General features: G+C 27.8%; 49 protein-coding genes, 1 tRNA gene and 3 pseudogenes (1 of these 53 running past the window's edge). 37 read left to right on the top strand and 16 right to left on the bottom strand.

Annotation, left to right across the window (positions count from 1 at the left end; genetic code table 11):
* The 4 genes from CPX_RS03445 to rpsO all read left to right on the top strand — a co-directional run.
* Nucleotides 1-51, top strand: partial view of an ATP-binding cassette domain-containing protein gene (locus CPX_RS03445; RefSeq protein WP_268760243.1) — the final stretch only. It extends 297 nt beyond the left edge of the window; only the last 51 of its 348 coding nucleotides appear in the window; the start codon falls outside the window, past its left edge; it ends in the stop codon at nucleotides 49-51.
* Nucleotides 39-641, top strand: coding sequence for an ATP-binding cassette domain-containing protein (locus CPX_RS03440; RefSeq protein WP_268760242.1), 603 nt, complete (start codon nucleotides 39-41; stop codon nucleotides 639-641). The genes CPX_RS03445 and CPX_RS03440 overlap by 13 nt, the downstream gene beginning before the upstream one ends.
* A 208-nt stretch (nucleotides 642-849) precedes the next feature.
* Nucleotides 850-1173 (top strand): cyclic-di-AMP receptor, encoded by a 324-nt coding sequence (locus CPX_RS00255; protein ID WP_053521298.1) that lies wholly within the window; start codon nucleotides 850-852, stop codon nucleotides 1171-1173.
* 32 nt (nucleotides 1174-1205) lie between these two features.
* Nucleotides 1206-1403: a 30S ribosomal protein S15 gene (gene rpsO, locus CPX_RS00250; RefSeq protein WP_053521274.1), complete on the top strand. Its 198-nt coding sequence runs from the start codon at nucleotides 1206-1208 to the stop codon at nucleotides 1401-1403.
* A 122-nt stretch (nucleotides 1404-1525) separates the two neighbouring features.
* Here rpsO and CPX_RS00245 read toward each other — a convergent pair whose 3' ends face one another.
* The 4 genes from CPX_RS00245 to ychF all read right to left on the bottom strand — a co-directional run bounded on the left by CPX_RS00245 (nucleotide 1526) and on the right by ychF (nucleotide 7509).
* Nucleotides 1526-1759 (bottom strand): hypothetical protein, encoded by a 234-nt coding sequence (locus CPX_RS00245; protein ID WP_053521273.1) that lies wholly within the window; start codon nucleotides 1757-1759, stop codon nucleotides 1526-1528.
* Between the two features lie 192 nt (nucleotides 1760-1951).
* Entirely contained in the window at nucleotides 1952-2230 is a 279-nt protein-coding gene (locus CPX_RS00240; protein WP_053521272.1) for a hypothetical protein, read from the bottom strand.
* A 1367-nt stretch (nucleotides 2231-3597) separates the two neighbouring features.
* Nucleotides 3598-6327: an isoleucine--tRNA ligase gene (gene ileS, locus CPX_RS00225; protein ID WP_053521269.1), complete on the bottom strand. Its 2730-nt coding sequence runs from the start codon at nucleotides 6325-6327 to the stop codon at nucleotides 3598-3600.
* A gap of 84 nt (nucleotides 6328-6411) precedes the next feature.
* Complete coding sequence (gene ychF, locus CPX_RS00220; protein ID WP_053521268.1) at nucleotides 6412-7509, bottom strand: redox-regulated ATPase YchF; 1098 nt, start codon at nucleotides 7507-7509, stop codon at nucleotides 6412-6414.
* Nucleotides 7510-9354: 1845 nt separating this feature from the next.
* On the opposite strand from ychF, the gene CPX_RS00215 reads away from it, so the two are divergent.
* The 3 genes from CPX_RS00215 (at nucleotide 9355) to CPX_RS00200 (ending at nucleotide 12760) form a co-directional block, all read left to right on the top strand.
* Nucleotides 9355-10365, top strand: coding sequence for a hypothetical protein (locus CPX_RS00215; protein ID WP_053521267.1), 1011 nt, complete (start codon nucleotides 9355-9357; stop codon nucleotides 10363-10365).
* A 32-nt stretch (nucleotides 10366-10397) separates the two neighbouring features.
* Nucleotides 10398-10637: a hypothetical protein gene (locus CPX_RS00210; protein WP_053521266.1), complete on the top strand. Its 240-nt coding sequence runs from the start codon at nucleotides 10398-10400 to the stop codon at nucleotides 10635-10637.
* Between the two features lie 1400 nt (nucleotides 10638-12037).
* Complete coding sequence (locus CPX_RS00200) at nucleotides 12038-12760, top strand: pseudouridine synthase (RefSeq protein WP_053521264.1); 723 nt, start codon at nucleotides 12038-12040, stop codon at nucleotides 12758-12760.
* Between the two features lie 20 nt (nucleotides 12761-12780).
* Here the strand turns inward: CPX_RS00200 and CPX_RS03065 are convergent, their stop codons facing one another.
* Both CPX_RS03065 and CPX_RS00195 read right to left on the bottom strand, forming a co-directional pair.
* Nucleotides 12781-12933, bottom strand: coding sequence for a hypothetical protein (locus CPX_RS03065; RefSeq protein WP_200902618.1), 153 nt, complete (start codon nucleotides 12931-12933; stop codon nucleotides 12781-12783).
* 261 nt (nucleotides 12934-13194) lie between these two features.
* Nucleotides 13195-13416 carry a hypothetical protein gene (locus CPX_RS00195; RefSeq protein WP_053521263.1) on the bottom strand — a complete coding sequence of 74 codons (222 nt, stop codon included), beginning with the start codon at nucleotides 13414-13416 and terminating at the stop codon, nucleotides 13195-13197.
* A gap of 171 nt (nucleotides 13417-13587) precedes the next feature.
* Between CPX_RS00195 and CPX_RS03060 the strand changes: the two genes are divergently transcribed.
* From CPX_RS03060 to CPX_RS00100, 20 genes and pseudogenes are all read left to right on the top strand, one after another.
* Nucleotides 13588-13761: a hypothetical protein gene (locus CPX_RS03060; protein WP_200902617.1), complete on the top strand. Its 174-nt coding sequence runs from the start codon at nucleotides 13588-13590 to the stop codon at nucleotides 13759-13761.
* Nucleotides 13762-13869: 108 nt separating this feature from the next.
* Entirely contained in the window at nucleotides 13870-14364 is a 495-nt protein-coding gene (locus CPX_RS00190; protein WP_053521262.1) for a hypothetical protein, read from the top strand.
* Nucleotides 14365-14525: 161 nt separating this feature from the next.
* The gene (locus CPX_RS00185; protein WP_152907376.1) at nucleotides 14526-15515 is read left to right on the top strand and encodes a hypothetical protein; all 990 of its coding nucleotides are present in this window, start codon (nucleotides 14526-14528) and stop codon (nucleotides 15513-15515) included.
* Between the two features lie 32 nt (nucleotides 15516-15547).
* On the top strand, nucleotides 15548-16006 hold the full coding sequence (locus CPX_RS00180; protein WP_053521260.1) for a hypothetical protein: 459 nt from the start codon (nucleotides 15548-15550) through the stop codon (nucleotides 16004-16006).
* A 418-nt stretch (nucleotides 16007-16424) separates the two neighbouring features.
* Nucleotides 16425-17366 (top strand): ATP-binding protein, encoded by a 942-nt coding sequence (locus CPX_RS00175; RefSeq protein ID WP_053521259.1) that lies wholly within the window; start codon nucleotides 16425-16427, stop codon nucleotides 17364-17366.
* Between the two features lie 24 nt (nucleotides 17367-17390).
* On the top strand, nucleotides 17391-18221 hold the full coding sequence (locus tag CPX_RS00170) for a hypothetical protein (RefSeq protein WP_053521258.1): 831 nt from the start codon (nucleotides 17391-17393) through the stop codon (nucleotides 18219-18221).
* A 1141-nt stretch (nucleotides 18222-19362) separates the two neighbouring features.
* Nucleotides 19363-20151, top strand: coding sequence for an HAD family hydrolase (locus tag CPX_RS00165; RefSeq protein ID WP_053521257.1), 789 nt, complete (start codon nucleotides 19363-19365; stop codon nucleotides 20149-20151).
* A gap of 174 nt (nucleotides 20152-20325) precedes the next feature.
* Nucleotides 20326-20961, top strand: coding sequence for a DUF4194 domain-containing protein (locus CPX_RS00160; protein ID WP_053521256.1), 636 nt, complete (start codon nucleotides 20326-20328; stop codon nucleotides 20959-20961).
* A complete protein-coding gene (locus CPX_RS00155) occupies nucleotides 20945-24217 on the top strand; it encodes an ATP-binding protein (RefSeq protein WP_053521255.1) in 3273 nt (1090 codons plus the stop codon). The genes CPX_RS00160 and CPX_RS00155 overlap by 17 nt, the downstream gene beginning before the upstream one ends.
* A gap of 49 nt (nucleotides 24218-24266) precedes the next feature.
* Nucleotides 24267-25079, top strand: coding sequence for a YitT family protein (locus CPX_RS00150; protein WP_053521254.1), 813 nt, complete (start codon nucleotides 24267-24269; stop codon nucleotides 25077-25079).
* A 258-nt stretch (nucleotides 25080-25337) separates the two neighbouring features.
* Nucleotides 25338-26627 carry a phosphopyruvate hydratase gene (eno, locus tag CPX_RS00145; protein ID WP_053521253.1) on the top strand — a complete coding sequence of 430 codons (1290 nt, stop codon included), beginning with the start codon at nucleotides 25338-25340 and terminating at the stop codon, nucleotides 26625-26627.
* 68 nt (nucleotides 26628-26695) lie between these two features.
* Nucleotides 26696-28221, top strand: a pseudogene (gene gpmI, locus CPX_RS00140) (2,3-bisphosphoglycerate-independent phosphoglycerate mutase).
* Between the two features lie 68 nt (nucleotides 28222-28289).
* Nucleotides 28290-29636, top strand: a complete 1347-nt coding sequence (gene pyk / locus CPX_RS00135) for a pyruvate kinase (RefSeq protein WP_053521252.1) — start codon at nucleotides 28290-28292, stop codon at nucleotides 29634-29636.
* A gap of 392 nt (nucleotides 29637-30028) precedes the next feature.
* Nucleotides 30029-31126: a pyruvate dehydrogenase (acetyl-transferring) E1 component subunit alpha gene (gene pdhA, locus CPX_RS00130; RefSeq protein WP_053521251.1), complete on the top strand. Its 1098-nt coding sequence runs from the start codon at nucleotides 30029-30031 to the stop codon at nucleotides 31124-31126.
* A gap of 2 nt (nucleotides 31127-31128) precedes the next feature.
* On the top strand, nucleotides 31129-32109 hold the full coding sequence (locus CPX_RS00125) for an alpha-ketoacid dehydrogenase subunit beta (RefSeq protein ID WP_053521250.1): 981 nt from the start codon (nucleotides 31129-31131) through the stop codon (nucleotides 32107-32109).
* 36 nt (nucleotides 32110-32145) lie between these two features.
* The gene (locus CPX_RS03155; RefSeq protein WP_053521249.1) at nucleotides 32146-32382 is read left to right on the top strand and encodes a biotin/lipoyl-containing protein; all 237 of its coding nucleotides are present in this window, start codon (nucleotides 32146-32148) and stop codon (nucleotides 32380-32382) included.
* 27 nt (nucleotides 32383-32409) lie between these two features.
* A complete protein-coding gene (locus tag CPX_RS00115) occupies nucleotides 32410-33198 on the top strand; it encodes a dihydrolipoamide acetyltransferase family protein (RefSeq protein ID WP_053521248.1) in 789 nt (262 codons plus the stop codon).
* 48 nt (nucleotides 33199-33246) lie between these two features.
* The gene (gene lpdA / locus CPX_RS00110; protein ID WP_053521247.1) at nucleotides 33247-34626 is read left to right on the top strand and encodes a dihydrolipoyl dehydrogenase; all 1380 of its coding nucleotides are present in this window, start codon (nucleotides 33247-33249) and stop codon (nucleotides 34624-34626) included.
* 117 nt (nucleotides 34627-34743) lie between these two features.
* Nucleotides 34744-35506: pseudogene (locus tag CPX_RS00105) on the top strand (TatD family hydrolase).
* A 50-nt stretch (nucleotides 35507-35556) separates the two neighbouring features.
* Nucleotides 35557-36171, top strand: a complete 615-nt coding sequence (locus tag CPX_RS00100; protein ID WP_053521246.1) for a lambda-exonuclease family protein — start codon at nucleotides 35557-35559, stop codon at nucleotides 36169-36171.
* Nucleotides 36172-36916: 745 nt separating this feature from the next.
* Here the strand turns inward: CPX_RS00100 and CPX_RS00095 are convergent.
* From CPX_RS00095 to CPX_RS00050, 9 genes are all read right to left on the bottom strand, one after another.
* Entirely contained in the window at nucleotides 36917-37147 is a 231-nt protein-coding gene (locus CPX_RS00095; protein ID WP_053521245.1) for a hypothetical protein, read from the bottom strand.
* A gap of 430 nt (nucleotides 37148-37577) precedes the next feature.
* On the bottom strand, nucleotides 37578-37766 hold the full coding sequence (rpmB, locus tag CPX_RS00090; RefSeq protein WP_017191542.1) for a 50S ribosomal protein L28: 189 nt from the start codon (nucleotides 37764-37766) through the stop codon (nucleotides 37578-37580).
* A gap of 187 nt (nucleotides 37767-37953) precedes the next feature.
* Entirely contained in the window at nucleotides 37954-38901 is a 948-nt protein-coding gene (locus tag CPX_RS00085) for a phosphatidate cytidylyltransferase (protein WP_053521244.1), read from the bottom strand.
* A gap of 17 nt (nucleotides 38902-38918) precedes the next feature.
* Nucleotides 38919-39473: a ribosome recycling factor gene (gene frr / locus CPX_RS00080; protein WP_053521243.1), complete on the bottom strand. Its 555-nt coding sequence runs from the start codon at nucleotides 39471-39473 to the stop codon at nucleotides 38919-38921.
* 1 nt (nucleotide 39474) lies between these two features.
* Nucleotides 39475-40191 carry a UMP kinase gene (gene pyrH / locus CPX_RS00075; RefSeq protein WP_053521242.1) on the bottom strand — a complete coding sequence of 239 codons (717 nt, stop codon included), beginning with the start codon at nucleotides 40189-40191 and terminating at the stop codon, nucleotides 39475-39477.
* 60 nt (nucleotides 40192-40251) lie between these two features.
* Nucleotides 40252-41109, bottom strand: coding sequence for a translation elongation factor Ts (gene tsf, locus CPX_RS00070; RefSeq protein ID WP_053521241.1), 858 nt, complete (start codon nucleotides 41107-41109; stop codon nucleotides 40252-40254).
* A gap of 150 nt (nucleotides 41110-41259) precedes the next feature.
* Nucleotides 41260-42099 carry a 30S ribosomal protein S2 gene (rpsB, locus tag CPX_RS00065; RefSeq protein ID WP_053521240.1) on the bottom strand — a complete coding sequence of 280 codons (840 nt, stop codon included), beginning with the start codon at nucleotides 42097-42099 and terminating at the stop codon, nucleotides 41260-41262.
* A gap of 174 nt (nucleotides 42100-42273) precedes the next feature.
* Nucleotides 42274-43650, bottom strand: coding sequence for a dUTP diphosphatase (dut, locus tag CPX_RS03545; protein WP_420885266.1), 1377 nt, complete (start codon nucleotides 43648-43650; stop codon nucleotides 42274-42276).
* A gap of 84 nt (nucleotides 43651-43734) precedes the next feature.
* Entirely contained in the window at nucleotides 43735-44229 is a 495-nt protein-coding gene (locus CPX_RS00050; protein ID WP_235443158.1) for a S26 family signal peptidase, read from the bottom strand.
* Nucleotides 44230-45073: 844 nt separating this feature from the next.
* On the opposite strand from CPX_RS00050, the gene CPX_RS00045 reads away from it, so the two are divergent.
* The 10 genes from CPX_RS00045 (at nucleotide 45074) to CPX_RS03145 (ending at nucleotide 56364) form a co-directional block, all read left to right on the top strand.
* Entirely contained in the window at nucleotides 45074-47281 is a 2208-nt protein-coding gene (locus CPX_RS00045) for an AAA family ATPase (RefSeq protein ID WP_053521237.1), read from the top strand.
* A gap of 246 nt (nucleotides 47282-47527) precedes the next feature.
* Entirely contained in the window at nucleotides 47528-48004 is a 477-nt protein-coding gene (locus tag CPX_RS00040; protein WP_053521236.1) for an ATP-dependent metallopeptidase FtsH/Yme1/Tma family protein, read from the top strand.
* A 500-nt stretch (nucleotides 48005-48504) separates the two neighbouring features.
* Nucleotides 48505-50202, top strand: a complete 1698-nt coding sequence (locus CPX_RS00035; RefSeq protein ID WP_053521235.1) for a DAK2 domain-containing protein — start codon at nucleotides 48505-48507, stop codon at nucleotides 50200-50202.
* 33 nt (nucleotides 50203-50235) lie between these two features.
* Nucleotides 50236-50322: transfer RNA gene (locus tag CPX_RS00030), tRNA-Leu, on the top strand.
* Nucleotides 50323-50565: 243 nt separating this feature from the next.
* A complete protein-coding gene (gene nusA, locus CPX_RS00025; protein ID WP_053521297.1) occupies nucleotides 50566-51633 on the top strand; it encodes a transcription termination factor NusA in 1068 nt (355 codons plus the stop codon).
* A gap of 10 nt (nucleotides 51634-51643) precedes the next feature.
* Nucleotides 51644-51916: a YlxR family protein gene (locus CPX_RS00020; RefSeq protein WP_053521234.1), complete on the top strand. Its 273-nt coding sequence runs from the start codon at nucleotides 51644-51646 to the stop codon at nucleotides 51914-51916.
* Between the two features lie 40 nt (nucleotides 51917-51956).
* Nucleotides 51957-53762: a translation initiation factor IF-2 gene (gene infB / locus CPX_RS00015; RefSeq protein WP_053521233.1), complete on the top strand. Its 1806-nt coding sequence runs from the start codon at nucleotides 51957-51959 to the stop codon at nucleotides 53760-53762.
* Between the two features lie 5 nt (nucleotides 53763-53767).
* A complete protein-coding gene (gene rbfA, locus CPX_RS00010; RefSeq protein WP_053521232.1) occupies nucleotides 53768-54112 on the top strand; it encodes a 30S ribosome-binding factor RbfA in 345 nt (114 codons plus the stop codon).
* Between the two features lie 75 nt (nucleotides 54113-54187).
* Nucleotides 54188-55588 carry a primosomal protein N' family DNA-binding protein gene (locus tag CPX_RS03150; RefSeq protein ID WP_235443157.1) on the top strand — a complete coding sequence of 467 codons (1401 nt, stop codon included), beginning with the start codon at nucleotides 54188-54190 and terminating at the stop codon, nucleotides 55586-55588.
* The gene (locus tag CPX_RS03145; protein ID WP_235443156.1) at nucleotides 55546-56364 is read left to right on the top strand and encodes a primosomal protein N'; all 819 of its coding nucleotides are present in this window, start codon (nucleotides 55546-55548) and stop codon (nucleotides 56362-56364) included. The genes CPX_RS03150 and CPX_RS03145 overlap by 43 nt, the downstream gene beginning before the upstream one ends.
* Nucleotides 56365-56434: 70 nt before the next feature.
* On the opposite strand, the pseudogene CPX_RS03540 reads toward CPX_RS03145, so the two are convergent.
* Nucleotides 56435-56572: pseudogene (locus CPX_RS03540) on the bottom strand (DUF2963 domain-containing protein); the annotation flags it as partial.
* Between the last annotated feature and the right edge of the window lie 1099 nt (nucleotides 56573-57671).

The raw sequence follows: 57671 nt of genomic DNA, 5'->3' as shown, positions 1-57671 counted from the left end.
GCAGGTTTAAATCCTGTTTTAAAAATTAAAAACAAATTATGGAAGTTTTAATTGTTCATCGCCAAATGTCTACCGAAAAAGCTTTTCAACATGCTTTAAAACTATTAAAACTAGTGGAAATTAATGATCCGGAAAGAGTTATGTTTTCGTATCCTTATCAATTATCAGGCGGGATGTGCCAAAGGGTCGCGATCGCTATTGCTTTAGCTTGTGAACCGGAAATTTTGATCGCTGATGAACCTACTACAGCAATTGATGTTTTAGTCCAAAAAGAAATTTTACAGTTAATTAAAAATCTTCAAAAGAAAAATAAAATGGCTTTATTATTTATTACTCATGATTTAGGGGTTGTTTCCCAAGTAACTGATAATATCATTGTTTTATATAAAGGTCAAATAGTGGAAAAAGCCGCTAGTTCTGTTCTTTTAGAAACCCCCTTACATCCGTACACGAAAAAATTATTAAATGATTTTTTAATCACTAGTGTGAATTTTAACCATTATGATGAAGCCACGGATTTTTATAACGCTGAAAACGCTAACTTTGATTTTCGTGTCTTTAAAAAAGACGGTTTGCTAGATCCAGATTTATTACAAATATCGTCAGAACATTGGGTCAGATGCACCATCAATAATAAATAGTACTTTTTATGGGTTAAAAAAGAGACTTTTCCCTTTGGTTATGGATGAATATGCTGCTTTAAAAGACACTAAAAAGGATCCTCAAAGGTTCTTGCGTGTCATTTTTAAAAGACCTAATAATATTAATTTTTATTATTTTTAACAAAATAACCTAATAAAAATTAATATTATTAAATAAATGTTATATAATATAAATATGAAAGATAGTATGAAATTAATTTTAGCAATTGTGTCTAGCGAAGATGCGAATAAAGTTCAAAATAATTTAAATAAAGAGAATGTTTTTTGTACAAGATTATCTACTAAAGGTGGTTTTTTAAGAGAAGAAAATGCTACTTTTGTGATAGGTATTGATTCTGAAAGAGTAGATGAAGTTTTACAAATTATCAAAGAACATTCTAGAAAAAGAACTCAAATGATTCCTGGCAACGTTTTAAATGAAATGGGGGCCTTTTATTCTTTACCTTCCGAAATTTCTATTGGAGGAGCAACTGTTTTTATTTTAGATATTGAACAATTTTTAAAATTATAAAAAAATCAAAAATTCATAAAGAGGTAATAATAATGTTATTAAGCAAAGAAGAAAAAAAAGAGATTATTAAAAACAATAGCAAGAAAGAAGGCGATACAGGTTCTACTAAAGTTCAAATCGCTTTATTAAATCGTGAAATTGAAGAATTAAACAAACATTTTAAGCAACATCCAGGTGATTTCCATTCCAAACGCGGTTTATTAACTAAAAATAAAAAAGAAATACTTTAATTAGATATTCTCAAAAAAAACAAAATTAATTTTTGTTATAATATGAAAAAAACTATTCAATGTATAGTTTTTTTTGTTTTTAAGGATTTCTTTTTTTATTGTTATTTAGTGATATAATTATCTTAGAGATCATTGTCTAAAATAGGAGAAAAAGAGACTAAAAGATTTATCTTTATGGCTTTTAGTTTTTTTAGAATAGGTTCCGCTTTTATTTTCAATTCAGCTAATCTTTGTTTGTTTTTATAAATGATGGGGATTATTTCTTTCGAAACCAATTCTTCCTGCTTTGTTTGGATTTCATCTAATTCTTTAATTAAATTATCAAATATACTTGTATCTTCGGATGATTGTTCCAAATAATTTATTTTATTTTTGATAACTTCGTATTCTTAAAGAAGCGGAAATCAGACTATTTTTTCTCTTCGGGTTCAGGAAGTTCATTTTTTAATTTATGTTCATATTGGTTTAATTGCTTTATGTTTTCTTCATGATAAGTGATGGCGCTGCGGCGGCGATTGAATCTATCATTAGTCTAATATTTAGGGTCATCATTTAGGGTCATTGGAGTTGTATATTTCGTGAGTCATTTCAGGAAAAACAATCACTTCTAAAGAATTTTTCAGTTTTTTTAAATAATCTTCCTCCTTTTGGAAAAATCTTACCCCATTCAATGGCAAACCTAAACCCACTTCGATTCGTAGTCTTCGATCTTCGTAGTGTAACTTGTTTAATATCCGCTTAATCTTAAAAATATTTTCAAATATTTTATATTGAAGGTTGATAAGTCTTTGGCGTTCTTTAATCAATTTATATTTATAATTAAACACTTCGTTTACTTTTTTCTGCTCTAAATCATCATCAGGTTTAGCTATTCTTTTGCGCCCTCTTTCTGCTTTCTCTGATTTGGTTGCTTCTGCTATTTTTTTGCATTTCTGATCTTTGTTCTTAATCCATTTATTATGTTCATCTTCTTCATTTACGTAAGAACTTAAAATATTTCTGTCAAGGTTATAAATGATGCTTTTCGTTTTATGACTTGTTTCAGGGTTATATTCGTCAGTATTGCTGATTCGCCCATTTTTATAAAAAGTATTTGCTTTGATCTTTTATTTGTCTGAGTTATATTAGAAATTAATTGGTTCGCCTTTGTCGTCTTTGGTTTTCTCCATGGTGTTTTCACGAGAAGATAATTGATAAATAGGTTCTTTTGGCGTATAGTTTATTTGTTTGTCTAGCTGGGCGGGTTATGAAATAATGAAACCCAAAAATCACGCCTCCTAATAAGATCAAACCTAATAATATTAAAGTTATCATAATAATTAAATATTTTTGCGATTTATTTTCCATAAATTGTTTGATGCGTTTCATCATATGTTTACATTTGCTGCCTTTTCGTTTTTTCGCTTCTCATCTATATGATTTCATTATACGTTTTTTTTGCAATCTTTTTGAGTATTTTTTGGCAATAAAAAAAGACCGTTTTAAAGGTCTCTTTTTAACTAAGGTTTATTTTTTTTAATATAATTAAAAATCCTCCTTCCTCAACCGTTCTAAAATGTTTTAATATCATTTTAGACCAAAAAAGGAGAATTTTTTAAGTGCATATTTTTATAAAAATTTTGTCAAATTACTATTATTATTTCACGGTAACAAAAAGAGACCGTCGCTGCGGTCTCTTTTTTTGAATTGTACTGTTTTGAAAGGCAAAAATAAGATATGACAATTATAATTAAAAGTTCATCACACTTTATATCTCCAATTTCAACCATCAGAAGAATAATAAAGAGTAACTATTTTAATTATATAATAAAATTAAAATTATTTCATGTAAAAATGATTAAAAATATAAAATTTCTTTGTGTTGGCGAAATATTATTGAGAAAATCATTTCTATTATTTTTCTCAATATGATATCATTATTGATTTATTTTTAATAAAAAGACTTGAAAAAGGTTCATTGTAACAAAAATTATTTATGTTTGAGATTTAATGTCTAATTATCCTTTTTAACCTAAAAATTATCATTGCGATTTATTGTTATTTTATGGTAATCAAAAAAGATGATAATAAAAAAAAGACCACTAGCAATGGTCTCTTTTTTTATTGAATTATAGTGTTTTGAAAGATCAAAAAGACGATATGTAATATTTTTATTAAAATATCATTGTACTATTCTTATCCAAATAGGTTATTATTAATCTTTAACCACTTGGGCACAACGCTGACACAAAACATCTTCTTTTGTGTTTTCTACAACATTCCAACATCTAGGACAAGTAGGACCTAACGCCTGTTGAACAGCAACTTTTACTTCTTGTGCTTCATGGAGTTCCACTTGAGAAACAATGAATAATTGGTTTAATTGGTCTTTAACATCTAAAACCACAAAAGAATCAACATCCGTTTTTGGCAAATGAAGCACTAATTTAGCTTGTAAAGATTTATTAATAAATTTATTTTGACGCGCTTCTTCTAAATTTTTCATAACCACTTCTCTTAAGTTAAAGAAATTTTTATAAGCTTCTTGTAAAGCATCAGAATAATATTTTTGAAGAAAAACTTTTAATTCTGTTTTAGTCGGCATTTGTTCTAAATAAATGTCTTTTTTCTTTTGGAAAGGTAAAGCTTTATAAGCTTCTGAAGTTGTATGAGGAATAATCGGTGTTAATAGTTTTAATAAATCTATTAAAAGATCATAAATAGTGGTTTGAATAACACGTCTTTCTAAATTATTAGCTTTTTCAATGTATAAAACATCTTTAGTAAAATCTAAATAAAAAGCACTAATACGGACAGAAATGAAAGGATATAATAAACTCATAATTTTTTCAAAATCATATGTTTCGTAATATCCAATCGCTTGTAAGAAAATTTCTTTAAACTCTAACACTATTGCTTGATGAATAGATGATCTTTTTTCAAAACCGATATAATTAGTTTGAGGATTAAAATCATGTAAATTACCTAACATAAAACGTAAAGTATTTCTGATTTTACGATACTTTTCTTCAATTTGTTGAACAATAGCGTTATCCAATCTGACATCAGCGTTATAACTAATACTAGAAACCCATAACCTTAAAACGTCGGCTCCTTTTTGTTTAATAATAGTTAAAGGATCAACCACATTATTCAATGATTTACTCATTTTAACACCTTTACCGTCTAAAATAAAACCATGAGTCACTACTTGTCGGCAAGGAGCTTTACCGTAAGCGGCGATAGAAGTAGTTAAAGAAGAATTGAACCATCCTCTATATTGGTCCGAACCTTCTAAATAGACATTAGCGGGTAAAAACTCTGGCGATAAACGGTTGACAACATTATAAGAAGTACCAGAATCAAACCAAACATCAATAACATCTTTTTCTTTGGTAAAACGATGATTAGGGCTTCTTTTATTGGTATAACCTGGCGGCAATAAATCTTTGGCGTCCCATTGATACCAAATCTCTTTCCCGTGTTTTTCGAATAAGTTAGCAATGTGGTTAATCAAATCAGCCTCTAAAATAGGCAATTCATCTTCAGCGTAAAAAATAGGAATAGGAACGCCCCACATTCTTTGACGACTAATCACCCAATCATTACGGTTCGTAATCATATGGGTCATCTTTTTTTGTCCCCATTGTGGGAACCAATCTATTTTTTTTATTTCGGCTAAAATTTGGGGTTTAATTTGGTTAATATCTAAAAACCATTGTTCTATCGCTAAGAAAATAACGGGTTTTTTAATACGTTCATCATGAGGATAGGAGTGAGTGATCCATTCTGATTTCACTAAAAGACCTTGTTTATCTAATTCCTCCGCGATTAATTCGTTCGCTTTAGAGTAGAAAACACCTTTAAAAGGTCCCGCTATCTCAGTCATTAAACCTTTTTTATCTACACTACAAATAACATCTAAATTATACCTTTTACCTACTAAAAAGTCATCATAACCATGTCCGGCAGCAGTATGAACTAAACCAGTACCTTCATTATCTAAAACATAAGTATCTAGAACGATTTTACCTTGGCGTCGAAAAACCACATTTTCATAAGTGATATTTTCTAAAGTATTACCTAGGAAAGTATCTAAAATAACTACCTTTTGCCAGTTAAATTTTTCTTTTAACTTCTCTAAAACATTATCTCCAACGATATATTTTTGGTTGTTAACCTCCACTAAATGATAATTTTTTTTGGGATGAACACAAATAGCGACATTGGCTGGTAAAGTCCAAGGAGTAGTGGTCCATATCAATAAATTAACATCTTTAAATTGAGGCTTGTCCTTAATTTTAAAACAAGCAAAAATAGATAAAGAACGGTGTTCTTGATAAATAATTTCTGATTCCGCTAAAGAAGACTGTAAATAAGGGGACCAATAAATAGGTTTTAAATTTTTAAAAATTAATTTTTTTTCGACCATTTTACCTAAAACACGCACTTGATCAGCGACATAAGTATTATTTAAAGTGATATAAGGTTTGTTCCAATTGCCTAAAATCCCTATTCTTTTAAAGTTCTTTTTTTGTTTCTCTACAAAAGATAAAGCGAATCTTTCGCATTCTTGAAGAAATTCCGTTCTATGAGTATGTCTATCTTGGGAAAATTTCTTTAAAACCGCGATTTCAATGGGTAATCCGTGAGTATCCCAGCCAGGGACAAAAGGGGAATAAAAGCCTTGCATAGTATGAAAACGTACGACAAAATCTTTTAAAATTTTATTTAAAGCGTGACCGATATGAATCTCTCCGTTAGCGTAAGGTGGTCCATCGTGAAGAATAAAATGAGGATTATTGGCGTTTTGTTTTAACACTTCTTGGTATAAATCGATCTCTTCCCAATGTTTTTCTATTTCTACTTCTTTTTGGCTTAAATTACCTCTCATAGGAAAATCTGTTTGAGGCATTAATAAAGTATTTTTGTAATCTATCTTCATAATGGCTTATCTCTCCTTTATTTTTCTCTTTATATTTTTTTATTTATTCTTTTATCAATAGGGGAAAAACTGATTGGTGGTTTCTTAAACATTGAAATGAAAAACAATTATATCTCCGTCTTGGACTAAGTAATTTTTACCTTCTAGTCTTAATTTACCGTTTTCTTTAATTTTGGTTAAAGATGTTAAGGTTTGGATATCTTGATAATTATAAACTTCGGCTCTAATGAAACCACGTTCAAAATCCGTATGGATTAAGCGAGCACATTGGGGAGCGGTGGAACCTTTCGCAAAAGACCAAGCTTTCGTTTCGTCTTTTCCGGTAGTGAAATAAGTTTCTAAACCTAATAATTGATAACTTTGTTGAATCACGTTTTGGAGGGCGGATTCTTTTAAATTATACTCTTGTAAGAAAGATTGACGGTCTGTTTCCTCTAAAGCGGCTAATTCTTTTTCTAACAAGATAGAAAGAGGGACGAATTGGCGGTTTTGGTTTTGACTGTATGTCATCATAGCTTGGAAAAAAGGATTCTGGTCTAAATCTTTTAAATCTTTTTCGTGAAAATTACCAATATACATCATAGGTTTTAAAGACAATAAATTAAAATTTTTAATAATTAATTGTTCTTCAGAAGTGAACTGTAGTTCCGTGACGGGTTTTTCGTTTTCTAAATGTTCTTTAATTCTGGTTAATAATTCTTGTTCTTGCAAAGTCTCTTTATCTTTTTTAGCCTTTTTTTGTTTATTTATTTTCGCTAAACGTTTTTCTATTTGTTCTAAATCAGATAAAATTAATTCTGTTTCAATAATATTACTTTCTTCAATAGGATTAATATGGTCTCTGACATGCATAATATTGGGGTCTTCGAAACATTTTACGACATGACAAATAGTATCTACATTACGAATATGACCTAAAAATTTATTACCTAAACCTTCTCCTTTCGAAGCTCCTTCTACCAAGCCAGCAATATCGATAAATTCAATTTGGGTGGGAATAATTTTTTGAGATTGAAAAAGACTGGCTAAATGGTTTAAACGTTGGTCTGGAATGGGAACGATACCAACATTAGGATCTATAGTGGCAAAAGGATAATTCGCTTCTAAAATATTCATATTAGTTAAAACATTAAATAAAGTTGATTTACCAACATTAGGTAAACCTACAATTCCTACTTTCATAATTTATATTCACCTTGTAGTTGAGTAAGATTTATTAAAATTTATCATGAATTCTTTATCATCTTTTTTTTAAAAAAAACATAAAAAAAAGATGATAAAATATGATATTTAATATAAATAATTATATCAAATTTGTTTATTTTTTTTTATTTATTGAACCTTAAAGACTTAAAGAGATAAAAGGCCAATTTATTAGGCTTAGTGATATCGATTGTTTGGACTCCTATTCAAAGAAAATAAACAAATAACTAACTAAACCACTTAATGTGGTTTTTTATTTGTTCAAAAAAGAAAAGGAAGTTATAACAGTTAAATCAAATAATATTCAATCATTCTACCCACAAACATTTATAAATAACGTCCACAAAAATTTATTAATTATTATTGGGTGCTAAAGAGGCTTTATTAACAGCGAATTAACGAATCGCAATGTGTGAAATCATATCCTTCATTTTCTTGGTTTGTCAAACGAAAGAATGATAGATTACAGCAGAGAATAAAAGCGGATTGAGGTGAAGTTCATAACCAATATGAGACCGCAAGAAGAACGAATTCCAAGGAGAAGTCCTGAAACGGACCTAAACGTCAAAAGAAGAGTAATAATATAACCAAGTCGAAAGGAATTGAAACGACTTGTAAGATGGGACTAAATAGTAAATATCCAGGACTATTCAGATTATCAGGGGATAAAATCCCTTCCTGGTTTTAATGCCAACATCTTAATTCATCTGGCTAAACGGTATTTACCTATTTTATGAAGTGAAAACTCATAAGTTAATGCTAAGGTCAAGCGTCCCTAAAGAATTCACGTAGTTAGTAAGAGTAACTTGGATTTTTCTAAAAATCAAGGTTAAAACCTAAATGTATGAGGATAAAAAGTCATACAGATCCAAGGAAAAAGCAGAATCATAGTAGTCGTTGGAGTAAAACTTAATCTGGAATGGTTAAGATAATCGCCTAACCAGGAAGTCATGGAAAGCATGGTATAGGGCGAAAGAGAAAATAATATTTCGAGTTTAAGGGCGTAGAAGGGCGGTGGCTATATGCTATCAAAGGAAAGTAAAATTTCAAAACTAACTACGCATTTAAACAGAATTGAGACGAATTCAAGAAACTTTAAATCGTCAAAAACTAGAAATATTATAAACGCCGTATACTTGGAAACTTGCTCGTACGGTGTTGTGTGGGGCTAGTTTGTAATAGGGAGTCATCCTGAAACGTATCTAATCTATCGCGATTTAAAATATTAGTATAAATATCTTTTGAAACTAGCAAATTATAAAAAAATTAGACACTTTTTCATCTAATCACAAATGTTTTGTTGGTTTGAAAAGATATTAAAAAATTATTACTTAATTTCAAGTTTGAAAGAACAATTTTAAAGACAAAAGTTGTATTAAAAAACGGAACAGCGCATTATTTTTAAAATATTTTTTAAAAAAAGGTTGACAAATATTTTTTTTATGTTACCATATAGTAAGTTAATAAATAATTTTTTCTTAAAAGGTATTTGTTTTAGAAAAATTAGTTGTGGTCTTTCAGTACCGTTTCGTTGGGTCTCACCCGTATTAACTGGTTTATTTTGATGGCGGTTCTAGAGAAGGCTATTGAACGAATAATTAAAATTAAAATAAATTAAAAATTATTCGATTCTAAACTTTCTACGGAATTAAAACAAATTAGAATAGTTAACTCTGTCAAAAGGAGGAAATCTAAAATCGCGGAATTCTTGGAAACTTGTTTGCTTGGCGGCGTGTGGATCAGTGTAATATCTATTCTTAGTAAAACACATTGTTAATTTATCGTGATAATTAAAAAATAAATTAATAAGAAAAAAGAGGTTTTATGTTAAAATTAAAGTTTCATTATAAGTTCAAATATTTCTTTTTATCTTTTTTTATTTTATTAAGTGTTTTCTTTTTATTTAATCATCAAGCATTGGCATTGGTTCAAAAAAATAATGAATCCTCAAAGCCTCAAATTCATTTAGTTTTATTAGAACAACCTTATCCTTTGGTTACCAAAGAGCAATTAGTTAACAACTATACTACTAAATACTTAAACAAAACTTTACAGCTTAATTCTTCTCCTTGTTATAATGCTACATCTAACAACAACTTAAATACAGTTATCAAAGGCGCTCCTTCTAATCTTTTGGGAATTTATTTTGATGGTGGTATAAGAGAAAATAAAAATAATTGTTATACTTTAAATAATTTAAAACAAATGATTAATGATGTAACAAATATTTATCTTTTTTATGATAATACTTGTTACAACGATGTTACTATGCAAACTCAAATTAATAAAAACTTTTATTTTGATAAACATAAACAACACTGGGAAGTTCCTTCAGAATGGCGTCCTTGGTTTTGGTCTTATGAAAAATGGAGAAACCATTGGTATAACGAAAAAACACCCACTGAAAAAGGTTATTTTTTAGTTAAATACGGTTCTCAAGGTTTTAAAATAGAAGTAAATATTGATGAAAAAGAAACTATGTGTTCAATTCCAGAACATGCAATTGGTTCAGTTTTAGATAATAATTTTTCTAAAATAAAAAATTTGACAGAAAATGGCTTAAAAACTTATTTAGGTGATGGTATTTATATTGACTATGATAAACCTTTTTTAACTTTTACAACTAACAATTGGTTTAATGATGCTTGGAATGTTTCTCATAATGTTATTAGTTTTATCCCTATTGTTGGCACTACTATTGATGTTTCTCTGGGTTTATTTGATGTATTGGAATCCTTTGTACAAGATAATCCAGAACAACGTATAAATAGTACCTTAGATATTGCTTTTACTTTAATGCCTGTAACGGGAAAAAAGTATCTGGTTCTAAAGTAATAAAAGCTTTTTCTAAAAAATTACCTAAATTATTGCAAAACAAAATAATAACAAAAACAACTGAAAATATTGTTGGAGACATCATTTTAACTCCTTTTAAAGATGGTGCTCAAACAATAACTCAAAAAAAATTCACTTCTAAACCTATAAATATTAAATTAGACGATTATACAACTTTAACCGCTAAACCAAGTAATAAACTAATATATGATGTTGAACCTAATGAAAAAGTACATGCAATTAATCATCTTGGCGAGGAAATAAATGAATAATCGAGCAGTTTTGTTAGTTTTGTTTTTGTTTTTAGCTTTTGTATGGACTATTTATTATCCAGAGCCTGAAATAAAAAAACTTAAAAAAGAACATAAGAAGCAAAAAAAATTAGAAAAAAAAGTTAAAATAAAAATAAAAATTAAAATATTAAGAATATCTCAATGGATTTTGTTTTTCGTATTTTTATTTTTGTGCCTTTTAAAAAATTTTATAATAATATTATTTTAGATATAATATTAATTATTTTTTTGGTTGTTGTTTTCATTCTTGCGTTTTTTTGCTTCAGCATGTACTCAAGGAGCGGTTTTGAAAAATTCTTACGAAGAGGATTTTCTAAATTGGATAGTTAATTATTTCTACAATAGACAACAAAAAAAGAAACTTAAAGAAGAAAATAAAGATAAAAGTTAAATAAATATGACAAAATAGAGAGAAAAATAAAAGGAATTAAAAATATTGTTAAAGTAATTAGTTTCGATCCCGCAAATGTTAGTAATGAAAAAATATTAGGATTTGTTCTTTATTTTCCGAATCAAAATACAGCGAATGTTTATGGTATAACTCTTAATCAAAAAACTATCATCATTGATTCAGTTTCTTTAGATGAAAGTACTCATTTATTGTTTGACTTAATTGTATCTAATGAAAGACGTCTTTATTACAAAGGATATTAATTGGGTTATAAAACAAGAGCAAATCAAGCAACTAAAAAAATAAGAACTTTATTGGGTTTTTTTCTATATCTTATATTGTTGGTTTTTATAGAGGCAAAAAGATTGCTTCACAAGTCTTATAGTATCTTTTGTATTTTTGTTAGTTGTGTATACTTAATTTGTACTTATTATTTCGTGATTTATTTAAGTATGTTGTTTCCACAACCGCAACAATAAAATCAGCAAGACTGAACTGTTCCATTCTTGGAGTTTATTTAAATCTGTTCTGTCGATGGTTTGTTTGTTAACCCAAGCTGTTACTGTGCGCCTTGATTTGTTGCTATTTTATTAAAAGCCATATAGTAATTTTCAATATTATTAGTAAGCCATTGAAAAGTGCGTTTTGAAACTCGCTTGTTGTTTTTCAATCTCTTCTCAATTTTGTTTAAATGCGTATTTAGTTTTGAAATTTTTATTTCATTTGATAGCATGAAGAAACCAATAAAGAACAACAAGAACAAGCTTTTAAGGAATTTGATAAATTATTCATTGAATTTATTAAAAAACCTTAATCCAACAACCCAACCAACAATTGATTTTAAATATCAATTACCTTTATCCCCCAAAGAGGAACTTATAGGAAAAGTTCCTCTTTTTATTAAAAAAGTCAAGATTAAAATAAATCATTTAAAGAAAAATTATTTATAATTTAAGATACTAAGAGATAAAAAAAGTAGGTTTATATAATGGAAAGAATACAAAAAATTTTAGCTAACTCTAATATCACTTCTAGAAGAAAAGCTGAATTATTAATTTTAGCTAAAAGAGTGAAAGTTAATGGTAAGATAGTGACTACCTTAGGCGCTAAAGCATCTCCAAAAGATGTTATTTTAGTAGACGATAAACCTATTCAAAAAGCACCATATCTTTATTTTTTACTCCATAAACCTAGTGGTTATATCACTAGTGTTCAAGATGATAAAAAAAGACCTATTGTGCTTGATTTAATTAAAGAAGAACATCAACAAAGACTTTATCCCGTCGGCAGACTTGATTTCAAAACAGAAGGTTTATTGATTATTACTAATGACGGAGAATTAACCCACAAATTAACTCATCCTTCTTCTTTAGTTCCTAAAGAATATCATGTCCAAATCAATCATTTTTTAACTTCTTCAGAATTAAAAAAGTTAAAAAAAGGGATTATCATTGATCATAATTATTTATCTATTCCTCAAGAAGTTCATCTTTTAAAACAAACCAAAAAACCTTTACCTTCTACTTGGTTATCGATCACGATTTTTGAAGGGAAAAACCGTCAAATTAGAAAAATGATGGAAGAAATGGGTTTTGAAGTTTTAAAACTAAAGCGTTATAGATATGATTTTCTGACCTTAGATCATTTGCCTAAAGGGAAATACCGCTCTTTAACCAGAACTGAAGTTAAACAATTATTAAGAGAAAATTGATAAAAGGAAAAAAGATCATATCATGGTTTTAACACTAAAGCTAAACCTAATTTTTGTAATTTTTGATAAAAAGCCAATTTTTTAAGTTTTTTCACCGTTGCCAAAGACGGCAATACCATTTGATAACCGTATTCTTTTAATTGTTTAAGAGTTTGCAAATAAGCTTTTTCCAAAGGTTTTACTATTTCTGTAACAGGACCATTTTTCCATAATTAAGGAAATTTATTACCACTATAAATAGTGTTTAATTCCGGTATTAAAAAAAAGATACCATTCCCGTCTTTGCCTTAGTTAAATTCATATAATAATTTAGTATGCAGCATTAAATGTTCTTAAGAGGTTGCAATATACTCATCTGTAGGCTTGTTGGTGTGCAAAAGGGTTTTGTGAGGCTTGTTGAGGATCGGAAAGAAGTTGGGGGGCTTTACTTTCGTCTATATGATGGGTAAATAAACCTTCTTTTTAGCTCTTGTGATGCCAGGCGTTTTAGTTAAACAATGGGCGTGAGTGAAATAATTTTTAAGTACCGGAGCGTGCTGCAATTTTAAAAAATGGCATATTTCTTCGTATGTCGTTTCTAACAAGATTTCGTAATAAGTAGAATTATGACGGATTTTAAAAGGATTATAAGGTAAAGGCTTTTTAGTTGTTGGCATAGTCCTTTGGCTCCTTTCTGAGTGGTCTTTTTTGCACCCCTTTTAAACGTCTTTCTTGTTATAATATAACAAATCATGCCCAAATAATAAATATTTTTCAAAAAAGGTTTTAAAAATTATGTAAATGCATGTTACAATATATAATATCATAAGTAAAAAAGGAGAGATTAAATGGCAACAGTTAATTATGAATTTGAAACTAATTTCTTAGACGATTTATTCAAAGCAAAAGATAATTTGATAAATATGTCCTATTATTTAATTCATCAAACTCAAAAACAAGAAATAAACGATATAACTAATTTAAAACTACAAAAATTATTTTTTTATAGTTATGCTCATTAAAAGACAAAAACAATTTCCAAAAAATTTTATATTTTTAATATTTCAAATTGTGAAAAATACATTACTTTTATTTCATATTTTTTTATTTATTTTTTTAATTTATATCTTTTGTATAAATTACCTAAAAAAATTTTTTTTCTTCCAGAACCAATTCCTTTTATCAAAAAAATTGATGAAATGCTAGAAACTTTAGGGAACGAATCTTTAAAAAAAGAAAAAGAACGACTTTATCAAGAGATTAAAGCACTTGAAGAACAAAAAACTACTTTAGGCAAACAAAATAATAAATATCAAAAAAAACTCTCAATTAAAGAACAAAAAATTAATGATTTACAAAAAAAAATCGAAAAACAAAGAACAGAATTAAAACAAATTGAAAAAGATTTGTCCAGAAAAACCACAGAAGCTGATAATTCACAATCTATTTCAATGGATAAATATAAAATAAAATTAAAAGAATTAAAAAAACAATTAAAAGTTCAAGAAACTACAAATCAATATATTTTCATAATGATTACTATTGCTTTGACTTTTATGTGTTCTATGATTTTGTTAATTTATACTAATAAAATCCGTATACAGGGTTATAATAATCAAAATTAATTATTTTTTTTAGATAAGGATAATTTCCAAAATGCTAAAATTTTTCTCACTAACTAAAATTTAAAGATTTTTGCAAAATTTTTAAATTTTTTATAAATAATAGAAAATTTTTTTTAATAAGGAGCAACATCGTCAATAAAATGAAGGGAATAAGATATATTTTGATTATTTTTTTTTATTTTTTGTTGTTAATATTTTCTCCAATTGGGGCCATTTCTATACGTAATTATCAAAAGGATATTCAAATTGAATTTCCTATCGAAAATCGTCCGGAATTTAATTATCAAGTTATGTATGAAAAATTTTGGGATGATATTTGTGAACAAAATGGTTTTACCAAAGTTCCTAAATATAAGTTAAATTTCGAAGGTGATAATGGGGGTATAGAAGATAAGAAAATAGAGGATGTTTTTATAAAAGTTTGGGACAAAGATACTTTGTATTCATCAGAAGAAATGTTAACAATACTTAAAGATAAACATAATTCATTTTTTCAAGATTTATCGCAATCAAATTCTGATAGTTATTGGTTGAAAACCTTTCAAAATTTGTTATATTTCAAACAAGAAAATAATAAAAATATTTCATTTATATCAGACATTAAATATGAAGCTATTTTACAAGATAATAGAAAAAATAATAATCAGCAGGATGAACAGTTGAAAATAATATTCGGTTTAGATTCTTCGAGAAAAGAAATAAAAATAAATTGTGATTTAGGGGAATTGCAAGAAAAAGACATAACAAATGAAGGTATAAAAAAAGATATTAGAAAGGTTAATTCAGATTTAGAAAAAGATTTTGAAAAAGATTTAGAAATAAAAATTAATCGATCTGAAAAACAAGCAGAAATCAAACATCCAGAATATTTGGAAACAATAATAGTTAATTACAAACCTGATTTAATTAAAACTATAAAGTTTCAAGTATCCGAAGCAGCACAAATTGGTTATTCTGACTCATGGAAAAGTCTTATAACAAAAATAAAAGATATAAATCGTGGTGATGTTGAGGAGACATTTTTACAAAAATTATATTTTTACCAACAACCGGGAACATCGTTGTTGTTAGAAAAATGTGAATTTGTTCATCCTGATTGTAATGGCTCAGTAATATTTCAACTTAAAGACATTAAAAAGAAAAAAACATAAGAGTTTATTGTTTTGAAAAACCTCAAAAAGGCTTGAAATTAAATGTCCAGACATTCAAACCGAAACCGAAAAGATTTTTATTAAGAAAATTATTCAGAGATAATACGATTTCTTTTAAATCGATTACATTTAAAAATGATATTTATTTAATTATTGACCATAATGAACCAATGGAAAGTTCACGCAAATTCGAATTTCAAGAAGATGGTTTTGAATGGAAAAAAACAAACTCCAATGAAAAATCAGAAGTTATTGGATTTCAACCTACTGGTTATTATACAGCACAAGGGAAATTGAAAAATAATGGAATAGAAGAAGTATATGATTTTAATAAAATAGAGATAACTAAAAACAAAGAAAATATTTTAACATATTTAAAATATTCTCTTATTAAAGAAATTTTACTAACTTTTCCATTTTCTTCTAAAGAAGAACAAGAAAAAAAAGAAGTTGAAATCAAAGAAATTATTAAAACATTTACAATATCGTAAATAATTTAATTTTATAGAAATAAATTAAAAATTTTTGAATTTAAAGTAAAAAAATATAAAAATATCAAACTATATTGATAGAAAGATGGTTTTTATTGGAAAAGAAATCAAAATTAAATATATATAATATTGTTTTGTTTTTATTATTGTTAATTATTGCTTGTGGCGTTTTGTTTTATATATTAAAAATATTAGGTTTTTTAGAATTTATTAAAAAAAAACTCAACAAGAACAAACTCAATCAATAAAATTACACGATGATACATTAGAAGAAATAGTAGATAGAATTTTTGAACCATATAAAGAATCTATTCAACAAGAAAATAAAAAAAATGATCAAAATTTTACTAATTTTAATCAAAATTTTCAAGATTTTAAAAATGTTTTAAAAACCGAAATAAAAAAAATTGTACAACAAATGGGAGGCGAAAATGTCAGTGATGATTTAACTGAATATGAAAGTAAAATAGATGAATTGACATATAAAATTGATCGTCCTAATTATAAAAGTTTAAAAAGTTTAGAACAATTAATTGGCTTACAAACAGAAAAAGCGGCATTAGGAGATTTAAATACTTGTATGACTTATTCGCCTTCTTTAGAACGTTATCAACAAAAACCTCCAATAGGAATTATTTTTCACGGAGTTCCCGGAACTGGAAAAACTACTCTTGCAAGAGCTTTAGCAAAAACTACTAATTTTAATTATATTGAAATCGATGGAACTAATTTTCAAAAATATAATTCTAAAGAGGGGATTAAAATGGTAGATGCTTTATTTAAAAAAACACAAGAAATGGAAAGAGTTATTGTTTGTATTGATGAATGTGAAAATACTTGGGGTAATTTAACTAAAGCCGAAAATCAAGCAACCAAAAATATTGTAACTAAATTTAAAAATTCTTTTACTTCAATTAATAATCAAAATCGTTCTAATAAAGTTTTTTGGATTGGAACTACTAATCATCTGGAAGATATTGATGACGCTATTTTATCTCGTTTTGATTACAAAATAGAAGTTAAACCTTTAGATTTAACAAGTCGTAAAGAATATTTTGAAAAAGTATTTATTGCAAAATTAAAACAAGAAAGTTTAATATCTGAAGATGCCATTAATTATTTAATTAATGAGCTAGCACCGGCAATTGAAAAATTTCCTGAATTAAAAACATTTCGTGATATGGAAGCTTTAATAAGATTGTCTATTATCAAAGCGATTCAAAGATTTAAACAGGATAAGATTCCACCAGAACAAATTACTAGAAAAGATTTAGAACTCGTTTTTAATAATAAAAAACAAGAAATTGCAGATGCAAGAAGTTGGAATTCTATTAATACAAAAAATAATTTTAAAAAATAAAATAAATAAAGGAAGTATCAAGCGTTGAGAGAAAATAAGAATTTATTAAATATTAGACAAATATCCATGATATTATTATTAACTTTACCTTTAATAACTTTGATAGCAGTTAGTGCAGCGGTATTAAGTCAGTATCATGCTACAATAAAATCAGAATTTATAGTAGGTAAGAGACCTCAAACGGATAAAACAGTAGAAGAACTACAAAAAGATTTTACTGTAATGGAATTAAAAGAAAAAAGTGATCAAAAAGTATCGTGGGAAAATAGTGGAAATAATATTATGCCAACCACCAATAATACTTTTTCAATTGTAGCTGATTATCCGGTATTCGCAAATCAAGGTAAAGTTAAAAAAGTTTATGAAATAAAATTAAACGAAAATATTCGTGCTAAAAAAGATTTATTTGTTCATTTAAAAGATATGCAACAATATTTTATTAACAAAACCAATGATCAGTCAACAAATGATTCAATAGACTCTACTTCTGCTAATGAACAATTTTTAGAAATAGAATCTATTAAATGGTTATCATCCGATGATCAACCGTTAGATGATAAAAAAGATACAAATAACTTAAACTTAGGTAAAACACTTTTATTAAAAGGACCAAAAAAACTACCAGGAGAAACGGACTTGATTACGGAAGCTCAATTAAAAGCAGATCCTAAATTATTTGAAAAATTTAAAGAACAATATGAAAAAAGTGATACAATCAAATTAGCAATTAATTTTAAAATTAATCAAGTCAAAATGGAAAATAAAGGACTTTGGGATGCAAATAGTAATTATTTAAATTCAGACGGTCAAATTAAACTAGGGGCTCAATTCAAAGTATTTACTGATGAAAATTAAAGATAATTAAACTAAAAAACAAGATAATTAATATTTAAACCAATTTAATCTATAATTGTCAAATAAAACTAAACTATTTATTTTTGAAATAAATAGTTTAGTTTTTTATGTTTAAATTCAGGTTTTTATTATAATTTATACAACAATTATGAATATAAAAAAATAACCCGATATAATTTAATTTGATTTTTTATATTAATTTTTTGTCTAAATATTTTGTTTTTAAAATTAATAAAGTATATTTTTTAGTTAAATTAGAAAATTTAAAACATTAAATATTATAAAATATTATACTTCTTTTTTAATAATTATTTTTATATCTTATTTATATTATGTTGCTAAATAGAAAATTTCTCCCAAATTACGTTATATTACTGAAATTATGTTTATAATTTTTTATATAAGTGGTATTTTTATTACTTCATTTCAAATTTTTAATAATAATACAGTTATTTTTCTTTTGTTTTTCAAATAGTTTTCGGAAGTTTTATGCGGATTCTTCATTTAGAAAGTCTTGGATACTTTTGTTCAAGACGAATTTCCTAAAAAATATGAATATATTGTTATTAATCTCATGTTTATGAATAATGTATTTTCAATTTTTTTTGCCTTTGTTAATATTATTTTAAGAATTTTAAAATGGTTAGGTTTCACTAAAAGAAAATAGTTTTTATCTTTGAAAATTAACAAAATAATAAAAAGTAATTAATTATAAAATGAATAAAAACAGATAAATTAAACATAAACCAGCGATCGATTTAGTGATTAATTTATATAGCAACAGAACTGCTTTTGATTTAAGCAAACAAACCCATAATGAAGATTCTTGGCAATATTCCTTTAACGATCTGGATTACTTACATAACAAACCTATCGATAATCAACACACACACACATATATATATAACTATTATTCAACTTATCCGATAAATGAGAATTGATTGCTAATATCCTAAATACAAGGCTAATTCCATCATATCTTTTTCCCAAATTAAGCACTTTTTACTAAACATAATTTCACAAGAATAAGGCCCTTTCTTTGCTTTTTATATTTTCTAATCTCTTCTTTCTTTTGCCAAATGATCTTTTTTTTGATATAATAATAAGTAATTAGTATATTTATATAAGATAAGAAAAAGAGGTGTTAATTATTAAAAATAGATTATTTTTTTTTGATATCGATGAAACTTTATATAGTAATAAGAAAAAAGCTATTTTACCACAAACCAAAAAATTAATTTTAAAATTATCTCAAATGCCTAATACTATTTTAGGAATAGCAACAGGTAGAAATTACCGTAATTTAAACGCTGTTGAAGAATTATTGCCGTTATTTAAATATTTTGTTCTGATGAACGGTTCTTTAACTATTTATGATGGCAAAATTATAGACGAATCTCCCATTCCTACAGAACATATTGAAGAAGTTCATAAAAGAATTCAAAACTATCAAATGATGGCTACTAGTATAGGAATTAATGAAGCGGGTTTATATTTTGTCGAAAAGAAAGATGATATGAACCTAGTCCAAGAATATAAGAAAAATTTAGATTTTAAAATTGATAACCAATTTTACTTAAAAGAAAGAATTTATCTTTTAATCGTGGCAGGAGCAGATAAAGACAAATTAGCCCCTTTATTTAAAGATCTAGACTATTTCAATATTTGTGTATGGAAAAATCATATCGATTTAACCGTTAAAGGCGTTAATAAGTACTACGGAATTAAAAAAATTAAAGACAAATATCCTGATCATCAATTAATTTGTATGGGAGACGGTTCTAATGATATTGAAATGTTAGAAGCGGCTGATATTGGTATTGCGATGGGAAATAGTTTATATCCTAAAGTAAAAGCAGCAGCTAATATTGTTTCTCCTCATATAGATGATGATAAAATGTATGATTTTTACGAAGAACATATTTTATAAGATATCATTATTTTTTAGAAAAAAACAATTTTAAACATCTTTTAACTTTATACAAAGCGTTTCCTACTCTTTTTGATCCAAAAAGGGATTAAAGAACAACCCAATAAAGCTTGAAAAAATGTTTATTTATTGTTTTTTTATTAATAACAAATTTTTTAAATTAAAAGGGTTATAATGGATAAAAAAACACAAGAATTACATATCTTTTCCCTCAAATTTGAACAATTAAAAGAGAAAGAAAAAGATCTTTTTTCGCGTATCGTTAATAAACTATTTCAAGTGAATTATTTAACGTTGCAAAAAATGGCAGATGCTAATGATTATCGTTTTATTTTATTACACCGAGAACTTTTTTATTCTTTTTTTCAATTAGCAGATTTTGAGTTAGAAATTAAAAAACATGATGAAGTTATTTTTATTCATAATTTACATCATTTTAATAAATTAAAATTAAAAAAAGAAGAAAGTTTGATTTTATTTATCTTTCGTATCTTGTTTCAACAAAAAAAAGAAACAAAACCTTCTAAAACTAAAATAGAAGTGTTTTTGCAGGATATTTTTAAAGAATTAAAACATATTGGTTATTTTGAAGTGCAAAAATTCAAAAAAGAAACAGTTAAAAAAACTTTAACGATGTTGCGTCAATATAATATTATTGATTATTCGGATCATAACAATCACTTGTCTGATGATTTAACCATTACCATTTATCCTTCTATTCTTTATTTAATTGATATAGAGATGATTAAACATTATCAAGAACTCTTTCTTTTGAAGCAAAGCAAAAACCCAGATGAAAAAATTAACTAAGATACAATTGGTAAACTGGCATTTATTCTCTTCTCAAACGATTGAAATAACCGGAAATGCTTTAATTTCTGGCGACAATGGAGCGGGTAAATCAACTTTATTAGATGCTTTACAATATGTTTTAATTGGTGAGAGAAAAAATGTTAAATTCAATTTAGCGGCTAACGTGAACGCTAAACGTTCTTTAGAAAGTTATATGAGAGGCAAGATAGGTGCCGAAAATAAGGAGTTTTTAAGGAATGGGGATGTTATTACCCATATTGCGTTAGAATTTGTGGATGAGGAAACTCAAGAACACACTATTTTAGGTTGTGTTTTGGAATTGCCTCAAAGAGGAGTTTTAAAAGAAAGGTTTTATCTTTATGAAAATATAGCCTTAAAAAGTGACCTTTTTATTTCTAATAATAAACCGAAAAACCATAAACAATTAGCGGAATATTTACGAGCGCATACAAAAGATTTTAGTTTTTTTGACACCAAAACACAATATAAACAAGCTATCGGTAAATATTTAAATATTAATGTCGCTAAATATTTAGAAATTTTACCCAAAGCGTTAGCGTTTAAACCGCTTAATTTGCAAAATTTTGTTTTTGATTTTTTATTAGAAGAAAACCCGATTAATATTTCGAGTTTAAAAAATAGTGTTCGCCAATTGAAAAAAATAGAGTCTCAAATAGAATTAGACAAAAACAAATTACAGCAATTAATCGTTATTATTGATGCAGAAAAAAAATTTAAATTCTTAGACGAACAAATCAAAATTAACTCTTTAGTAGAGAAAAAAGTTTTAATAGCGAAATATCACAACAATTTAGAAAACATGTTGGTTAAAAAAGAACAAGAGGTTCTGAAAATTAACCATTTGTTAGAAGAAAAACAGAATATCAACGCTTCTATTGAAAATTTAAACAATCATTTGTTACAATTGCAAAACAACCATTCTCAAGGCGATTTAAGTCAATTATTTTATTCTTTACAAAAAGAATTATCCCAAAAACAAACTTTTTGCCAAGATTTGCAAAGTCAAATAGATTTTTTTCAAGAGAGATTGCAAGCTGAACAAAAAATCTTAAAAGAATTGTATTGTTTGCAACCGGATGATATTATTCATCAAACAGCCGAAGAAATAGCATGTTTTTTAATTGCCCCAAAACCATTTGATATTTATTCGGAATTGAAAAAAACCATGTTGGAGATGACTGATTATTTATCCCAAGAAATTCTGAATTTTAATATCGCACAAAATGACGTTCAAAAAGAGATCAAGTTTTTGCAACAACAAATTGCTGAAAAAAACTCCACTTTTCAAGCCATGAATAATATCACTAAAATATATAATCCTAACGTTAAAAAACTAGTGACTTTATTAAACGAAAAATTAAGTCTTTTTTATAAAAAAGAGATCCATATCCATCCTTTTTGCGAATTGATTGATATTAATGATGAATTATGGCGCAATTCTATTGAAGGTTTTTTAGGTAGTCGGAAATTTAATTTAATCGTGGAAGCAGGCTATTTTGATCAAGCTTTAAAAATATATGAAAAATTTCAAACTAGTGAAAAGATTTATGACGTTGGTTTGGTGAATGTAGATAAAATACCGGATGTAGATGATAATCCTCATAGTTTAGCGGATAAAATAACTAGCAACCATAAAGATGCTTTAACATACGCTAAATTATTGTTATCACATATCATCTGCGAAACTGATGTAACCCAATTAAAAAACTATAAAACCGCGATTACTCCTCAAGGAATGATTTATAGTAGTTATACCGCGAAACAATTAAATCCGAAAAGTTACCAAATTCCTTATATCGGTAACGAATCTAAAGAAATACGTAAAAAAATACTTTTATCAGAAATTAATACTTTAAAAGACTATTTAAACCAAAAACAAAATATTTTTATGAAAAATAAAAGTATTATTGAATTAATGAGAAAAAGTAAAGTCTTTTCTTTGGTTAATAATGATCAGTTTACCGTCTATAAAAAAATATCTGACAATGAGCAAGAAATAGTTGTTATTAACCATAAAATAGAACAATTCCGCAGTCAACAAAATGTGGAACAAATAGAAGATAATTTAAAAAAGATTAAAAAAGATAAACAAATTCTTAACGAATCATTAGATCTTGTTTTATTAAAAATTGTGGAAAGCAAAAACAAGTATAATATGTATGAAGAGAAAATAAATTTTCTTCAAAAAAGATTAGTGGAATTGCAAAAAGATTTATACGCTATAGAACAAAAAGAAGTAGTTAATTTAGAAAAAGTTCCCGTTCAATTGCAAAATTATTTAACTACTTACCAAAACAATTATGAATATATTTTACACTATATACAAGATAACGTTAAAACTATTGAGAATCAAAAAAACGCTCAACACCTTGATTTGACGAAGTATATGAACTTATACATTGGGACTTATCATCTAAGCGCTATTGAGGCAAAATTAGAATATTTTGATTATTTCGTACAAGAATATAATTTAATTAGCTCCAAAAATTTGATCACTTACGAACAAGAAGCAAAAGAGTTAAGTTCCAAAACCGAAATTATTTTTAAAGAAGAATTCGTTAATAAACTCAAAGAAAGTATTGAAAACGCTAAACAACAAATTAAAAAATTAAACGAACTTTTAAAAAATAGACCTTTTGGCGATGATAGCTATCAAATTATTACCAAAGCCTCTGATGATCCTGAATATAAAAAATATTATTCCATGATTGTAGAAGATAACCTAACACAAGAGATTAATTTATTTTCCGAGAACGCTTCTTCTTATAAAGATATTTTATTAGACGAATTATTTCAAAAAATAATTTATTTTGAAGAAGGATATGAAGCGATAGCTTATGAATTTTTAGATTATCGTAATTATTTAACTTATGATATTAAAATTAACGATATTTACGGAAATGTATCTTTATTTTCTAAAATTTTTCGTGAAAAATCTGGTGGAGAAACTCAAGTACCTTTTTACATTATTATTGGCATTTGTTTTGAACAATTATTAAGCGCAAACGCTGTTCATAAAGGTTGTTTAGTTTTATTTGATGAAGCTTTTAATAATATGGATGAAAATAGAATCGAATCCATGATGTATTTTTTTAACCAATTAAACATTCAATTTTTAATCGCTATTCCGCCTCAAAGGATTGCTGATATTTCCCCTTATGTAACCACTAATTTAATTATCGTCAAAGATAATAATCATGTTATGGTAGAAAGTTTTACTAAATTAGCTTAAAAAAATTTTTTTAAAGAAAATAAATTAATTAGCAAAGAAAAATCCCAAAATGAAACAAAAATTAAAAACATCGTCTTTTCCATCATTAATATTTATTGCATTTGTTATAATAGTCACTTTCATCAAATGTATGTTTTTAGATAAGTTAAAACCATCAGACATGCATCATTTTGAACCCACGCGCTTTTGTCAATTAACTTTAGGTTTCTTATTAATGGTTTTTGCTATTTATTTTTTTATTTTACCGCAAGAATTAATTATAGGAGGTCTAGAAGCGCTTTGCTTATTTTTAGATAAAGTGTTTTTTTACAAAATAAAGGAGAAAAAACAAAACTATTGGTTTAGCAGTAACAACGGTATCTTGTTTTTCCGTATTTTTATTATTTCATTTGGCGCTATTTCGCATAAGACATGGTTTTTTTTATTAACACTTTTTGTGGCTTCCCTATTTTCTATTTTGTTTAAAATATTAGAATATTGGCAAATAGATAGAGTATTTTTATTAAATAAATTCCCAGATAAGGTTAAAAATAACATTATTTATCGCTTATCCTTATCTTCCGTTATTATTGGTGTTTTTATCGGTATAGGAGCTGGTTTGGTGATCGGAAACAATTCTTCTACGGGTGGAACTGATTTCGTCTTCAAAGTTTTACACAATTTTATAGAAGAACATATTACCATTGAATTTCCTATGATTTTATTAATTATAGACGGTTCTATTTTGGTCGCTTCTTTCATTATCGATTATTTTAGACAAATAGATGTTAAAAAGAATATTGTTATTAAATACGTTTTTTCTATTATTACTTTTGCTATCGCTATCAGTTTGACCACTTTAGTGAGTAATTGGGTTAAATAAAATCTCTTTCTAATAAATACGTCTTAGTGAGACTACTTCTTGTATTGGTTTTTTCTTTATATGTCTTCAACCTGATAAATAAGTCTTATTTTAGGCCAAAAATAAAAAAATGAAGAAAAAAGAAATATAGTTGTAATATTTATGGTTTTTTTTTGATACAATTTTAATGTATTGTTGTATAAAAAATTTTTAAAGAATTCATTTTATTATATGAATTTTATCATTTGAAAAGATTTATAATAAAAGGAGAAACAAATAATGCCATATATTACTGATATTTTATCTCGCGAAGTTTTAGATTCTAGAGGAAATCCTACTGTAGAAGTTGAAGTTAAAACATCTGAAGTTATAGGGAGAGCTATTGTTCCTTCTGGCGCTTCAACTGGATTATACGAAGCTGTTGAATTAAGAGACAAAGATGAAAAAAGATATTTAGGCAAAGGCGTTTTACAAGCGGTAGAAAACGTAGTAAAAGTGATTAAACCTGTTTTAATGGATGTATCCGTATTAGAACAAAAAGCTATCGACCAAGCGATGATTGAACTTGATGGTACGCCAAATAAATCTAAATTAGGGGCTAACGCTATTTTAGGCGTTTCATTGGCCGTGGCTAAAGCAGCTGCTTCATATTTAAATTTGGAACTTTATGAATATTTAGGTGGAGTTCAACCAAAACAATTGCCAGTGCCAATGATTAATATTATAAACGGCGGAGCCCATGCTTCCAATAGTGTTGATTTTCAAGAATTTATGATTTTACCCGTGGGAGCTCCTACTTTTAAAGAAGCTTTAAGATATGGTACTGAAATTTTTCATCATTTAGGCAAACTGTTAAAACAAAAAGGTTATCCTACAACAGTAGGAGATGAAGGAGGATATGCTCCTGATTTATCTTCTAACGAAGAGGTTTTACAAATTATTTTGCAAGCTATTAATAACGCTGGTTATAAACCAGGAGAAGACATTTATTTAGGTATGGACGTTGCTGCTTCAGAATTTTATAACGCAGAACAGAAAAAATATGTTTTAGTTTCTGAAAATAACAAATCTTTCACAAGTGCTGAATTAATCGCTTTTTATGAAAAATTAGTTAATAAATACCCTATTTTATCAATTGAAGATGGTTTAGATCAAAACGATTGGGAAGGATGGAAGTTATTAACTAGCAAATTAGGACACAAAGTTCAAATAGTGGGTGATGATTTATTCGTGACTAACGTAGAAAGATTATCGCAAGGAATTAAAGAAAAAACGGCTAATTCTATTTTGATTAAATTAAACCAAATCGGCACTTTAACAGAAACGTTAGAAGCTATTGAAATGGCTAAAAAAGCTTCCCTTACAGCTGTTATTTCTCATCGTAGTGGAGAGACGGAAGATACTACTATCGCTGATTTAGTTGTGGCAACTAACGCAGGTCAAATCAAAACTGGTTCCTGCTCTAGAACTGACCGTATCGCTAAATATAATCAATTATTAAGAATTGAAGACAATTTACAAAATGCTCCTTATTTAGGGTTAAAAGCTTTTTATAATTTAAAAAAATAATCATTTTTACGCATTAATGGCTCTTTTTTGGTCAAATTCTTAGGTAGGAAAGAAAAATGAGGAAATTTATTTTGGAATCTTTTGTTGGTCTTATTATTTTAGATGGTTTAGGAATCTCTCGCCAAAAAAAAATAACGCTGTTTTGTTAGCTAAGACGCCTTATTTGGATTCTCTTTTTAAAAGTTACCCCCACAACGCCTTGGTGGCGTCAGGGGAAGCCGTTGGTTTGCCTGAAGGACAAATGGGCAACAGCGAAGTGGGTCATTTAAATTTAGGCGCTGGCAGAATAGTTTACCAATCTTTAACCAAAATCAACAAAGCTATTAAAGAAAAAACTTTTTTTCAAAACGAAAGTTTTTTACAAGTCATAAAACATGTTAAAAAACACAATAGTAAACTGCATCTTGTGGGCATGATTTCTGATGGCGGTATTCACTCCCATATCAACCACGCTAAAGCTTTATTAGAAATGGCTGAACAAAATAATTTAACCAAAAAAACTTATTTACACGCTTTTACCGATGGACGCGACACATTACCTAAATCGGGTTTAAACCATCTTAAACCCCTTTTAGAGCAAAAAGTTAAAATTGCTTCTGTAGCGGGTCGTTATTATGCTATGGATCGTGATAATAACTGGGAGCGTATTAATGTGGTTTATAATATGTTAGTTTCTCAAAAAGCACCGATAATAGAGTCAGTAATAGATTATATGGAACAATCTTATCGCGACAATATTACTGATGAATTTATCAAACCGGCTATTACGGATGTTAATGGTTTAATCGAAGATAACGATGGTGTGATCTTTTTTAATTTTAGACCTGATCGTATCGTCCGTTTAGCGACCGCTTTGTCCAATCCTGTTAAAACTGATTTTTTTATCACTCCTGGCAAAACTTCTTTTCAAGGCGAAAAAAAATTAAATAATGTTTTATGTGCAATTATGTCTCCTTATGCCGAAAGCGTGAAAGGTATGGTAGCTTTTCAAAAAGAAAATTTAACTAATACTTTTGGCGAAGTGGTAGCTAACCATAATTTAGAACAATTAAGGATAGCGGAAACAGAAAAATATCCTCACGTGACTTTCTTTTTTAACGGTTCTCAGCATGTTAAATTAAAAGGTTGTGAGGAAATTTTGATTCCTTCTCCTGCGGTTCCGACTTATGATTTAAAGCCAGAAATGAGCGCTTTAGAAATCGCCGCCAAAGCGAAAGAAGCTATTTTATCTAAGCAATATCAAACGATGGTGTTAAATTTTGCCAATCCGGATATGGTCGGTCATACAGGTTCTTTAGAAGCGACTATCGCAGCTGTCGAAGCAACCGATAAAGCTTTAAAAACTGTAGTAGAAGCTATTTTATCTATAGGCGGAAAAGCTGTTGTGGTGGCGGACCACGGAAACGCCGAACAAATGGCAGATGAAAAAGGTCGTCCTAATACCGCTCATACTACTAATTTAGTACCTGTCATTGTCACGGATGAAAATGTTTCTGTGAATAAAGGTGCTTTATGCGACGTAGCTCCGACTTTATTAGAATTATTGAAAATACCTCAACCCCAAGAAATGACGGGAAAATCTTTAATAAAATAAATTAACCTTTTAATGGTTAAAAAATATGTTAATCGAACAATAAATTATATTTAAGAAAAGGTAAAATAATGCAAGAGAATAAAACCAAAATTATTTGTACTTTAGGACCTGCATCTTATGATGTTAACGTTTTAAAACAATTGATGCTTTCTGGTATGAATGTAGCGAGATTTAATTTTTCTCACGCTCAATATGATAACAGTAAAAAATTACTGAAAACTATTCGTGATTTAAATCAAGAATTAAATACTCATGTGGCTACTTTATTAGACACCAAAGGGCCGGAAGTAAGAACCCATGAATTTGACGGAGAAGTCGCTATTACTAAAGATTCTTTAGTAAGAATAACTACTGAAGAAGTGCTAGGCAATGCCTCTTTGTTCTCTGTTACTTATCCTGGTTTTTATGATGAATTAAATGTAGGCGATGTGGTTAACGTTGATGATGGTTATTTATCTTTAGAAATCGTTGATAAAGACGCTCAGAAAAAAGAATTAGTAACGAAAGCGAAAAACACTCATGTTGTGAAATCACGTCGTGGGGTTAACGTTCCTAATGTTAGTTTAAACATTCCTTTTGTTTCAAAAAAAGACTGTCAAGACGTTCTTTTCGCTTCAGAACAAAATTACGATTATATCGCTGCTTCTTTCGTTAGAAACGCAGAAGACGTGTTAGAATTGAGAAAAATTTTAAAAGAACAAAACAACGACCATATTCGTATTATCTCTAAAATTGAAAACCAAGAAGGGGTTGACAATTTAGACGAAATTATTGAAGTATCTGATGGCATTATGGTGGCTAGAGGAGATTTAGGCATTGAAGTTCCAGGCGAAATGGTTCCTTTATACCAAACAACTATCATTGAAAAATGTTTAGAAGAAGGTAAAACTGTTGTGGTAGCTACGCAAATGTTAGAATCTATGCAAAAAAACCCTCGTCCAACTAAAGCCGAAATTTCAGATGTTTATAACGCTGTTAAAGAAGGTAGTACTGCCACTATGTTATCCGGAGAATCCGCTTCAGGAGAATATCCAGTAGAAGCAGTGCAATTTATGCATAAAATAAACAAACAAGCTGAAAAGGCGCGTGAAGATGAATTTTTTGCTCCTCTTTACGAACCAAAAAGTTTACAAGAATATCTTTTATTAAGTGCAGCGGAATTATCAGTTCGTTATCCTATTAAAGCGATTCTTGTTAACAATCGGGAAGATGCTGAAAGCATTTCCAAATTCCACCCTTCTGTTCCTGTTTTAGCAACAGTTCAAGACGAAAAAGAAGCTAATTTATTAGCTTTAAGTTACGGCATCACTCCGGTTTTAAACCAAGCGGAATTAGACCGTAAACTAGACGCTTTAACTGAGGACGAAGACGGAGACATCATAGTAGTTACTGAAGGAAAAATAGAAATTAAATAATTTATCCTTAAAAAACCCTTAAAAAGGGTTTTTAACTAAAATAATGACTTCTTGGAACTAAACAAAACAAGGGATCAAAAGAGTCCTATTTGTGAAGAAACAATAAAATTATCGACAATATTTGACAAAAATTAAAAAAATAAGTTAAAATTAAAGATGGTCTTAAATTTATATTTTTTTCGTTTAAATACATCATTATTAAGATTTTCTTCACTAATTGTTTGCCCTTGTATTTAAACCAAAAAAATTATTTTAACAATTGTTCTTGAAGAAAGCTTTTGCTTAAAATAAAAAAAACAAGAAATTTAATTTTTCAAGCAACATGTTATTTGTGCGGCTAAATTAATCTTTACAAAAATTATTTAAAAAAATAAAAGGAGTTAATTTTCGAAATGACATTAAGTAAATCTTATGATCCTTTGAAAAAACAAAGATTACAAATTTTGGATTCAGAAGGAAATGTAGTTAATCCACAATTAGAACCAAAAATACCTGAAGAAAAACTGTTAAAAATGTATAAAACTATGGTTTTAGCAAGAGTTTCTGACATTAAAGCGGTTCAATACCAACGTCAAGGCAGAATGTTGTCTTACGTTATTAACAGAGGACATGAAGGTGGTCAAGTTGGTTCAGCAGCAGCTTTAGAAGACCAAGACTGGGTTTCACCTTATTTCCGTGATATTGGGATTTATTTATACCGTGGTATTCCTTTAGAAAACATATACCTTTATTGGTATGGTAACGAAAAAGGTTCTAAAATGGATCCTTCTAAACGTATTTTACCAGTTAATATTATTATTGGTTCAGGAATCAATATTGGTGCTGGTTTGGCTTTAGCAAGTAAATTGCAAAACAAAAAAGAAGTTACAATAGCTACTATTGGTGATGGTGGAACAGCTCATGAAGAATTTTATGCTGGTTTGAATTACGCATCTGTTTATAAAGCTCCTTTAGTGGTATTGATTCAAAATAATCAATACGCTATTTCTACTCCAAGAAAAGTAGCTTCTAACTCTGAAACTTTAGCACAAAAATCCTATGCTTTCGGTATTCCTGGCATTCAAGTAGATGGTAATGACGTTTTAGCTGTTTATGCATCTGTTAAAGAATTTACCGAAGCAGCGCGTAATGGCGAAGGAGCTAGTTTAATTGAAATCTTTACTTACCGTATGGGAGCTCATACTACTAATGATAACCCTAACTTATACCGTTCTAAAGAAGAAGAGGAAGAATGGAATAAAAAAGATCCTATCGAACGTTTTAAAAAATATTTATTGAAAAAAAACGTTTTAACTGAAGAAATGGTGGAACAAATCAATCAAGAAGCAGAAAAATACGTTTCCGAAGTACATGAAAAAATTACTTCTTACGGCGCTAATGTAGAACCGATTGAAATTTTCGAACATCTTTACCATGAAATGACACCTCAATTAAAAGAACAACACGCAGAATACGAACAATTTTTAAAATCAAAAGAAGAAGGTAAATAAAAATGGCTTTAATGAATTTATTGCAAGCGGTTAATCATACCTTAGATCTCCAATTAGCTAAAAACCCTAAAGTAGTTGTTTTTGGTCAAGATATTGGTAAATTAGGAGGAGTTTTCCGTGTTACTGCAGGATTGCAAAAAAAATACGGAGAATCTCGTGTTTTCGATACTCCTATAGCTGAATCTGCTATCGTTGGTAGTGCGATCGGAATGTCTATAAACGGTTTAATTCCTGTAGCTGAAATTCAATTTGATGGTTTCCTTTATGTGGGATTAGAAGATTTAATCGCTCATGCTGCGAGAATGAGAAATCGTACTCGTAATAGTTTTTCTTGTCCTATGGTTTTAAAAGTTCCTGTTGGTGGTGGAGTTAAAGCATTAGAGCATCACTCAGAGAGTTTAGAAGTTATTTTAGGTTCTATTCCTGGTTTAAAAGTGGTAGTTCCTTCTAATCCTCACGACGCTAAAGGTCTTTTAATTGCCGCTATTAATAGCCCAGATCCAGTTGTTTACATGGAACCTAAATATTTATATCGTGCAGGAAAACAAGAAGTTCCTGAAGAAGAATACGAAATAGAAATTGGTAAAGCGAACTTGGTTAAAGAAGGTACAGATGTAACTGTAATCGCTTGGAGTTCGGCTGTTTCCATCGTTCAATCCGCTTTAGAAAAACTAGAAGCTGATGATATTTCTGTAGAATTAGTGGATTTAAGAACTATTAATCCGATTGATAGAGAAACAGTGCTTCATTCTGTAAAAAAAACTGGTAGATTAGTTGTAGTACATGAAGCTACTAAAACTTATGGACCAGCTGGTGAATTAATTACTTTAGTAAATGAATACGCTTTTGATTATTTAAAAGCTGCTCCTAGTCGTGTAACAGGTCATGATATCATCATGCCTTTAGCCAGAGGAGAATATCATCAATTTTTAAACGCTGATAAAGTAATTTATGGCGTAAAAAAAGTTTTAAAAATAATTTAAACAAAAAAATTTAAACAAATGAATGAGGGTAATAATATGTATGAATTAAAATTTGCTGATATAGGTGAAGGGATTAACGAAGGAACCATTTTAACTTGGAACTGCAAAGTTGGAGACCAAGTTAAAGAAGGCGATGTTTTAGTAATTGTTGAAACTGATAAATTACAAGCTGACATAACTTCCCCTAAAACTGGTACTATTACTAAAATAGGTCACCAAGAGGGCGAAAATGTTAACGTTGGAGATGTTTTAGCTGTTATTGAAGAAAAATAATTTAAATAAAAAAAGGACGTTTTAAAAATGACAAATAATAACGACAATGTTTTAAACCCTACAAAAGAAACTGTAGCAAACAACACAAATACTAATAATAACATAGAAGACGTAAAAATTCAAAAAATTTCTCGTTTAAGAAAAATAATTGCTAAAAAAATGAGCATTTCCAAAACAGTTATTCCTGAAGTAACTTTAATGGATGAAGTGGATATTACTAATTTAGTAGCTTTAAGAACTCAAATGAAACCATTAGCTCAAGAAAAAGGCATTAAATTAACTTATATGGCTTTTATCGCTAAAGCGGTTGTTTTATCTTTAAAAGAATATCCTGTTTTTAACGCTAGTTTTGATGATGAAAAAGAAGAATTAATCATTAAAAACTATATTAACTTAGGAATCGCTATTGACACTAAAGATGGATTAATTGTTCCTAATATTAAAAACGTTGATAATTTAAGTGTTTTAGAATTAGCGAAAGAAATCCACACTTTATCTGTTAACACAGTGGGAAGAAAATTACAATTGTCTCAATTGCAAAAAGGTACTTTTACTTTAAGTAATTTTGGGGCCATTGATATTGCTTACGGTACGCCAATTATTAATCATCCGGAATTAGCTATTCTTGGTATTGGTAAAATAGTTAAAAAACCAATAGTTAAAAAAGGCGAAATTGTTGTAGCTGATATGTTGCCTCTATCTTTAACGATCGATCACCGTATTATCGATGGTGCTGATGGCGGAAGATTATTGCAAAAAATTAAAGAATTATTAAACGATGTTAAAACTTTAGAAAATGATTTCACTGCTTTATAAAGAGGGAAATTATTTTTTGACTGAATTATAAAAAAGAGAAGTAAATTGATGGAAAGATATGATATTTTAATTATTGGCGGAGGACCTGGTGGTTATATCTCAGCTATTAAAGCATCTCAAATGGGAGCTAAAGTTGCTTTAGTAGAAGACCATAAATTAGGCGGAATTTGTTTAAATTACGGTTGTATACCAACTAAAGCTTTTTTAAAAAGCGCTAAAATTTTTGACCTTTTAAAACATTCTAAAGAATACGGTATCGAAACCAATACAGACGTAGAAGTGAATTGGACTTCTGTATTAGAACGTAAAAACAAAATAGTTAAACAATTAACTAACGGCATTTCTTTCTTAATGAAAAAAAATAAAATTGATGTTTATAATGGATTTGCCGATGCGTTATCAGCTCATCAAGTTCAAGTAGGCGATAAAGTTTTAGAAACTAAAAAACTTATTATTGCTACGGGAGCGAGCGCGTTTATTCCTCCGATTAAAGGTGCTAAAGAAGCATACGAAAATAAATACTTATACACAAGTAAAGAATTAGTTCAATTGGAAAAATTTCCGAAAAAATTAGTTATTATTGGTGGCGGAGTTATCGGTGTAGAGTTTGCGACTATTTTTAATAAATTCGGCGCTGAAGTAATTATTTTAGAAAGAGCGAACTCTATCTTAAATGTTATGGATAAAGATATTGTTGATGCTTACACTAAAAAATTAAAAAGCAACCAAATTAAAATTTTAACTGAAGCTGCAGTAGTGGAAATCGATAATAATAAAGTGCATTACATTTATGAAAACAAAACACACGTGGAAGAAGCTGATGTTGTTTTAATGGCAACCGGAACTAAACCTAATTTAAAAGGGATAGAAAAGCTGAATTTACAAACCGACAGAACAGGAGTTATGACAGACGGCTTTTTAAAAACTTCTTTAGAAGACGTTTACGCTATTGGCGATGTTAACGGTAAATATATGTTAGCCCACGTATCGAGCCATGAAGGAATTATCGCTGTTACTCATGCTTTAGAAGCTGACGCTCATTTAAAACCAATGAATTACGATCGCGTGCCTTCCTGTGTTTACGGTTTCCCTGAAATCGCCACTATCGGTTGGACTGAAGAACGAGTGAAAGTTAAAGACATTGAATATAAAGTGTCTAAAGTTCCTGTTAAAGCGATCGGTAAAGCTTTAGCTGACGGTGAAACAGATGGTTTTGCTAAATTAATCGTTGATAAAAAAGATCTTAAAGTTTTAGGAATGCATATTTTCTCTTATAATGCTACTGAATTAATTATTGAAATTGGCGTAACTATGGAATTAGAAGGAACAGCTCATGATGTTGTTCACGCTATTCACCCACATCCAACTTTATCTGAATTAACTTTAGAAACTTTTTTAGGCGCGATTGATAAACCAATCCATATGTAAAAATAATACTTTTTAATGAAAAAAATAACCCATTTTTATGAGTTATTTTTTTCTAATTTTAATGATAAAATTTATTATTGAATAACCAAATATTATGATTAAAAAGAGAAATAAAAAATGTTAATTGATACTCACGCTCATCTTAATTTAGATGATTATTCTAAAGATTTAAAAGATGTTATAAATAGGGCTGTAAAAAACGATGTTCAATATTTTATTGTTCCTGGTTTAGATCAGAAAACGAACGAAAAAGCCATTGAATTAGCCCTTCAAAACCCTGAAATCAAAGTCGCTGTGGGGATTCATCCGTCTTATGTGACTAATGAAGATCCTTTCACTATTGAAAAATATTTAAAACTTCCTCAAGTCGTGGCTGTGGGTGAAATTGGTATTGATTTATATCATGAACAAAAAACCTTGCCATTACAACAACAAACTTTACAAATTCAAGTTAAATTAGCGATTAAATATGATTTACCCATCATTTTGCACGCTCGTTCTTCTTTTGAAGAAATATATGAAATATTGTTACCTTATAAAAACAAAATTAGAGGCGTTTTCCATTCTTTAGTAACTGATTTGGAAGCAGCCCAAAGAGCGATCGATTTAGGTTTTTACGTAGGCATTGGTGGGATTGTGACATATGAAAAAGCTTTGAAAGTTCATATTTTAGCGAAACAACTCCCTTTAGACAAAATCTTATTAGAAACTGATTCGCCTTTTTTAACTCCTTCTCCGGGGAAAAAAATCTCACAGAAACGAACCCGCTTTGGTGAAATTAGTAGCCGAAAAAATAGCTAGTTTAAGAAACATTACTTTAGAAGAAGTAGCTGAACAAACTACTCAAAACGTTAAAAAACTGTTTTTACCTCATCTTTAATTCATTCTCTTAACAACTTGATAATTGTTAGCAAGAAAGGTTTGTTTGTTATGAAATTTACTAAATCAGAATCAAATCAAATGATTAATTTAGAACAAAATTCTGAAGCATGGCATAAACATAGAAGCAACTATATTAACGCTTCAGAAGTTGCTGCTATTATGGGGTTAAATCCGTTTGAAACTAAACAAGCGCTTTTTAAAAGAAAACTTTTTAAAGAAAAGATCGAAGACAATAATGCTATGCGTCATGGCAGACGTTTAGAACCAGAAGCGAGAAATTTTTTTAACGAAGTTAACAATATGGAATTCGTCCCTGCTGTGTTTATTAAAGATTTTATGTCTGCTTCTTTAGATGGTTGGCATCAAGAATCTAACAGCATTTTAGAAATTAAATGTCCTATTTCTTATAATAGTCCTTCTTGGAGCAAGTTTTTGTTAAATAACGAAATACCTATGTATTATTATGCTCAAGTGCAAGCCCAACTCTTTTGTTCTGATACAGAAAAAGCTTTTTTCTTAGTGTATCAAACGTTTCAGAGTAGCAAGGTTAAGGAAATCCACAGAGACCCTAAATTTATTGAAGAAATGTATCAAAAAGCACATGTTTTTTATAATCTTTTAAACGAAGCTAAAGAAACTTTAGATAAGTTAAAAGAAAAATGATTGTTTTTGATTGATTTGTTCTTTAGAAAAGAGGATCAAATAAATTATTGGTCATATGTTAAAATAAGGTTAAAAATGTTTAGCCAATTAATCCATCAATTGGTTTTTTTGGCATAAAATTTATATAAATCCTCATTAGAAGGTTTTTTTAACAATAAACTTGCTTTTTACAATTATCTTTGTGAGTTTTTTAATCTTTAACAAATTTAACCTTATAAATTATTAAATAGATAATATAAGCGAAAATATTTATTCTATAAAATAATAAATATAATTGAGTGTTTTTCAAACTGAATAAATCTTTATTATAAGTGATTGGTTGGTACAATAAATTTAAAAATTTTTATTTTTTTGAGAATGGGGTGTTTCATCTGTTAATGCTTTCCACTAAATTTAAAGTTTCATTATACAAAAAAACACTAAAACTAAAGTTGTCATCACTATATTGATAATAGCTGATTTAACTACTTTTTGCATTAAAATTTCGCTTTTATTTTTATCGTTGCTCATTTTTGCCTCTTTCATATTAAATTCAATAATAGATATAACTTTATTAAATGGCAAAAATTATACCATAAATTTATCAAGAAATGCTTTATAAAAAAGTTTCTTCGGTATAAAATGAAGTCCTTTAGGATAATACGAAAAAAATACCTTGTATCAATTCTAAACAAGTTGTCAAACGATAAATTATTGAATTTTGCTATAATAAAAAAGAACCAATAAAAGGGTTCTTTTTTATCTTTTAGTGTCCAATTAAAATTATACTTTGGTATCCTGATTCTTGTTGGTTTGCGCCTGTTCCTTTATCCTTGCCATTTGTTGCTTCTACGTTATTACCTTCTTGAGAGGTGTAAGGCGCGTCTGGCGTTTGTGTCGTTGTTGGAGCCGTACTTGAGGAAGTATTTTCATCCTTATTATCTTTGCTAAAATATTTAGCCGTACAAATAATGCCAACTATTAGCACAACAACCAACAGAAATATTCCTACTAAAGTTTATTATTTTTTTATTTTTCCGAACAACTTCTTTATAATTCATTTCTTTTTAACCTTTCTTAATTTGGGAAATCATTTTTCATAATTTAACTTTTTAAATTGTGAAAAATTATTATACACAAAAAAACAAGGGTATGTGGAAAAAATGAAATTTTATTCTTTTAATTTGTTTTTCAAAAAAATCTTCTATTTTGATCCTCTTTATAAAATTTCCTATCGTTTACTATTTTTTTCTATTATTTTTATATCCGCTTCATGATTCTTGTTTTTTCGCGAATAAAAAGGCACAAAAAAAGGACCTTACCGTTCATAAGGCCTAAGAACAAGATAAAACAATAAATAAAAAAAAGACTATTAGCGAATAATAGTTTTTTTTAATAATTAATGATTTGTAAAGAACTCAAATAAATTAAGCTCTTTCAACTTTTAATTTTTTTAATGCGCGGGCAGAAACATAAATTTTTTTAACTTTGCCTTTTTCATCAATAATACGAATTTTTTGCAAATTAGCTTTCCACGTTCTTCTAGAAGCGTTCATTGCGTGACTACGTTTATTTCCGAAAACAGTTGTTTTCCCTGTGTAATAACATTTGCTCATTATGTAGGATACCTTTCTTTCTTAAAAAAAACATTATATAAAACATTTCTGATTAATAATAAAAAAATCATATTTCTATCGTAAAAAATGTTTCTCAATTACTTTTATTATAACAAAATATCAACTAAATTAACATTTTATTTTTCTTTTACAAAAAAAGAAGTCTTTTTTGTGATAAATATTTATTTTACTTCTTTATTTTAAAAATGTCATGCATATTTTGGATAACATAATTTGACCAAAAGCTTAATAAAATTAAAACAATAAAAAAAGATAAAAATAAAATAGAATCAAAACGATCTAATAGACCGCCGTGACCGGGAAAAAGATTGCTGAAATCTTTAATTTTATAGTCTCTTTTAAATTTAGAAGCGATTAAATCGCCTATTTGAGCAATAATAGAATTAATAATAGTGAAAAACACTAAAAAAATAACTGCTTGATAACCGTTTAAAGAACTGCTATAAAATAAAACAGCTAACAAAGTAGTCGCCACTATGGCGCCTAAAAAACCTTCCCAAGTTTTTTTGGGACTCACGCTAGGAAATAAAAACCTTTTGCCATATAAATTACCAATAAAATAAGCGAAGCTATCGCTAGCAATAGTGATGAAAAACAAGTACAAAAACCATTTGTAGCTTATTAATATTAAACTTAAAAAAGAAGCACTAAAAACACTAATATAAGCAAAAATTAACAATACATGAGTTAAATGTTGAGTATGAAAAGAAGAGTTAAAAAGAAAATATAGAAATAAAGCGAAAGCTAAACCGAATAAACTAAATAAAGTATATTCAGAAAAGTTTGATAAACAACTGATTAAATGCGTTTGTTCTTGGGAATCAATAATACGTTTACTCTTAAAAGAACCAACAATAACCGCTAATAAAGACAAAAAAAGAAAAATACTTAATAAACTAATGATGATCATGTGCCTTTTGGAATATTTTGTATTTTGATGATTCACTTTTAACATTTCTATAGAAGAATGGAACACAAAAAGAAGCACTGTTCCTAAACTAATATAAGCAAAAGAATTTATTCCCTTGTTATGATCGATGCAAAGAAAAAAACCAAAAAAAGATAAAGCGGCTAAAAACATCCCTAATCCGATATAAATTTTTTTAGATGACATATTTTTATTGTCTCTTTTTAAATTTTTAATAATTCTTTATTTTTTTTAACAGTTTCTGTTTCTAAAAGTTTAATAAAATGATTATTTAAGTCTTGAATTTGTTTTAATAAAGCGTTTTCTTCATCTTCCGCTAATTTTAATTTTTTAACTTTATCATTGCCGGAACGACGTAAATTTCTTACTATAACTTTAGTTTGTTCAGAAATTTTTTCTACTTCTTTAGTTAAAAGTTTTCTTTTTTCTTCTGTAGGTTGAGGGAAAACTAATTTAATCGAAACACCATCTGTTTGTGGAGTAATTCCTAAATCAGAAGCTAATAAAGCTTTTTTAATATTAGGTACTAAAGTAGCGTCAAAAGGTTTAATATGAATTTGACTTCCTTCTACGATAGAAATCATACTAATATGCTTTAAAACCGTTTCTGCGCCGTAATAATTAATAGTGATTTTATCTAATATTTTCGGGTTAGCTACCCCGGTTCTAATGTTGCAAAATTGCGTCAACATTGAGTCTTTAGAATTATTCATTTTTTGTTTTAAATCTGTTAAAATTTCTTGTGCCATTTCGTACATTTTATTTTTCCTCCTTAGAAGTGATTATAGTCCCTATTTTTTCTTTTAAAATTATTTTTTGGATATTACCTTTGGTGTTCATATCAAAAACAAAAATATCAATACCATTTTCCCAACATAAAGAAATGGCTGTTATATCCATCACATCTAACCTTTGAGCGATAACATTTTTATGTTCTATTTTTTTAATTAAAACAGCGTCATTATGTTTTTTAGGATCTTTATTATAAACACCCTCAATACCGTTTTTAGCCATTAAAATAACGTCTATATTTAATTCAGCTGCTCTTAAAGCAGCAGCGGTATCGGTGGAAAAGTAAGGAGAACCAACCCCAGCGCCTAAAATAACTACACGACCTTTTTCTAAATGGCGTAGTGCTTTACCTTTGATGTAAGGTTCAGCCACAGCAATAACATGAAAAGCCGTCATAACCCTAGTTGGAATGTCTAAATTGACTAAAGCATCTTGTAAAGCTAAAGAGTTGATAATAGTGCCTAACATTCCCATATAGTCTGATTGACTACGTTCCATACCTAATTCTTGACCAATATGACCGCGCCAGATATTTCCCGCACCAACAATAATAACTATTTGTAAACCTAAGTCTTTAATTTCTTTAATTTCTTCAGCAATTTTTTTAACTTTTTGTGGGTTAATGTTAAAATCGTCTCCTTTTAAGGCTTCCCCGCTCAATTTTAAAAGAATTCTTTTAAACATTTTATTCCCCTTTGCTGCTTTTTATTTTTTATTATAGTTAGAAAATGAATAAATATTAGTTTATTGCTCGTTTTTTTTTGCTGTTTCACCTACTTCAAAGCGGTAATAAGCGATAACGTTAGTTTGATTAGCTTGTAAAAATTCTTTTACTTTTTGGTCAGTATCGTTGTAAAAAGGTTGTTCTAATAAACAAATTTCTTCTAAAACTTTATTTAAACGATCGCTAGCGATTTTATCTAATAAACCACTCGGTAAATTTTGCTTCGCTTTTTCGTTAATAGTTTTTTCTAAAAAAAGTTGTTTTTTTGTTTGAATAAAATTAGGGTCAACCGCTTCTTTACTTAAAAATTTCGGGTTAAAACCAGCTACATGGATAGGAATATGTGTTTGCGCTTCTTCGTTTTGTTTGTCAAAATGCACTAAAGCGGAAATTCTTCCTCCTTGATGTTTGTAAAGTCCAAAACTTTCGTTATCTTTTTTATAAACAGTTTGAATTCTTTTTAAAACGATTTGTTCTTTAATAATAGCCGCTTTATCTAAAATAATGTTTTTAACTCTTTGTCCGTTCCAATGATAATTTAAAAAGTCTTCCACAGTTTTAACGGATGCATCAGCATCTAATAAACTATTTTTCAGTTGTTCTAGTAATGTGATAAAGTGTTCGTTTTTAGCAACAAAATCAGTTTCTGAGTTAAGTTCAAATAAAACAGCTTTATTACCTTTAAAAGCGACATTAGTTAAACCTTCGGCTGAAACTTTATCTTTTTTTTTGTTAGCTGTAATCATGCCTTTTTCTTTTAAATAAGCTACAGCTTTGTCCACATCGCCTTGAGTATGTTCTAAAGCTTGTTTACAATTCATCATTCCTGATTGAGTTTTTTTTCTTAATTCTTTAATCATTTCTAGTGTGATTTTCATTTTCGTTCTCCAAATTTTTATTAAGTTTTTCTTTCTTTTGTATTAAGAAATACAAGTAAAATTGTTTTTTTTAGTAAAAAAGATGTTTATTTAGAAACATCTTTTTTACTAATTGATTATAAAAAATATTTTGTCTGTTAAAAGTTGTAATTAATTAGTAGAAACTTTTTCTTTTTCTACATTTTGATCGTTATTTTGAGTTTTTTCTACATCAACAGTTTCCGGTGTTGATTCAGATGGTTTTTCGCCAGATTCATCAGTTGTTTCTTCAACAGGCGCTTCTTGGTTAGAACCGCTACCTTCAATAGCTGCATCAGCGATGATAGAAGTAATTAATTTTACCCCTTTGATAGCATCATTATTAGCAGGAATGATGTAATCTACTGAATCAGGATCACAGTTACTATCTACGATTCCAAAAATTTTAATACCTAATTTTCTCGCCTCAGCGATAGCTATAGTATCTTTTTGCACATCAACGATATAAATAGCTTGTGGCAATTGAGACATGTTTTTAATTCCGCCTAAAAACTTTTCCAACTTATCTCTTTGTTTTTTTAAGGTAGCTACTTCTTTTTTAGAAAGTAATTTCCATACGCCATCTTCTTCTTGTTTGTATAACTCTTTTAAATAATTAATTCTTGTTAAAATAGTTTGGAAATTAGTGAAAGTACCGCCTAACCATCTTTGGTTAATATAATATTGATTAGCTCTTTGCGCTTCTTGTTTAATAATGTGTTGGGTTTGTTTTTTAGTTCCTAAGAATAAAACTTTCCCTCCTTCTTCCGCTATTTGTACAAGCTTTTTGTATGAATGTTCAACAGCTTCCAATGTTTTTTTCAAATCGATAATGTGAATTCTATTTCTAACAATAGGAACCCCATCGTTGGAAGAAAATAAATATGGTTTCATTTTGTAATGACATTTTTTAGCCGCGTGACCAAAATGAATTCCTGATTCTAACAATTGTTTTATTGTAACAACACCCATGATTCTGAGTACTCCTTTTTAAATTTACTTATTTTGAAGAATGAGATGTAAAATTTTTTTCACATGAATAACGTTTTTAATTTAATAAATTTAAGAAATTAAATTATAATTTATTATTATTCATAATTTTTTGATTTTAACTTAAATATTTTAACATATTATTTTAATATATTTTTATTTTTTATCATTAATTATGTTGGTTTTCTTTAACTTTTTTTCATTAGTACTACCGAAGCCACTTTTTCTCGTTTTCTTGGTTTTAGCATGATCATCATCAGTTACGTAAAAATCTTGAAAAAGACCTTGAGCGATTCTTTCGTGTTTTTCTATTATCACCGTTTGATCGGAAAAATTATATAAAGGGATAAAAATATGTCCTTCGTTTTTTTCATTATTATAATAATCGCTATCAATGACGCCTACGTTATTAGCCAACATTAAACCTTTTTTTAAAGGTAAAGAAGATCTCACATAAATTAATAATACTTGATGATTAGGAAAAGAAGCTTTAACGCCAGTAGGAACTAAAACGACTTGTTGGGAAGGAATTTCCATATTTTCCGCAGCCTCTAAGTCATAACCGGCACTATAATTGGTTTGTCTTTGAGGTAAATTAATTTGTTGATTTTGAAAAGCGCTTACTACTTCGAAAACACATTTTTTCTTATTATTCATTTGATAATTCTCCTTTTTTATGTGGTTTTTTCTTTTTTTATAATTATTTCGGGGGTGATTAGAAATAAATTTATTTTTTAACACATTATTGGATACAAAAGTATAAGTTTGAGTAGTTTTTAAACTATTATGACCTAATAATTCTTGCACTACTCTTAAATCAGCGCCATTATTGAGTAAAATAGTGGCAAACGCGTGTCTTAACATATGCGGATAAAGCTTGATTTTATTTGCTGTTTTTAATGATAATTCGTTTAAAATCATTCTTATCCCTCTTTCGGTTAAAGGAGTTCCTTTATAATTAACCAATAAAAAATCATGTTTTAAAGTTTTATTGGTCATCATTTTATTCCTAATATTGGCAATATAATGTTTTAGCATAGATAATAAAGATTCATGAACAGGCAAATAACGGACTTTTCTCCCTTTACCATAAATTAAAAGTTGGGTGTTAGAAAAATAAATATCCTCTATTTTGAGCTTAATTAACTCACTCACTCTTAACCCACAACTATAAAGTAAATCTAGGATTAAATAATTTCTATAATCAAGTTCTTTTGATAAATCAATAGAATCTAATAAAGTTTGAATATCTTCTTCAGAAATTATTTTAGGTAGTTTTTTGGGAATTTTTTTAATAGGTATCGCTTTGAAAATGTTATTGATAAAACCATGTCTTTCTATTAAAAAATTATAAAAAGTCCTTAAAACCGATATTTTCCTCATAATACTGATGTTTTTGAGTTTTTGTGAAGAAAGATAACTCACAAAAGAACGAGCGTGTTTTTCCTGGGAAAGACTTTCTCTCTCAAAAGATATCTTTTTAGACGTCAAAAAGGTTTTAAAATCTTTCACATCATGAATATAATTTTTAATCGTTAAAGGGGAATAATTACGTTCAATAGTTAAAAACGCTTCAAATTTTTTGATTAATTGTAAAATGATAAGAACCTACTATTTTTAAAATTTTTTCACCTTATATAGCTGGATAATGTTATGATGCTGATTCCTTCTGATGTTATTTCTTGGTTTGCTTTTTTCTTTTTTTTTTTTCGGTTGAATAACTTCTAAATAAAAAACAATCAACAAAAAACCTAATAGCAGAAATGCAATAATAGTACCAGGGTGCATCATACAATTCCATATGCTAGCAAAACGTATAACTACGATGACTTTTGATAAAGCGTTGTTATAATCAATATTTTCCTCAAAATCAAAGGTTTCTTCGTTATTGGTGCCTCGAGTAGTTAATTTTTTATTTTCTTTGTCGTTGCTAACTACTCGGTGTACGACAAAAGGAATCTTTTTTAACGGTCCTTCTTGAAATTCTGTCTCAACAAAAAAAACTATATCATCGCCTTTTTTGTCTTTATCTGTAGCTTTTAAATTAAAACAATCTTTTTCCGTTAAATTTTGCACAATGATAATATCGTTTTTATTAATTTCAGACCGCATGCTTTCACTATTGATCCAATACATATTTAAAAATAAAAATTTAGAAGCTTTTTTGGGGTAAAAATAATTTAAAATGTTCAACAAAATTAAGTATAATAATAAACTTATCGTTAAATAATAAAAAACATTCGTTAAAATCATAAAAAGTAATTTGACAAATGAGATATTTTTATTAAAAAGTTTTATAATCATACTTTTTTACCCTTATAATTTATAGTTATTCCAAAACATTAATTATATATTAAAAATTTTATAATATATCTTTTAATCGTTCGCACTTATAATTATAAAACATTTAATATATTTTAAATAATTTCTTATAATCTTATTATAAAGGATTTCTGTTTTTTATTTTTGGAAATAATTATTTTTTTATGATTTATCAGTGTTTTTTTAACTCTTATAAAGGGGATAATAGGTTTAATTCGCTTGTTAAATAGTCTTTTTTGGACTCTTTGTGAAACTAAAAAAAATACCTTTTAAAAGATTATTTTACCAAAATAAAATTTTTCAGGATTAAAAATTTTAAAGCATCTCCAAAGATAACCTAATCTCTTTAAAAAATTTTTATAAGCGTTAATAAAGTTTTTCTTTTTTATCATTTTCAGATAAAAATAAAAAGGGGAAAGGGTAAAATATTATTGGATAATTGTTTTATATAATTATTATTCAAAAAGAAAGGTTTTATCAACTCACATCAAATAACAATTCCTCAAGATTATATTTTAATAAATTCATCATTATCAAAACATTATTGATTTTATGCCTGAGTGTTTTATTTTTTTTTCATCCCCAAAAAACATTCTCTTTTAGGGGAGCGCCAATTTCTAGAGCACTTTTTACAATGAACAAGATTAGATCATCTTTCTCTAAAATTAAAAAAACCAAATTTATTCCCAAAAATAGACGCACAAGAAGAACTAAACCTTTTTTATTTTCTAAACAAGAAACTGCAGAAATGATGTTAAATATCCACGATATTATTCCTGATATAGACCATTTATTAACAGAAATGGTCTTGGATTTTTCGGAAGAAGTAGTATCCGTCGTGTCTCTTGTATTTCAAGAGGTCAAACAAAACTGGCAAAAATTTATAATTAGTATTCCGACGGACAATTATCAAGAATATTTAGAAAGGATCGTCTTTCCTTTATATCGTCTCCATAATGCGGTTATTTTTCACCTTGTTATGTCACCTCAAAAAGTAAGAGAGCGCATTTTACCTACTTATAATGCTTTTTTAGCTAAAAATCAAAATTTATTTTTGCCAGTTTCTGTACCCCAAATCACAGATGTTTATCTAAATCCTCTAGATAACGTCGCTTTTAAAATGCAAGAATATTTAAACCAACGTCAATTCATAGTCCCTAATTTTAAAATAAACACCGCTAAACCTTCTTATAATGCCAACATTTTAAACATGGAAAAAACGATTCCTTCTGTTTATCCTGATGTTTTAGGGGTTTATCTGCATAAGACTTTTTCTCCCTTAGAAACTGAGGAAATAGATATAGAAAATTTATCTTTAGAAAATTCTATACAAGAAATCGTAGTTTTCCGATCCGCCGCCTTTAAAGAAAGTGCTTTCTCTTGGAAGAAAGATATTATCAACCATACAATAGAAAAAAAGCTTTTATTACGTTATTTAGAACATTTTGTTAAATCAGAGGTTCTACCTGCTGATGGTATTTTGTTATATGGCCAACGTACTGATGATAAGCAACAATTAGTGGAATTGATAGCGAAACAATTAAAAATACCTTTTTATTATGTTTCGGTTGATGCTTTATTTTTAAGTTTTCAACAGAAGAAAGATGATTCTGATTTAAACCAATTAGCTAGTCTTATTCCTTCTGAACGTTCTATTTTGTTCGTTGATAAAATGGATCTTTTTCCACCTGAAGAACCTTTTATGACCCGTTTATTGACTGTTTTAAAAAAAATGCAAAAAACACGTTCTTTTTTAATTATTGGCAACGTGAATCAAGTCAAAAAGATGCAAAAACCTTTGTTTCCTACATGTGAGAAACTTTTCGCCATTGACATACCTTTTAATTTATGGAATTTAGGCGAAAGATATAAATTTATCAAAATAAAGGGTAAAAAAGTTTTAGAGGATGATTTAACTTTAATGCGTTATATCGCCGATAATACTGCAGATTGGGAGCACCAAGATTTAGAACATCTTTTAGACTTATTGTCTGTTTCTAACCAACAAATGTCGGAAAGAAAAGTTACTTTAGAAAAAATCCAAGAAAGCATGCATTTCCTGAAACTGACTTGTCTTCATCCGGAATTATCTTGGTCAATATATCAAAAAAATATATTATTTCATCAAGCCGGTCATATTCTGGTCGAAATGGTTTTTAATTCTCCTCTAGGCGGTTCATCAAACAAAGAGGCAGAAAAACAACCTCCAGAGGTGCCGAAAGTTTGTCATAATTGTTTAACTGTGTTAAATTCAGAAAAAGGAGGAAAAAATGTTGTTTGGCAAACGGATAATTTAATTCACCAAATTTTTTATTCTTTAAGCGGTACTATGGCAGAACAAACACTATTAGATAACAAATATCAAAGTTTCCATGCTTCTGAAGATTTGCGGAAAGTACAACGATTAATAAAAGACTTGCAAAAACATCAAAAACCTGAATATAAGCGCTTTTTAGCTCAAATAACTCCCCAAGAGGAAGATAAAGAGAAGTATTTAGGGATTATAAATTTTTTTCAAGAACAAAGTAAAATTTTAATCCAAGCCAATAAGCCTCTTTTAGAAGAAATTATCCATGATTTAGAAAATGATCAACCTTTTGAAAGAGAAGAAACAATCCCTCTGGTGTTGCCGCCTTCTTTGCAAGAAAATAACCTTTTCGAGGTTAATAAATTAGAGACCATAATTCATCCATCAAAGAAAATAGATCCTCAACCGAACCTTTCCTTAGTTTCTGAAACAAAAGAAAAAAACATCTCTTCTTATCAAATCGTGGTTTGGACTATGGCTGCTTTAATCCCTCTTTTAACCCCTTACCTTCTTAAAAAAATTTTTAAAGCTTAAATAATGTTTTTTCTTTCGTTAATTAAACGACGAAAAAAGAACCTTTTGCATAATTTAGAACTCTTTTTCAACTTTTGAGCTAACCCAAAACATCTGCTTTTATTATGTTATAATTTTATTCAAAAAGGTGAAATGTGAATATCTTTAAAATACAATTTATTAGTTTTTTAAAATTATTGAAATATACGCATTTAAAAGAAATTTTAGAACAAAAGCAAAAACAAACTTTTGTTTGGGGAATAAGAATTGGACTTTTTACTTTCTGCAGAAGAGAAAAACAGCCCAATTATTAAAAAATTAAAACAACAAATTATTCCGCGTGGAAATGCAGGTGGTTATAATTTAATGATGCCCGAAAAAGAGACTCTTTTTTCTTCTAAAAACAGGATGTTGGTGCAAATTACAACTTTTTTAGGTGGTAGAGCGGCTGAAGAATTAATGTTTAACGATATATCTGACGAAACTTATAGCGATTTCAAATATGCTACCAAAATAGCGGCTCAAATGGCCACTAAATTAGGAATGTCTGATTTAGGACCTGTGCAAGATTCCGTTTTTTCGGATAAACAAGCTGTTGATGTAGAAATTAAAAAAATAGTGAATGAATCGTTAGAAAAAGCGCGTCAAATTATTGTTGAAAATAAGTCTTTATTAGAACAAATAGCTCATGAATTATTAAAAAAAGAAACCATTAACAAAGAAGGCTTGGAAAATTTACTATAATGAAACAACTTACAAACGTTTTTGCATTATAGTAAAAATGATTTTTTTCTAGGAATGAAGATTTATCTGTTATTCAATAAGGCTTTTTAAGATTTTTCCCATTTTAAATCGTTAAAAAACCATCATCAACAATTTTTATCATTAAAGATTAAAAGAGTTTAAAAAACCACAAAAATATATTTTAAAAAAATTAACAAAATATTTTCATCAGTTTTGCTTTAAAAAAGTCGATAACGAGAGATAAATAATTAGTTCCCCTTTTAATTATGTTATAATTAAAAGGGGTTTTTTCATTATTTTTTAAATATATTTTAAAAAATATTTTATAATTTATAAGAATTGCACAGGTATGGATTATAAAGCGATTAATTATAATCATTTCCAAAAGTTTTCTATAAATATTATAGATCGACGAATCATAAAAAACATTTTATAAATTTAAAACCAAAACTAATTATTATCACTAATAAACATATTAATTGTAAAAAAGGATTAAAATAATGATAGATCACAAAATTATAGATGGTATTTTATTTAAAAAAATGGTAATTAATGGCGCTATTAATTTAAAAAATAATTATCAAAAAATAAACAATTTAAATGTTTTTCCTGTTCCAGATGGAGATACAGGGACTAATATGCAAATGACTATGGTAGAAGGAATAGAAAAACTAAAACTTGTTGACGATCCCTCTATCGTGAAAATGTCTAAAGTTTTATCTGACGCTTTATTGATTAGTTCCAAAGGAAATTCGGGAGTTATTTTATCTCAGTTTTTTTCAGGCATTTCCGAACAAATTAACGTTTTTCAAAAAGATACGATTGATATTTCACAATTTATCGACTCTTTTGTGAATGGTTATAAAAAAGCTTATGAAGCGGTTATGGAACCGGTTGAAGGCACTATTTTAACTGTTTTACGTGAATCTATCCAAGCGACTCATAAGAAAAAGAGTTTTAAAGTTTTAAAAGATGTTTTAAAATATATGATTAAACATGCTAAAATTTCTTTAAACAAAACAACCGATTTGCTACCTGTTTTAAAAAAATTTAATGTTGTTGATAGTGGTGGAGTTGGTTTTGTTTGTATTTTAGAAGGTATGTTAAAAATATTAGAAAACGATGAATTAATGTTGGAAACAGATGATTCATTCAACGAAGGTGCTCATTTTTTTGATAATATCGAACATGTTGTAGAAGAAAATCTAAAATACATGTATTGTACAGAATATATCGTTCAATTAAGGCCTGAAAGTGGTTTTATTTTAGAAACTAAAAGAAAAGAATTATTAGAAATTGGCGATTCTTTGATTTTATTAAAAAATAATAATTTAGTTAAAATACATATTCATACTAATATGCCTGGCGATGTTTTAACTAATTTATTACAGTACGGAACTTTAAAAAGATGTAAAGTTGATAACATGAAAGAACAAAATGAAAACGTTGTTAAACAAAAAAACTCTGATAACGCTTCTCAATTGAGTTATTCTTTAATATCGGTTGTTTCTAACAAAGAAATCAAAAATATTTTTTCGGATATGAATGTTAATTATATCATTGATAAATCCTATAAATCTAATAAAATAGTTTCTTCTGAAGAATTTAGCAAAATTTTTAAACAATTAAAACCTTCTCATGTTATAGTTTTAACTAACGGTAAAGAGAATAAATTAGCGGCACAAAAAGCTTTAAAAGCTTATCCTGATTTAAAGGTGAATTTAGTAGAAACACAAAACATAGCTGAAAGTTACAGCGCGCTTTTGTCTTTTGATGAAACAGCTTCTTTAAAAGATAATTTAGCTAATATGCAACAAAACATTAAAGAAAATAAAATTGGCGAAGTAGTTCATTTAAAAAAATCTAATCGATTTCCTACAGATTCATTAAATATTAATGAAGAACATTTTGTGGAAATATTAGAATCTTTAAAAAATAATAAAGATAATTATTTAGCCATTTTAGAAGAAAAAATTCTTTATAATCATTTGGATTTAAACACATTAACACAATATTTATTAGAAAAAATGGTTAATTCAGACAATAAATTTTTAACTATTTTTTATGATTATAAAAAAGTTTCTCAAGAACATTTAGACCAAATAGAAGGTTTTTTAACAGATAAATATCCTTTTTTAGAAGTTGAAAAAATAGAAAATGACGACACAATGCGCCCTTATATGTTTATTTTAGAATAAAAAATAATAAATTAATTTTTATTATTTTTTTGTGTGGATATGGCGGAACGGTATACGCGCATGTTTGAGGGACATGTGAGAAATTTTCTCGTGTGAGTTCGAATCTCATTATCCACACCATAACAAAAAAATACAACAAAAATTGCTTTTATTGAAGGTTCGGCCGAGTAAATGAGTTATTTTTGATAAATAATTCATTTTTTTATGTTTTTTTAATATAATAAATGATACACTATAATTAGTAATAAAATGTTAATTTAGATTATATATAATATTTCTTGTTAAGTGGTTATTTTATATAATCACTTTTTTAATTTTATTCCTATTTACAAAGGAAAATATTTCAGAAAAGGAGGGTTTTTTTTGAAAAATAAAGAATTTTTAAATAATATAGATCAATTATCGCAAGAATACGAAATAACTCGTGAACAGACTATTCAATCTTTTGAAAAGAGTTTAGTTTCTGGTTGTAAAAAAAATTACCAAGTTAAAAGTTGTCGTACAGAAATTACTCCAGAATATGATGAAATTTTTTTATATAAACAATATTTAGTAATTGATCCTAACGACGAAGAAACGCTAAACGCTAACGAATATAGTTGCCTTGATTTAGAGGAGGCGCAAAAATTAAAAGAAGACGCACAAGTAGGAGATATTATCGAAATTGAAGTTGATCCGAAAGATTTTAATTTTTATGCTAGCAAAGATTTTAAAAATAAATTTAACGAAGAATTGATCAAACAAAAAAGAGAAACCATTTATAATTTTTTTAAAAATTATGAAAACAAATTAATCAGCGGTAAAGTAATAGCGGAAAGCGATCATTTCTACACTTTAGAATTAGAAAAAGAAATAAATACTTTATTATCTAAAAAAGAAACCCTTCTTAATGATAATTTTCATATTGGCGAAAGAATTTTAGTTTTTGTCGCAGAAGTTCAAAATACTACTAAAATGCCTAAAGTTTTTGTTAGTAGAGTCCATGTTAATTTTGTTGTTGAATTATTAAAAGAATTTGTTCCAGAAGTGCAAGAGGACATCATTAAAATTATGGGAATAGCGCGTATACCATCAGACAGAATTAAAATAGGCTTAATTTCTACTGATCCTAAAGTAGACCCTATTGGTTCTTGCATCGGCGAAGGCGGAAGTAGAATAAAAAGTGTGGTTAACATTTTAAAGGGCGAAAAGATTGATTTATTTCAATGGAGTTCTGATCCGATAGAATTGATAACTAACTCTCTTCAACCGGCTCAAATTCTTAAAATCACCGCTATTAACGAAAAAAATAAAACAGCGTCTGTTGTGGTTGCTGACGATCAAATCTCTTTAGTAATTGGTAAATTAGGCAAAAACGTTAAATTAGCCGCTCAGGTGACTAAATGGAATATTAACATTCAAACCTTATCCCAACAAGAAAAAGTAGAATGATTTCATCATTATGGTGAAAAAAGCATTCTTACCTAAAGATATTTTAAGAACTTGCATCGCTAGTCGTCAAAAAAAACCCAAAAAAGAGTTAATTCGTGTAGCGATTTCCAACCAAGGTGTTATTTCTCTTGATTTGGAACAAAAACTAACCGGAAGAGGTGCTTATTTTATTTTAAATAATGAAAATCTTTTGTTAATTCAACAAAAAAAACTTTTAGACAAAAAATTAAAATCTTTTGTTGATGAAAAGATTTATAAACAACTTTGGGATTTGTTAAATTGATAAGAGAAGAAAAATACTATTTAAAGGAGAACAGAAAAATATGAATTTAGAAAAAAATCCAAAAGAAGAAAAAGCGACTGATAACGAAACTATTGGAGTAACAAGTTATGTTTTCAATCCTAAACACACAGTTCAAGATTTAGCTAAACACTTACAAGTTTCTAATATTTTTTTAATTAAAAAAATATTGCAAATGGGTGTTACAACTAATATTAATCAAACCTTAGATCGAGAAACTATTGAACTTTTGGGATTAGAATTAAACCTTAAAATCATTTATTCTCCTCAAGTTGATTCAGATCAAAAAAAAGGTAAAGCTAAAAAAGAGAACACTAAATTGACTAAAAGGGCTCCTATTGTGACTATTATGGGACATGTGGACCATGGCAAAACAACTTTATTAGACTCTATCAGACAAACTCGTGTAGTAGACCAAGAATTTGGGGGGATTACTCAACATATCGGAGCTTATGAAATTAGTTATAATGATAATAAAATAACTTTTATCGATAGTCCGGGTCATGAAGCTTTTTCACAAATGCGTTCTAGAGGGGCTAAAATCACTGATATTTGTGTTTTAGTGGTAGCTTGCGATGACGGAGTCAAACCGCAAACTATTGAATCTGTAGAACATGCAAAAGCGGCTAATGTGGATATTATTGTTGTTATTAATAAAATCGATAAATTGAACAATAAAAAAGAAAACATTATGACTGAATTATCTAATTATGGCTTATTACCTGAAGAATGGGGCGGCAATACTCCTTATATTGAAATGTCGGCTCTTAAAAAACAAGGTTTAAACAACTTATTAGAAATGATTTTGTTAATGAGTGATATTAAAAACATTCAAACTGATTTAACAAAAAAAGCCGAAGGAACGATTTTAGAAGCTAGTTTGATCAAAAATAAAGGTCCTTTAGCTACTTTAATTCTTACTAACGGAATTTTAAAAATCGGTGATGTGGTTGTTGCCGGTGAAACTTATGGTAAAATACGCTCTATAGAAGATGATTTAAAGAAAAGTCTTAAACAAGCAGTTCCTTCGCAACCAGTAGTAGTTTCTGGTTTAAAACAAGTGCCTCAAGCTGGCGATCATTTTATGTTAGTTCAGAATGAAAAAGTCGCGAAACGCATGGCAGACGAAAGGCAACATTTAGCGAAAGAAAAAAAATACGCTCTTTTAGATGAAATGGCAACTTACAATGATAATATTTTTGAATTAGAAGATGAAAACGAAACTAAAACTTTAAACATCATTTTAAAAACTGATACTCAAGGAAGTATTGAAGCGATTCAAAAAGCTTTAGGGCAAATGTCTACCGAAGAAGTAAAAATTAATTTTATTAAAACTTCTGTAGGGATGGTAACTATTAATGATATCAATTTAGCTAAAACTTTTGAAGCTTTATTAATCAATTTCAATACTCCTTTAAATAATGATTTGCTTAAGTTTGCTCAAGATTCTAAAGTAGAAATTAAAACTTATCAAATTCTTTATAAAATGATGGAAGATATTGAAATTGATTTGAAAAAATTAATAAAACCTGTTTTTGAAGAAAAAATGATGGGTCAAGCTGAAGTTAGAAAAATATTTTATATTAGTTCTATTGGCTATGTCGCGGGTTGTTATGTTACTAGTGGAACTATTTTTAACAATTCTTTAGCGAAAGTGATCCGTAATAAGGAAGTGATTTACGAAGGCAAAATAATTTCTTTAAAACATTTAAAAAATAATATCAATAGCGCCAAACAAGGCCATGAATGTGGTATTGTTTTAGATAATTTCAACACTTTTCAAGTTGATGATATAATAGAATCCTCTAAAATGGAGAAAGTAGTGTAACTAATATGAGTATTACAAATGAAAGAACAGCGAATTTAATTCACAAAGAAATAGTTTTTATAATTAATCAAATAGTTAGAAACGATCAAATAGGGTATATCAATGTCACTGATGTTGATTTAACTAAAGATTTATCTTTTAGTAATATTTATTATACTCTTTTAAAAGATGACGAAGAAACTGTGGCTTTAGCGGCTGAAGCTTTAGAAGAACATAAAAAAGAAATTCGCATGGAATTAGCTAAAAAAATCAGAAATATTAAAAAAATTCCTAATTTAATTTTTAAATATGATCAATCTTTAGTTTATGGCAAACATATTGATAAACTTTTAGAAGACATAAATAAATAAAAAAGATAAATATTTATTATTTATCTTTTTTTATTATATATTATCTGTATATAAAAAGAATAAAAGAGGTTCAGGATGTTTGCGGAAATTATTATAGATGTAGAAAGCGCTTCGTTAAATCAATGTTTTGATTATGTTATACCTTCAGAATTAGAACCTTTAGTGAAAAAAGGTATGAGAGCTATTGTGTCCTTTGGTAAGCAAAATACACACCGTTTAGGTTATATTGTTAATATTAAATCCACTAGTAAATTCGCGAAAAAACCCATTATTGAATTATTGGATAAAACTCCTTTTTTCGATGAAGAAATGTTTTTATTGGCTGATGAAATTTTAAAAATTCCTTTTACGCTTAAATCTTCTGTTTATAGAACTATTTTCCCGAAAAGCCTTTTAGTCCCTTATGTTACAAAAATAATTGTTCTTCAAGAAGAATTAATTCCTTCTGAAATTAAAACTTATTTAGAGAAAAATAAATGGCTTTTAAAGGTAGAAAAAGAATCTTTAAACAAGGAGTTACAAAAATTAAAAAACCAAAAAATCATTGATATTATCACTATGACTAAAGATGATTTAAAAGAATTATCTTACGAAAATATGATGAAAAAAACTGTTCGTAAAAAAAAATCCTTTATTATAGAGGAAAACAAAAATGTTTTAGAAGAAATAGTTAATAAAGAAATTGTTTTAACTTCTCAACAACAAGCTGTTTTTGATAAAATCGATTTATTTCGTCATCAAACTTATTTATTATATTATGACAATGATTTAGATAAGACTCACCTTTATTTAAAATTAATAGAACAAAATTTAGCCAACCAAAAACAAATCCTTCTTTTGGTGCCGGAAATTATTTTAATTAAACAATTGGTGGCTCAAATTAAAACTTTTTTTCCTCATTTGCTGATATCCGTTTTAAATGGAGAAATGAGTCATTTAGAAAATTTCAAACAAAATCAAGCCATTAAAGAACAAAAAATTAATTTAGTGATTGGCACTAGGATGGCGGTTTTTTCACCTCTTAATAATTTAGGAACTATCATTATTGACCAAGAACATGACGAATCTTTATTAGAAAAAGAAAAAATACCCAATTATGATTCTAAAGAATTGGCTCATATCAGAAGTCTTTACCACAATATCCCTTTAATTTTAAGCAGTCCTACTCCTTCTTTAGAAAGTTATTATCGTTTTAAAAAGAAACAATATGAATTGTTAGTTTTAAAATTAAATGATAAAGCTAAAACGATGAAACTAATTGATATGAGGGAAGAATTGAAAAAAGGGAATTTATCACCTTTATCTACAGAATTAACTCAAACTTTAGAACAAAATATTGAAAATGATCGTAAAAATATTTTATTTATTAATTCGAAAGGTTTTTCTCCTTTTGTTTTGTGTCGTTTTTGTAGTTATGTTCCTAAATGTGTTAAATGTCAACAAAGTTTAACTTTTTTCGTTCTAAAAAAGTTTTAAAATGTAGTTTTTGCGGATATAGTGAAAAATTTACTCCTAAATGTCCGTCTTGTGCAGAAATAGCTATGAAAAAAGTTAGTTTAGGTATTGAATATGTGGAAGATTTTTTACAAGATAAATTTCCACACAGTAAAATAGTGAGAATGGATTCAGAAACTATTACTAATGTCAAAAAATATGAAAAAATATTAAACAATTTTAAAAAAGATAAAATAGATATTTTATTAGGAACTCAAATTATCGCTAAAAATTTCAATTTTTCTAATGTCGCTTTAGTGGGTGTCATTATGGCAGATATCTTATTAAATATTCCTCATTTTAAAGCTTCAGAAAAAACCTTTCAATTATTAACTCATATAGCCAAACACGCTCAAGAAAAACAAGTTATGGTACAAAGTTACGATACTCAACATTACGCTATTACGAGTGCTGTGAACTATAATATCAATTATTTTTTAAAAACCAATTTACAAGAAAGAAATACTTCCCAAAATCCGCCTTTCATTTTTGTTAGTAAAATAATGATAGCTCATAGGTTTATTAATAATGTCTTAAATATCGCTCATAATTTAAAAACAATTTTAGAAAACAATGTTTATCATAAAATAAAAGTTTTAGGTCCTTCTATTCCTTTAATTCCTAAAAAAAACAACTTATATCGCGTTTTATTAACGATCAAATATAACGATTGGCCTTTAAATTTAGATTTTATTATTCAAAATCATTTACAAAAAGATGCTTTATTGTTGTTCGATCGTTTTGCTAATATTATTTAATTATCGTCAATAAAAAAAGACCCTTTTATGGTTCTTTTGTTGTATATTTTTAGAAGAATAAGGTTTGATGTTATTTTACACTTTTGACTGTTCCATCTTTGATGCAATAAGTAGTTTTGATTTCTGTACCTATTAAAAAGTTATATTCTGTTATGGAGTAGATGGAAACATTGGAATTATAAGATATGTATTTTGTTGGTTTCTCTGTTTGAGGATTGTAGAAAAAATTCCGAACTTATCGATTCTTTGCAATAATAAGTTGTTTTTTCATAGTTTCTTGTGTTAACATCGTAATTGAAAACTGCAAAAATTAACCCTTTATAAAAATCTACAGTTTTAAAATGCTTCCCTTTTTCAGGATTATAAACTTTCACATTGTCTATTGTTTTGTCATCATCTTTATATTCAGTAATAGTGTTTAAACGATTGGATTCGTCATAACCTTTAATTTCTTTGCGACCTAAAATACCTACAGCTTCAACAACTTGGTGTGGCGTTGGAATGTATTTGGGATCTGCGGACTCTTGTTTGTTATCGTTTTTTTTGATTTTTTATTTCGATTTTGGATGTTCTCTGGAATAAGTTTGTCTTTAAATCGATCAGCTGTGAAACCTCCTCCTAAAACACTGATTAATAATAATACTATTATTATTAAAGTTTGTGAATTTTTATTCTTTTGTTAGGGATAAAAATTATTATTTGGAATCATATTTTTTCACGCTTTTTTTCAATAGTTTAGCGGTTTTTTATTTTTTTCATAAAAAAAAGACCCTCATATTTTGAGAGTCTTGAGGGTTATTTTTAAAAAAATACTTAATTAGGACTTTTTCAGTAATGAGGAAATAAAACACATATTCAAAAATTAACTTATATGTTTTCTTTGGAATAATATTCCCAAATATTTGCTGGTTTAATAACATTTAAATATCAAACAGATTCGATATAAGAACATTTAAAATGCATTTCTGAATATGTTTTATCAACCAATTGACTATCAGATGCACTTCCGCATTTATTCATAATATAATCAATTACTTCAATATGTTTTGGTTGTAATTTATTATGATCTCCGCTTTCAATAGGATTATCTACAATTTGATTGTAATAATTCTTTTTTAAAATTAAATAATTAGCAATATCAAAAATATGGATGTTTTGTTATCATCTTTCATTTATCTTTGCCTCTTTTTTCTATTATTATAGGAAATTTATTAACTTTTGGCAATATTGTGAACTTTTATTTGGGTTTTATTATGTTAAAGTTATAAAATATATCTATTTAGTTTCATTTTACTCTTTATAAAAAA

This window comes from Candidatus Phytoplasma pruni, from assembly GCF_001277135.1.
GTDB lineage: Bacteria > Bacillota_I > Bacilli_A > Acholeplasmatales > Acholeplasmataceae > Phytoplasma > Phytoplasma pruni.
This window is presented reverse-complemented; position numbering and strand designations above follow the sequence as displayed.

Coding starts and splice junctions, on each gene's coding strand:
- CPX_RS03440 (WP_268760242.1), top strand. CDS start 39: ATGGAAGTTTTAATTGTTCATCGCCAAATGTCTACCGAAAAAGCTTTT.
- CPX_RS00255 (WP_053521298.1), top strand. CDS start 850: ATGAAATTAATTTTAGCAATTGTGTCTAGCGAAGATGCGAATAAAGTT.
- rpsO (WP_053521274.1), top strand. CDS start 1,206: ATGTTATTAAGCAAAGAAGAAAAAAAAGAGATTATTAAAAACAATAGC.
- ileS (WP_053521269.1), bottom strand. CDS start 6,327: ATGAAGATAGATTACAAAAATACTTTATTAATGCCTCAAACAGATTTT.
- ychF (WP_053521268.1), bottom strand. CDS start 7,509: ATGAAAGTAGGAATTGTAGGTTTACCTAATGTTGGTAAATCAACTTTA.
- CPX_RS00215 (WP_053521267.1), top strand. CDS start 9,355: ATGTTAAAATTAAAGTTTCATTATAAGTTCAAATATTTCTTTTTATCT.
- CPX_RS00200 (WP_053521264.1), top strand. CDS start 12,038: ATGGAAAGAATACAAAAAATTTTAGCTAACTCTAATATCACTTCTAGA.
- CPX_RS00195 (WP_053521263.1), bottom strand. CDS start 13,416: ATGCCAACAACTAAAAAGCCTTTACCTTATAATCCTTTTAAAATCCGT.
- CPX_RS03060 (WP_200902617.1), top strand. CDS start 13,588: ATGGCAACAGTTAATTATGAATTTGAAACTAATTTCTTAGACGATTTA.
- CPX_RS00175 (WP_053521259.1), top strand. CDS start 16,425: ATGGGAGGCGAAAATGTCAGTGATGATTTAACTGAATATGAAAGTAAA.
- CPX_RS00160 (WP_053521256.1), top strand. CDS start 20,326: ATGGATAAAAAAACACAAGAATTACATATCTTTTCCCTCAAATTTGAA.
- CPX_RS00155 (WP_053521255.1), top strand. CDS start 20,945: ATGAAAAAATTAACTAAGATACAATTGGTAAACTGGCATTTATTCTCT.
- CPX_RS00150 (WP_053521254.1), top strand. CDS start 24,267: ATGAAACAAAAATTAAAAACATCGTCTTTTCCATCATTAATATTTATT.
- eno (WP_053521253.1), top strand. CDS start 25,338: ATGCCATATATTACTGATATTTTATCTCGCGAAGTTTTAGATTCTAGA.
- pyk (WP_053521252.1), top strand. CDS start 28,290: ATGCAAGAGAATAAAACCAAAATTATTTGTACTTTAGGACCTGCATCT.
- pdhA (WP_053521251.1), top strand. CDS start 30,029: ATGACATTAAGTAAATCTTATGATCCTTTGAAAAAACAAAGATTACAA.
- CPX_RS00125 (WP_053521250.1), top strand. CDS start 31,129: ATGGCTTTAATGAATTTATTGCAAGCGGTTAATCATACCTTAGATCTC.
- CPX_RS03155 (WP_053521249.1), top strand. CDS start 32,146: ATGTATGAATTAAAATTTGCTGATATAGGTGAAGGGATTAACGAAGGA.
- CPX_RS00115 (WP_053521248.1), top strand. CDS start 32,410: ATGACAAATAATAACGACAATGTTTTAAACCCTACAAAAGAAACTGTA.
- lpdA (WP_053521247.1), top strand. CDS start 33,247: ATGGAAAGATATGATATTTTAATTATTGGCGGAGGACCTGGTGGTTAT.
- CPX_RS00100 (WP_053521246.1), top strand. CDS start 35,557: ATGAAATTTACTAAATCAGAATCAAATCAAATGATTAATTTAGAACAA.
- rpmB (WP_017191542.1), bottom strand. CDS start 37,766: ATGAGCAAATGTTATTACACAGGGAAAACAACTGTTTTCGGAAATAAA.
- CPX_RS00085 (WP_053521244.1), bottom strand. CDS start 38,901: ATGTCATCTAAAAAAATTTATATCGGATTAGGGATGTTTTTAGCCGCT.
- frr (WP_053521243.1), bottom strand. CDS start 39,473: ATGTACGAAATGGCACAAGAAATTTTAACAGATTTAAAACAAAAAATG.
- pyrH (WP_053521242.1), bottom strand. CDS start 40,191: ATGTTTAAAAGAATTCTTTTAAAATTGAGCGGGGAAGCCTTAAAAGGA.
- tsf (WP_053521241.1), bottom strand. CDS start 41,109: ATGAAAATCACACTAGAAATGATTAAAGAATTAAGAAAAAAAACTCAA.
- rpsB (WP_053521240.1), bottom strand. CDS start 42,099: ATGGGTGTTGTTACAATAAAACAATTGTTAGAATCAGGAATTCATTTT.
- CPX_RS00050 (WP_235443158.1), bottom strand. CDS start 44,229: ATGCGGTCTGAAATTAATAAAAACGATATTATCATTGTGCAAAATTTA.
- CPX_RS00045 (WP_053521237.1), top strand. CDS start 45,074: ATGAACAAGATTAGATCATCTTTCTCTAAAATTAAAAAAACCAAATTT.
- CPX_RS00035 (WP_053521235.1), top strand. CDS start 48,505: ATGATAGATCACAAAATTATAGATGGTATTTTATTTAAAAAAATGGTA.
- CPX_RS00020 (WP_053521234.1), top strand. CDS start 51,644: ATGGTGAAAAAAGCATTCTTACCTAAAGATATTTTAAGAACTTGCATC.
- infB (WP_053521233.1), top strand. CDS start 51,957: ATGAATTTAGAAAAAAATCCAAAAGAAGAAAAAGCGACTGATAACGAA.
- rbfA (WP_053521232.1), top strand. CDS start 53,768: ATGAGTATTACAAATGAAAGAACAGCGAATTTAATTCACAAAGAAATA.
- CPX_RS03150 (WP_235443157.1), top strand. CDS start 54,188: ATGTTTGCGGAAATTATTATAGATGTAGAAAGCGCTTCGTTAAATCAA.
- CPX_RS03145 (WP_235443156.1), top strand. CDS start 55,546: ATGTCAACAAAGTTTAACTTTTTTCGTTCTAAAAAAGTTTTAAAATGT.